Origin of the sequence: Anaeromyxobacter terrae, from assembly GCF_022690685.1 — a bacterium.
Classification (GTDB): Bacteria; Myxococcota; Myxococcia; order Myxococcales; family Anaeromyxobacteraceae; genus Anaeromyxobacter; species Anaeromyxobacter terrae.
On record NZ_JALCYY010000009.1, the window covers coordinates 31,093 to 88,763 of the forward strand.

Annotated in this window: 38 protein-coding genes (1 of these 38 running past the window's edge); 26 read left to right on the plus strand and 12 right to left on the minus strand. The window is 71.2% G+C overall.

Translation table 11 applies throughout. From position 1 onward, the window contains the following. Positions 1-74: 74 nt before the first annotated feature. Together MNY62_RS05915 and MNY62_RS05920 are read right to left on the minus strand one after the other, a co-directional pair. The gene (locus MNY62_RS05915) at positions 75-2,102 is read right to left on the minus strand and encodes a CxxxxCH/CxxCH domain c-type cytochrome (protein ID WP_242343186.1); all 2,028 of its coding nucleotides are present in this window, start codon (positions 2,100-2,102) and stop codon (positions 75-77) included. Between the two features lie 74 nt (positions 2,103-2,176). Continuing rightward, complete coding sequence (locus MNY62_RS05920) at positions 2,177-8,209, minus strand: CxxxxCH/CxxCH domain c-type cytochrome (protein WP_242343187.1); 6,033 nt, start codon at positions 8,207-8,209, stop codon at positions 2,177-2,179. A 511-nt stretch (positions 8,210-8,720) separates the two neighbouring features. On the opposite strand from MNY62_RS05920, the gene MNY62_RS05925 reads away from it, so the two are divergent. After that, entirely contained in the window at positions 8,721-10,136 is a 1,416-nt protein-coding gene (locus MNY62_RS05925; RefSeq protein WP_242343188.1) for a hypothetical protein, read from the plus strand. Positions 10,137-10,206: 70 nt separating this feature from the next. Here MNY62_RS05925 and MNY62_RS05930 read toward each other — a convergent pair whose 3' ends face one another. Further along, complete coding sequence (locus tag MNY62_RS05930) at positions 10,207-11,877, minus strand: glycosyltransferase family 39 protein (RefSeq protein ID WP_242343189.1); 1,671 nt, start codon at positions 11,875-11,877, stop codon at positions 10,207-10,209. Between the two features lie 360 nt (positions 11,878-12,237). Between MNY62_RS05930 and MNY62_RS05935 the strand changes: the two genes are divergently transcribed. From MNY62_RS05935 to MNY62_RS06000, 14 genes are all read left to right on the plus strand, one after another. Beyond that, positions 12,238-13,815 carry a tetratricopeptide repeat protein gene (locus tag MNY62_RS05935; protein WP_242343190.1) on the plus strand — a complete coding sequence of 526 codons (1,578 nt, stop codon included), beginning with the start codon at positions 12,238-12,240 and terminating at the stop codon, positions 13,813-13,815. Between the two features lie 56 nt (positions 13,816-13,871). Continuing rightward, a complete protein-coding gene (locus MNY62_RS05940; protein ID WP_242343191.1) occupies positions 13,872-15,470 on the plus strand; it encodes a hypothetical protein in 1,599 nt (532 codons plus the stop codon). Between the two features lie 369 nt (positions 15,471-15,839). Beyond that, complete coding sequence (locus MNY62_RS05945) at positions 15,840-16,766, plus strand: NHL repeat-containing protein (protein WP_242343192.1); 927 nt, start codon at positions 15,840-15,842, stop codon at positions 16,764-16,766. A gap of 121 nt (positions 16,767-16,887) precedes the next feature. Further along, positions 16,888-18,249: a cytochrome C gene (locus MNY62_RS05950; RefSeq protein ID WP_242343193.1), complete on the plus strand. Its 1,362-nt coding sequence runs from the start codon at positions 16,888-16,890 to the stop codon at positions 18,247-18,249. A 149-nt stretch (positions 18,250-18,398) separates the two neighbouring features. Further along, complete coding sequence (locus MNY62_RS05955; RefSeq protein ID WP_242343194.1) at positions 18,399-19,814, plus strand: hypothetical protein; 1,416 nt, start codon at positions 18,399-18,401, stop codon at positions 19,812-19,814. Beyond that, entirely contained in the window at positions 19,811-22,009 is a 2,199-nt protein-coding gene (locus MNY62_RS05960) for a hypothetical protein (RefSeq protein ID WP_242343195.1), read from the plus strand. The genes MNY62_RS05955 and MNY62_RS05960 overlap by 4 nt, the downstream gene beginning before the upstream one ends. 32 nt (positions 22,010-22,041) lie before the next feature. Further along, a complete protein-coding gene (locus MNY62_RS05965; protein WP_242343196.1) occupies positions 22,042-22,614 on the plus strand; it encodes a GNA1162 family protein in 573 nt (190 codons plus the stop codon). Between the two features lie 172 nt (positions 22,615-22,786). Next, entirely contained in the window at positions 22,787-23,881 is a 1,095-nt protein-coding gene (locus tag MNY62_RS05970; protein WP_242343197.1) for a hypothetical protein, read from the plus strand. A 268-nt stretch (positions 23,882-24,149) separates the two neighbouring features. Then, positions 24,150-25,973, plus strand: coding sequence for a peptidylprolyl isomerase (locus tag MNY62_RS05975; protein ID WP_242343198.1), 1,824 nt, complete (start codon positions 24,150-24,152; stop codon positions 25,971-25,973). A gap of 26 nt (positions 25,974-25,999) precedes the next feature. Continuing rightward, on the plus strand, positions 26,000-27,955 hold the full coding sequence (locus MNY62_RS05980) for a cytochrome c3 family protein (protein WP_242343259.1): 1,956 nt from the start codon (positions 26,000-26,002) through the stop codon (positions 27,953-27,955). Positions 27,956-27,964: 9 nt separating this feature from the next. After that, the gene (locus MNY62_RS05985; protein ID WP_242343199.1) at positions 27,965-29,233 is read left to right on the plus strand and encodes a cytochrome c3 family protein; all 1,269 of its coding nucleotides are present in this window, start codon (positions 27,965-27,967) and stop codon (positions 29,231-29,233) included. Further along, positions 29,233-30,147, plus strand: coding sequence for an NHL repeat-containing protein (locus tag MNY62_RS05990; RefSeq protein ID WP_242343200.1), 915 nt, complete (start codon positions 29,233-29,235; stop codon positions 30,145-30,147). Before MNY62_RS05985 ends, MNY62_RS05990 begins: the two co-directional genes overlap by 1 nt. A 323-nt stretch (positions 30,148-30,470) precedes the next feature. Beyond that, a complete protein-coding gene (locus MNY62_RS05995; RefSeq protein ID WP_242343201.1) occupies positions 30,471-32,171 on the plus strand; it encodes a fibronectin type III domain-containing protein in 1,701 nt (566 codons plus the stop codon). 361 nt (positions 32,172-32,532) lie between these two features. Further along, the gene (locus MNY62_RS06000) at positions 32,533-34,518 is read left to right on the plus strand and encodes a CxxxxCH/CxxCH domain c-type cytochrome (protein ID WP_242343202.1); all 1,986 of its coding nucleotides are present in this window, start codon (positions 32,533-32,535) and stop codon (positions 34,516-34,518) included. A 93-nt stretch (positions 34,519-34,611) separates the two neighbouring features. On the opposite strand, the gene MNY62_RS06005 is transcribed toward MNY62_RS06000, so the two are convergent. From MNY62_RS06005 to MNY62_RS06015, 3 genes are all read right to left on the minus strand, one after another. After that, on the minus strand, positions 34,612-37,398 hold the full coding sequence (locus tag MNY62_RS06005; RefSeq protein WP_242343203.1) for a CxxxxCH/CxxCH domain c-type cytochrome: 2,787 nt from the start codon (positions 37,396-37,398) through the stop codon (positions 34,612-34,614). A gap of 198 nt (positions 37,399-37,596) precedes the next feature. Then, entirely contained in the window at positions 37,597-39,117 is a 1,521-nt protein-coding gene (locus tag MNY62_RS06010; protein ID WP_242343204.1) for a hypothetical protein, read from the minus strand. A gap of 11 nt (positions 39,118-39,128) precedes the next feature. After that, the gene (locus MNY62_RS06015) at positions 39,129-41,042 is read right to left on the minus strand and encodes a tetratricopeptide repeat protein (protein ID WP_242343205.1); all 1,914 of its coding nucleotides are present in this window, start codon (positions 41,040-41,042) and stop codon (positions 39,129-39,131) included. Between the two features lie 177 nt (positions 41,043-41,219). Between MNY62_RS06015 and MNY62_RS06020 the strand changes: the two genes are divergently transcribed. From MNY62_RS06020 to MNY62_RS06035, 4 genes are all read left to right on the plus strand, one after another. Next, positions 41,220-42,560 (plus strand): glycosyltransferase family 4 protein, encoded by a 1,341-nt coding sequence (locus tag MNY62_RS06020; protein WP_242343206.1) that lies wholly within the window; start codon positions 41,220-41,222, stop codon positions 42,558-42,560. 82 nt (positions 42,561-42,642) lie between these two features. Further along, positions 42,643-43,758, plus strand: a complete 1,116-nt coding sequence (locus MNY62_RS06025; RefSeq protein ID WP_242343207.1) for a DegT/DnrJ/EryC1/StrS family aminotransferase — start codon at positions 42,643-42,645, stop codon at positions 43,756-43,758. After that, positions 43,755-44,237 carry a GNAT family N-acetyltransferase gene (locus MNY62_RS06030; RefSeq protein WP_242343208.1) on the plus strand — a complete coding sequence of 161 codons (483 nt, stop codon included), beginning with the start codon at positions 43,755-43,757 and terminating at the stop codon, positions 44,235-44,237. Before MNY62_RS06025 ends, MNY62_RS06030 begins: the two co-directional genes overlap by 4 nt. A gap of 116 nt (positions 44,238-44,353) precedes the next feature. Continuing rightward, positions 44,354-45,697 carry a lipopolysaccharide biosynthesis protein gene (locus tag MNY62_RS06035; protein WP_242343209.1) on the plus strand — a complete coding sequence of 448 codons (1,344 nt, stop codon included), beginning with the start codon at positions 44,354-44,356 and terminating at the stop codon, positions 45,695-45,697. A 35-nt stretch (positions 45,698-45,732) separates the two neighbouring features. Here MNY62_RS06035 and MNY62_RS06040 read toward each other — a convergent pair whose 3' ends face one another. Beyond that, the gene (locus MNY62_RS06040) at positions 45,733-46,671 is read right to left on the minus strand and encodes a hypothetical protein (RefSeq protein WP_242343210.1); all 939 of its coding nucleotides are present in this window, start codon (positions 46,669-46,671) and stop codon (positions 45,733-45,735) included. A gap of 361 nt (positions 46,672-47,032) precedes the next feature. Here MNY62_RS06040 and MNY62_RS06045 point away from each other — a divergent pair, with 361 nt between their 5' ends. From MNY62_RS06045 to MNY62_RS06060, 4 genes are all read left to right on the plus strand, one after another. Next, positions 47,033-47,818, plus strand: coding sequence for a glycosyltransferase family 2 protein (locus tag MNY62_RS06045; RefSeq protein WP_242343211.1), 786 nt, complete (start codon positions 47,033-47,035; stop codon positions 47,816-47,818). After that, positions 47,819-49,102, plus strand: coding sequence for a glycosyltransferase family 4 protein (locus tag MNY62_RS06050; protein WP_242343212.1), 1,284 nt, complete (start codon positions 47,819-47,821; stop codon positions 49,100-49,102). A gap of 2 nt (positions 49,103-49,104) precedes the next feature. Then, positions 49,105-49,977, plus strand: a complete 873-nt coding sequence (locus tag MNY62_RS06055) for a glycosyltransferase (protein ID WP_242343213.1) — start codon at positions 49,105-49,107, stop codon at positions 49,975-49,977. Between the two features lie 112 nt (positions 49,978-50,089). Further along, positions 50,090-51,211, plus strand: a complete 1,122-nt coding sequence (locus MNY62_RS06060; protein ID WP_242343214.1) for a glycosyltransferase family 4 protein — start codon at positions 50,090-50,092, stop codon at positions 51,209-51,211. 33 nt (positions 51,212-51,244) lie between these two features. On the opposite strand, the gene MNY62_RS06065 is transcribed toward MNY62_RS06060, so the two are convergent. Further along, on the minus strand, positions 51,245-51,646 hold the full coding sequence (locus MNY62_RS06065) for a DUF2304 domain-containing protein (RefSeq protein WP_242343215.1): 402 nt from the start codon (positions 51,644-51,646) through the stop codon (positions 51,245-51,247). Beyond that, a complete protein-coding gene (locus tag MNY62_RS06070) occupies positions 51,643-52,356 on the minus strand; it encodes a glycosyltransferase family 2 protein (RefSeq protein WP_242343216.1) in 714 nt (237 codons plus the stop codon). The genes MNY62_RS06065 and MNY62_RS06070 overlap by 4 nt, the downstream gene beginning before the upstream one ends. 158 nt (positions 52,357-52,514) lie before the next feature. Here MNY62_RS06070 and MNY62_RS06075 point away from each other — a divergent pair, with 158 nt between their 5' ends. Next, positions 52,515-53,315 carry a glycosyltransferase family 2 protein gene (locus MNY62_RS06075; RefSeq protein WP_242343217.1) on the plus strand — a complete coding sequence of 267 codons (801 nt, stop codon included), beginning with the start codon at positions 52,515-52,517 and terminating at the stop codon, positions 53,313-53,315. Between the two features lie 88 nt (positions 53,316-53,403). Here MNY62_RS06075 and MNY62_RS06080 read toward each other — a convergent pair whose 3' ends face one another. From MNY62_RS06080 to MNY62_RS06090, 3 genes are all read right to left on the minus strand, one after another. Next, entirely contained in the window at positions 53,404-53,826 is a 423-nt protein-coding gene (locus MNY62_RS06080; RefSeq protein WP_242343218.1) for a hypothetical protein, read from the minus strand. A 48-nt stretch (positions 53,827-53,874) separates the two neighbouring features. Further along, positions 53,875-54,300, minus strand: coding sequence for a hypothetical protein (locus tag MNY62_RS06085; RefSeq protein WP_242343219.1), 426 nt, complete (start codon positions 54,298-54,300; stop codon positions 53,875-53,877). Between the two features lie 392 nt (positions 54,301-54,692). Further along, positions 54,693-55,133 (minus strand): helix-turn-helix domain-containing protein, encoded by a 441-nt coding sequence (locus MNY62_RS06090; RefSeq protein ID WP_242343220.1) that lies wholly within the window; start codon positions 55,131-55,133, stop codon positions 54,693-54,695. 352 nt (positions 55,134-55,485) lie between these two features. Between MNY62_RS06090 and hemA the strand changes: the two genes are divergently transcribed. Then, on the plus strand, positions 55,486-56,757 hold the full coding sequence (hemA, locus tag MNY62_RS06095) for a glutamyl-tRNA reductase (RefSeq protein WP_242343221.1): 1,272 nt from the start codon (positions 55,486-55,488) through the stop codon (positions 56,755-56,757). A gap of 80 nt (positions 56,758-56,837) precedes the next feature. Then, positions 56,838-57,671 carry the 5' portion of a sensor histidine kinase gene (locus MNY62_RS06100; RefSeq protein WP_242343222.1) on the plus strand. It continues 672 nt past the right edge of the window, so the window shows 834 of its 1,506 coding nt (coding positions 1-834); its start codon is at positions 56,838-56,840; its stop codon lies beyond the right edge, outside the window.

Here is a 57,671-nt window from a genome sequence, read left to right on the forward strand (position 1 = left end):
CGCGGGGCACTGTCCCCCGGCCTGTGTTGGGCCCCCCCCGGGTCCCGCCCGGGGGGGGGCCCCGCGGCCCCACGTCAGTGGCAGTTGAAGCAGGAGGAGTCCCACGCCGCGCCGACGTCCACGACGCCGTTCAGGTGCAGCGCCGTGTTGGTGATGGCAGTGCCGGTCGCGTTCGCGTCCGGGTGACACAGATCGCAGTTGTTCCCGCCCCCGTGGCCGCCCAGGTGCCAGGTGCCCGTCGCAGGCGGGCTGCCGTGACACGACCCGCACGTCGTCGGCCCGTCGCTCCAGCGCGGCGCGGCCCGCTTGCCGGCGTAAGCCACGCTGTAATAGCCGTCGAAGAAGAAGTACGTGTACGTTCCACCGTAATTGCCGTGGCAGTAGGTCGCGGCGCAGGTGCCGGTCGCGCGGTCCCACGCCGGAGTCGCGCCACCCGTCTTCGCGCGCGCGCCCCAGGTCACGGTCACGGTCGATCCATCCACGTGACCCGCCGCGAGCGCGTCGCTGGGCTTCGCGTGGCACTCGGTGCAGTCATACGCGACCGCCACCGGACTCGCGGTCACATGGGAGGTGTGTGCCCCGACGCGGAGCGCATCGGTTTCGTGGCCCCAGGTCCCGGTGGGCGGCGCGCCGGTCGTGTTCGCGACGCCGCCGTGGCACATGAGGCAGTTCGTGCGCCAGCCCGCGCCGTGGCAGGTCGCGCAGGACGTCGTGGCGGAGCCGCCCACGCCGTCGAGGTTCGTCCCGTGGCAGCCCTGGCAGCCGGCGATCCCCGCGTTCGCGGAGTATGCGTGGAAGCCGGCGCTCGCCGAGTCCATCCACCCGGCCGGGTGGCCGCCCGACGCCTGCACGAGGCCGTCGAGGTGCTTGCCGCCGGCCGCGGGCGCGATGACGGACCCGGCCGCGTCCATCGTGTCCGGGTGGCAGGACGCACAGCGCGTGAGGTCGGCGGCGACCGTCGGGTGCGGCGACGGCGGCGGCAGGCCGTGGCAGGTGCCGCACGCGGCCTCGCCGAGGCCGACGCGGGTCCAGACGGGCGCCGTCTTCGTGCCGCCTCCCAACGTCCCGCCATGGCAGTAGACGTTGGAGCAGGTGGCCGTCGCCCGATCCCAGGCGGGCACGGCGTTCCGAGCGATCGCGACGCCGCTGAACGTCAGCTCCGCGGTCCCGCCGTCCACGTGGCCGCCCGCGAGCGCGTCGGCCGGCTTCACGTGGCAGACGCCGCAGTCGTACGCGGGCGCGATCGCGCTCCCGGCGCCGTGGAGGGTGTGCGCGCCCACCCGGACGCCGTCGGCCGCGTTCCCCCACGTCGCCTTCGGCGGCGCGCCCGACGCGGTCTCCGTGCCGCCGTGGCACATGACGCAGTTCACCTTCCAGCTCGCGATTCCGGCGGGGAGCCCCACGTCGTGGCAGGACGCGCACGCCGAGCTCGCGGCGCCGCCGGAGAGGTCGGCGCCGTGGCAGTCCTGGCACGCGCCGAGCCCGGCGTTCGCCTGGAACGCGTGGAAGGCGGGGCTCGCCTGATCGACCCAGGCCGGTTCGTGCGCCACGAGCGCGACGGTGCCGCCGAGGTGGTTGCCGAGCGTGTGGCAGCGCTCGCAGTCGGAGCGGGTCGCGTTCGCGGCGACCGAGGGGTGACCGGAGGGCAGCGACGTGGTCGCGTGACAGTCGACGCAGGCGAGCGGGCCGACCGCGTCCCAGGCCACCGCCTTGGCCGGCCCGCCCTTCGGGGAGTGGCAGGCGACGGTGCAGGTGGTGGGGGTGGTCGCCGTGTGCAGCGCGATCGTCCCGCCCGTGGTCGTGGTGCCGCCCGGGAACGTGTACGGAACGTCGAAGCCGAAGGTCGCGCCGGTCGGGTGGCAGGTCGAGCACGCGAACATGTTGAGGTGCCGCGCGTGAACGCCCGTCTCCGGACAGTTCGCGCCGGAGGAGAGCGCGGACGCGTGCGCCGCCCGTGGCCGCAGGGCCGAAGGCGTCGCGGGCTCCGGTGCGACGGGCGAGCCGCCGCCCTGCCCGCACGCGGCGAGCGCGAGCAGCGCCGCCACCGACCACGCGCGAGCGCGCGTCGAACGGAATTCACCGTAACCAGGGGTGCGGTCCATGGCCGTCCCTTCGTGGCGCTCCGGAAGCCTTCTCTCGAATCGGCTCGGCATCGCGTCCACCCTCGGCATCGGCGTCACCATGTCTCGCTCCCGTGGCAGCTCAGGCTCGAGCACGAGCGCGTCGAGGCGTTCCACGTGCCGGTCACGGTGCGGCCGCTGTACGTGCCGCCGAACTTCAAGTTGTCCGCGCCGTTCACGTGGAGCGTCTTGTCCACGAACCCGTTCGACGCGTTCACGACCGCGTTGTGACAGTTCGTGCAGGGCACGCTCTTGCTCTGGTGCGTCGAGTGCCGGCCCGTGCTCGGCGGGTTGCCGTGGCACGAGGTGCAGCCGACCTGCGTGGTGCCGGTCCAGCTCACGGTCGCGCCCGAGCCGGAGTTCACGCCGCCCGAGAAGCGGCCGTGGCAGTACGTCGAGGCGCAGGTCGCGCTCGTCGCGCTCGTCCTGGTGTAGGTCGCCGGCGCGCCGCCCGTCTTGGCGAGCGTGCCGAGGGCGACCTCGGCGATCCCGTTCCCGTCCACGTGGGCGGTGTCGGTCCTGACGCTGGTGGTCCGCGCCGGGTGGCACTGCACGCAGCCGAGCGGCGCGGCGATGGTCGTCGTCGCGTGCGCCTCGTGGACGCCCACGCTCACGTTCGTCGTGACGGTCCGGCCCTGGATGTCGACCGGCGGGTTCTGGCGGCCCGTCGTCGTGCTGCCGTGGCAGAACGTGCAGCTCGTGTCCCAGGCCGCGAAGCCGGCGCTCGTGTGGCAGGTGCCGCACGAGGAGCTCGCGCCGAGGTCGCCGTGGCAGCTCTTGCAGCCCGCGAGGCCGGTGAGGTTCGCCTGGTAGCCGTGCTGCGTCTTGTCCGACCAGCCGGATGCGTGCGGCGAGGCCTGCGCCTCGACGACCCCGTTCAGGTGCGTCGCGAGGTTGACGCTCGTCTGCGTATAGCCGTCGTGGCAGCTCCCGCAGGCGGTGTTCGCGCTGTGCGGCGCCGGGGGCGGCGCGCCATGGCAGGTGCCGCAGGCGGCCTGCGTCCCGTTCACCGTGGTCCAGGACGGCGCGTTGAGCAGGTTCCCGCCCACGAACTGCCCGTGGCAGTAGCTCGAGGAGCAGGTCGCCGTGACCGGATCCCAGGCCGGCACCGCGCCGCTGGTCCTGGCGAGGGTGCCGAACGCGAGCTGCACGCTGGCGTCGGCGTGGTTCATCGCCGTCGGGACGACGTGGCACTCGGAGCACGCGATCGGCTTCGAGTACGCGCCGGCCGTGAGGTGCTGCTGGTGCGCGCCGACCGCGCGCGACGTCGTGAGCGTCTCGCCGTTCGTGCCCACCGGCGGGGCGGCGTTCTGCGCCGAGCCGTGGCACGAGGTGCACGAGAGCGGGACCACGTCGACCGTCCCGTTCACGTGCGTCGCGAGGGTCACCGTCGTCGCGGTGTAGCCCGTGTGGCAGTTGCCGCAGCTCGGGTTCGAGCTGTGCGGCGCGGGCGGCGGCGCACCGTGGCAGGTGCCGCAGGCGGCCTGCGTGCCGTCCACCTTCGTCCACAACGGGGCCGTGATCGTGCCGCCCGCCGCGAGCGTCGCGCCGTGGCAGTAGTTCGTGCAGGTGAGGGCCGTCGCGTCGAAGGCCGGCACGGCGCCGCCCGCGGACGCGAGCGGGCCCCAGGCGAGCTGGGCCGCGCCGTCCTTGTGGTTCATGCCCGTCGGGACGACGTGGCACTCGCCGCAGGCGATCGCGTTAGAGAGCGCGCTGCCGGCGAGGTGCTGCTGGTGCGCGCCGACCGCGCGCGTCGTCGTGAGCGTCTCGCCTGCGGTGCCCTGCGGCGGCGCGGCGTTCGTGCCGTTGCCGTGGCAGGAGTTGCAGGCCATGGCGCTGATCTCGACGGTCCCGTTCACGTGCTGCGCGAGGTTCACGCTCGTCGCGGTGTAGCCCTCGTGGCAGCCGCCGCAGCTCGTGTTCTGCGTGTGCGGCGGCGGAGGAGGTGCGCCGTGGCAGGTGCCGCAGGCGGCCTCCGCCGCGCCGCCCGTCCAGCTGGGCGCGTGGTTCGTGCCGCCCGCGCCGAGCGTCGCGCCGTGGCAGTAGGTGGACGCGCAGGACACCGCGACTGGGTCGAACACCGGCGCCGCGCCCTGGAGCGTCGCGCGGCCGCCGAAGGCGAGCAGGACGGTGCCGTTCGCGTGGTCCATCGCCGTGGGGACGGGGTGGCACTCGGAGCAGGCCGCGGGGCCCGCGAGCGTGCCGGCCGCCGGGCTCACGTGGGCGAGGTGCGCGCCCACCGACCGCGTGGTGGGCTCGGTCTCGCCGCGGGTCCCGAACGGCGGCGCCGCCTTCACGTTCGCGTCCGCGCCCGCGGGGGCCTGCCGGGCCTGGTCACCGTGGCAGGTCTGGCATCCGTAGGTGCCAACGCCGCCGCCGCCGACCTGGACGTAGCCGTCGTTGTGCGTCCCGTCCGGCACGACCTTGTTGCTCGCGTCGACGGTGGTCGGGTGACAGCCGTAGCAGTTCGAGTCGGCGGGGTGCGCGCCTCCCTTCCGCGTGGAGGTCGGCGGGAAGCCGTGGCAGCTCTGGCAGCCCTGGCCCGAGATGTCGAGCGTGCCGTTGTTGTGCGAGTCGGTGAGGACGCCCGACGCCAGCATGCTCGGGTGGCAGCTCTGGCAGGCGGTGTCCTGCGGGTGCGGCGCCGCGGGCGGGAAGCCGTGGCAGTTGGCGCAGTTCGGCGTCACCGGGGAAGGCGTGCCCCAGCGCTGGTAGCCGTGGCACCCGGTGTTCGAGCAGGTGCGCGTGGTGCGGTCGTAGAACGCGAACGGCACGTCGGCGACGTTGTTCATGTGCGTCGCCGTGTTGGTCGTGGTCGTCGAGTAGCCGGTCCCGTGGCAGCGGCTGCACGGGTACTCGCTGTGCTCGAAGTGCTCGCCGGACGCGGGCGGCACGCCGTGGCACTGGTTGCAGCTCTGCCGCGCGGCCTGGCCGGTGCGGCCCCAGTACTCGCTCCCGTGGCAGCCGATGTTGCTGCAGGTCCGCCGGGTGGGATCCCAGCCCGAGAGCGTCACGTCCTGGCGGGCGTTCCGGTGGAGGACGGGGTTCTCGCTCGTCGTCGTGTAGCCCGCGTGGCACCTGTCGCAGGTGATGCGCTCGTGCAGGTGCTCGAGGTGCTCGCCGGTCATCGGCGGGATGTCGTGGCAGCTGTTGCAGCCGCTCGGGAAGTCCGAGACGCCGTTCACGTGCGTCGCCTTGCGGACGCTCGTCTGCGTGTAGCCGGGGTGGCAGCGGATGCACTCGGAGTCCTGCGGGTGCGGCGCCGGGGGCGGCGCGCCGTGGCAGCTCGTGCAGGTCACCGGCGCCGGGTTCGTCCAGGTCGGGCTGTGGTCCGTGCCGCCGCGGCCGAGCGTCGAGCCGTGGCAGTAGGTGTTCGAGCAGGTCTGGCCGTCGAACGTGGGCGTGGCCCCGTCCATCGTTGCGAGGCTGCCGAAGGTGACCTGCGAGACGCCGTTCGCGTGGTCGAAGGTGGTCGGGACCGCGTGGCAGTAGCGACACTTGTTGGGGATGGAGAGCCCGTCGCCCCGGTTCACGTGGGCCTGGTGCTGGCCGACCGAGCGCGACGTGGAGAGCGTCTCCCCGCGCGAGCCGTAGGGCGGCGCCGCGATGGCGAGCGGGTCCGCCTGCATGACGAGCACGCGCGAGTTGTCGCCGTGGCACGAAGAGCAGGTGAGGTTCTCGGCCTCCACGAGGCCGTTGATGTGCTTCGCGAGGTTGACGCTGGTGATCGTGTAGCCGGGGTGGCAGTTGTCGCAGATCTGCGTGCGCGGGTGCGGGGGCGGCGGCGGCGTGAGGTGGCAGGTGCCGCAGGCGGTCTGGGCCGCGCCGCCCGTCCAGACCGGCGCCTGGTTCGTGCCGCCGCCGCGCAGCAGCGCGCCGTGGCACCACGTGGACGAGCAGGTGAGGGTCTGGGGATCCCACGTCGGCATCGCGCCGTCGTGCCGCGAGAGCGGGCCGAAGGTGATCTCCGGCGTGCCGTTCGCGTGATCCATCGAGGCCGGCACGACGTGGCACTCGGCGCAGTCCATCGGGCCGCGGAGCGGGCCGCCCGCGAGGTGCTTCTGGTGCGCGCCGACCGCCCGCTGCGTCTCGAGCGTCTCCCCGTGGGTGCCGGCGGGCGGCGCCGCGTTCGTCGCGGAGCCGTGGCAGGAGTTGCAGGAGAGCGTCACCTCGACCGTGCCGTTCACGTGGGTCGCGAGGGCGATGGAGCTCGCCGTGTAGCCGGGGTGGCAGCCCTCGCAGGCCGCGTTCGCTGGGTGCGGCGCGGGGGGCGGGGCGCCGTGGCAGGTGCCGCAGGCCGCCTGCGTCCCGTTCACCGTCGTCCAGGAGGGCGCGTTCAGCGCGTTACCGCCCACGAACTGGCCGTGGCAGTAGGTCGAGGAGCAGGTGGCGGTCGCCCGATCCCACTCCGGGACGGCGCCGTTCTTCGCCGCGAGCGCGCCCCAGGCGAGCCCCACTCCGCCGTCGGCGTGATCCATCGCCGTCGGCACGAGGTGGCACTCCCCGCAGGCGATCGGGTTCGAGACGAGCCCGCCGGCGAGGTGCTGCTGGTGGGCGCCCACCGCGAGGTCCGTGGTGGCCGTCTCGCCGCGCGTGCCGTACGGCGGCGCGGCGTTCTGCACCGAGCCGTGGCACGAGGTGCAGGTCATGCTCTTCACGTCGAGCGCGCCGTCGAGGTGCGTCGCCAGATTGACCGATGTCGCGGTGTAGCCGACGTGACAGAGCTCGCACGCCGGGTTCTGGGTGTGCGGCGCCGGCGGGGGCGCGCCGTGGCAGCTGCCGCAGGTGACCTGCGTGCCGTCCACCTTCGTCCAGAGTGGCGTCGTGCTCGCGCCGCCGGCGGCGAGCGTCTGGCCGTGGCAGTAGTTCGCGCAGGTGAGGGCCACCGGGTCGAAGCCCGGGACCGCGCCGCGCGCCGAGGCGAGCGGGCCCCAGGCGAGCTGCACGGGCCCGTCGGCGTGGCCCGTCGTGGTCGGGACGAGGTGGCACTCGGCGCAGGCGATCGGGCTCGCGATGGGGCTGCCGGCGAGGTGCGTCTGGTGCGCGCCCACCGCGCGCTGCGAGGTGAGCGTCTCACCGCGGGTGCCGCGCGGCGGGGCCGCGTTCGCGGCGGAGCCATGGCAGGAGGTGCAGGTGACGGTCGCGTCGACCTTGCCGTCCACGTGGAGGGCCGCGTTCACCGTCGCCGCCCCGTAGCCGCTGTGGCACTCGCCGCAGGCGGGGTTCTGCACGTGCGGCGGGGGCGGCGGCGCGCCGTGGCACGCCGCGCACGCCCGCGGCGAGCCGTCGACGACCGTCCAGACCGGCGTGCGGTTCGCGCCGCCGGCGAGCGTCGCGCCGTGGCAGTAGGTGTTGGAGCAGGTCGCCTGCGCGCGATCCCACGTGGGCGTGAGGACCACGCCCTGCGCGGCGAGCCCGGTGAACGTCACGGTCGCCGTGGTCGCGTCCGCGTGGCCCGCGGAGAGCGCGTCCGTCGGGACGGGGTGGCAGATCGCGCAGCCCACCGGGCCCGCGAGCGCGTGCGCCGCGGCCACGTGGGAGGTGTGCGTCCCGATGCGGACCGCGTCCGAGGCATTACCCCACGTCGCCTTCGGCGGCGCGCCGGTCGTCCCGTCCGTGCCGCCGTGACACATCGTGCAGGTCGTTCTCCACGAGGCGCCATGGCACTGCGCGCAGGACACCGTGACCGAGCCGCCGACGCCGTCCAGGTTCGCCCCGTGGCAGGTCTTGCAGCTCGCGAGGTCCCGGTTCGCGGAGGCGGCGTGGAACTCCGGGCTCGCCTGATCCATCCAGGTGACCCCGTGCCCATCGGGCGACCGCGTGCCGCACGGGTGGCAGGCGTCGCAGGTGAAGCCCTTCGTGGCGTAGAGCTCGTGGGCGGGCGATCCCGCTCCGGCGACGAGCGCGGCCGAACGCGTGCGCAGCGCGGTCGGCGCTTCGGCGCGCTGCGCGCCGGAGTCGCCGCACGCGGTGAAGAGGAGCGTGAGGGCCGCAGCGAGCGTCGCGAGCCTGCGATGCGCGCGCGCGCGATCGGAGTGCAGGCTCGGCGCGAGGCGCGACGCGCGAGTGCGTCGGGTCGTTTCGGGCACGGCGACCTCTCCCTCACGCGCCGAGCGGCGGGCTCGACGTCGTGAAACTGACCACACGTGGAATCGGGCGACCGTAGCAATCGGGTACGGACCGAGAGTTGACCCGCATCACACCGGGCGTGTGGCCAAGCGTCGCATTACCCGACGTGCGCGGCCTTCTCCCGATCCTGAGAGCGCGAGGCGGGGAGATCGAGCGGGGAGGGGTTCAGCGAGCTCTGAGAGGCGCCGCCATCCGCGGATCAGCGTGCGCGAGGGGCTTGCGGAACTTCACTGTGGGGAATGGACGTCGAGCCGCACAGGTCCCTGCGGAAGATGCGCCCATCGCGTCGGTCCTGCGCGTCTCGCCTCGCCAGCGTTCATCGGGATGCCCGGCGACCGCCCGCCCGACGCTTTGCCCGCTCCAGGAGCCGGTCTCCGCAGTGGCGACTGCGGTGCCGCCGCGCGGCTTGACGATGCGGAGATCGCCACGCGATAAACGGCTTCGTTCCAGGGGGACGGACGGGAGCGGCAGATGCATCTGGAGCTCGGTGGGGCCGCGGCGGCGGCGGAGCGTCTCCTCGGCGCGTCGTGGCGGCTGACGGTCGCGGCAATGGGCGTGATCGTGTTCGCGCTCGCCATCTCGACGCTCGCCTCGCACCGGGACCTCGACTACATCGTCTGGGCGTCGCACTACGTCGCGGACGGCAGGTGGAACGTCTACCAGGCCGTGTACGACGGGCCGGCGCGCCCGTTCATCGAGGGCTTCACGTACCCGCCGCTCGCGTACCTCTGGTTCGGCGCGATCGTCGCGGTGGGGAAGGTCTTCGGGCTGTACGGCTACGCGCCCTGGCTCGTCCCGCAGCCGCTCTCGACCGCCGAGTACCTGCTGATGCGGCTCAGCTACCTGCCCGCGCTGCTCGCGATCGCCTGGACCGCGCGCCGCTTCTGCGAAGGGTTCCTGTGCAGGGGCGAGGATGAGCCCACCGGCGGCCTCGCGTTCCTCGTCGCGCTCTCGTCGCCCATCCTGCTCTTCGTCGGCTTCGTGTTCGGGCAGTTCGACCTGCTCCCGTCGGCCGCGACCTTCCTCGGCGCCTATCTCGTCTGCGCGCGACGGCCGTTCGCGGGCGTCCTCGCCATCTTCGTCGGCATCTGGCTCAAGAACTTCCCGATCGTGTTCCTCGTCCTCCTCCTGCCGGTGCTCGTGACCGAGTTCGGCTGGCGGCGCGCGCTCGCGCCGGTCGCGGTCGGCGTCGCCGTCAGCGTCCTCCTCGTCGCCGCGTTCTGGAGCCCTGGGTTCCGCGAGGGGTATCTCGCCTTCAGAAACCACGGCTACGACGCGATCGTCTGGGACGGCCCTGTCCGGACGACGCTCTCGCACTGGCTGCTCGTCGGGCTCGTCGTCGCGGCCGGGTGGATGAGCCACTTCCGCGGCCTCGCGCTCTGGCAGAAGGTCTCGCTCCTCTACGCGGGGAGCATCGTGGCCCTCCTCGCCCCGCGGTTCTGGTTCCCCCAGTACATGGCGTGGGTCGCGCCCGCGCTCGTCCTGTTCCTGCTCGCCGCGCTCCGGCACCGCGCCCTGTTCTTCCCGCTCGCGTACGGCGCCGTGAACGCGCTCTACCTCGCCTCGACGTTCATCCTCTTCCCGGACAACGTCGACACGAACATGTTCCGTGCCCTCGATCCCGACGTCCCCGGCCTCGCGACGAGGCTCCACCTGGCGGCGCTCGCGGGGCCGCTCTGGACCGCCATCGCCGTGCTCCTGCTCGTCCTCATGGCGCTCTTCGTCGCCGACGTGCTGCTCGGGGACCGCTTCGCGCGCCGCCTCGAGCCGCTGCAGACCGTCGCGCCGCGCGCCCAGCTCGTCGCGACCGCGATCGGCGGCATCACGCTCGTCGCGCTCTACGTCGCCGCGCACGTGGCGAACGCCACGCTGCCGTGGGGCGGCTGAGCGGCTCGCTCGGGAGCGCGCCCGCCGCGGAGACGGCTCGAGACACGCCCGACGGGCGCGCGTCGAACGTCTACGGCCGTCGCCCGAGGCGTGCCCGCACGAGCGACAGCGCCTCCTCGATCTCGGCGTCCGTCCCGCCCGCGATGCTCGACGCCTCGGCGAGGACGTCCGCCGCGTCGGCGAACCGCCCGGCGCGTGCCAGCGCCGCGCCGAGCCAGTACCGGTAGTCGACGTTCCCGGGGTGCTGCCGGACGAGCGGCTCGAGGGTGGCGATGGCCTCGAGCGGCGCGTTCGCGAGCGTGAGCATCCGGCCCAGGTCGCGCCGGAACTGCCGGTCGGGCCGGAGCGCGTCCGCGGCGTCGCACTCGGCGACGGCGGCCGCGAACTGGCCGGTGCGGAGGCCGAGCAGGCTCCGGGCGCGGTGGCGCGAGGCGGGGCCACGGACGACGCGCGAGGCCTCCTCCAGATCCGCGATCGCCTCCGCGGCACGGCCGCGCGCGGCGAGCTCGTCCGAGAGCTGCCAGTGCGCCATGAGGCTCCCGGGCGCGGCGCGCACCGCCGCCGTCCAGAGCGTGAGGTCGTCCTGGAACGCGGCCGCGCGCGTGGCGGTCACGGCCGCGAGGACCACCGCCACCGCGCCCCCCGCGACGACGGCCGCGCGGCGGTGGCTCGCCGCGAGCCTCGCGAGACCCGCCGCGGCGAGCGCGACGGGGCCCATGAGCGCGACGTACTGGAGGTGGTTCGAGACGGGGCCGAAGCGGAGGTAGGCGATGTCCACCAGCCCGAGGACCGGGAGGAGCATCACCGCGTGGAAGCCGAGCGCGAGGGTTGCGGGCCGCCCCCAGGTGGCCCGGCCCCACCACAGCAACGCGAACCCGGCCGCGAGCGCGACGAGAGGCAGGTAGAACGCCGGCGATGCCGCCTCCACCGGCCACTGCGGGTAGACGAACGCGAGCCGTGCCGGGACGAACGCGGCCTCCAGGTATGACGCGAGCGCCCAGCCCGCGCCGCCGATCCGCTCGCCGAGGCCTCTCTGCGGCAGCCAGCCGTCGGTCATGGCGCGGACGTGCTGGAACCAGATCGTCGCGAGCCCGGCCGCGAGCGCCACGCCGAAGAACGGCGCCGTCCGCGCGACGTCCCTGCGATCGATCCGGCCGCGCCGGTACCAGGCGAGGAGGAGGAGCACGACCGGCAGCATCACCACCGACGTCTTCGCGAGGAGGGCGAGCGCGAAGAGGGCGAGCGCGGCCGCGAGCTCACGCCGGCCGCCGGTGCGCTCGGCCCGGAGCCACGCGAGGACCGACAGGAGGAAGAGCGGCGCGGAGAGGGTGTTCTTGAGCTCGGAGATCCAGGCGACGGACTCGACCGTCGCGGGGTGGACGGCGAAGAGGAGCCCGGCGAGCCACGCGCCGGGGAGCTCGAGCGCGCGCAGCACGCGCCACAGCAGGATCGCCGTCGCGGCGTGGAGGAGGACGTTCGTGAGGTGGTAGCCGAGGGGTGCGTCGCCAAAGAGTCGCGCCTGGATCCACAGCGCCGTGTACGTGAGCGGCCAGTAATCCTTGGCCGACGCGCTGAACCAGATGTCGGACAGTGGGCCGCGGAGGATCGGCCCGTCGGGCAGGAACTGGTGGTCATCGAAGACGAACCCTGCGCCCGTCACCGGGAGGTACGCGATCACGGTCGCGAGCGCGATCGCGCCCGCCGCCCACGCAGAGGCGGTCCGGGGGTTCCTCGTGAGCATGAGGGCGCCGAGTATACCGGCAACACGCCGGGTCGAAGCCGTCCGTGCTCCCTTCAGCAGCCCGCCGCTCGGCCGCTCCGCTCGCCCGTCGCGCGGCTGACCCGGCCCTGCGGCTGTGCGACGCGGTGCGCGCCCGAGGTGTCGGCGTAGCGCGCTCGCGATCGCGGGCGGCGGCGTCGTTGGGGTAAGCTGCGCGCCTTCGCCGGAAGCTGCGGAACCCGCGCAGCGTTGAGAACGTGGATGGGACGAACCCAGGACACCCCTGTACATCGTGCGCCGGCGGTCGCCGCTCGACCTGGCCCGGCGCCCGGGGCGCGCGGGGCCGACGCGGGCGCCGCCTCCACGCAGCGGCGACGCTGGGTGATCCCGGCCCTCCTCGTCGCCGCCGTCGCGTTGACCTACGGGAACGCGCTGCCCAACGGCTTCGCCTGGGACGATCGGCAGATCATCGTCGAGAACCCGACGGGCCACTCGCTCGCGAACCTCGGCGTCGTCCTCACCGAGTGCGACAGGACGGGCGGCTCGACCCCGTACTACCGGCCGCTGAACCGGGCCCTCTACCTCCTCGATTATCAGCTCTTCGGGCTCGGCGCGTGGGGCTACCACCTCGTCAGCCTGCTCTGGCACGCAGCCGCCGCGCTCATCCTCTTCGTCGCGGCTCGCCGGCTGTTCAGGGCCGACCTCCCCGCGGCGTTCGCCGCGCTCCTGCTCGCCGTCCATCCCATCCACGCAGAGCCGGTGAACTTCATCTCGGGGCGGAACAACGTCATCGCCACCGCCTTCGCCCTCGGCGCGCTCGCGGCTTACCTCCGGGCGCGGGACGAGGGGAGGCGAGCCTGGTGCGCGGTCTCGCTCGCCTCGTTCTTCCTCGGGCTCCTCTGCAAGGAGCCCGCGCTCATGCTCCTGCCACTCCTCGCGATCCTGGAGGCGCTCTCGGGGGAGCCCTGGCGCGAGGTGGCGAGGCAGCGGGGCCCGGTCCTGGCGGCCTTCGCGGCCGTCGCGGCGCTCTACCTCGGATTACGCGCCGCCGTCCTGTCCTCCGCCCTCGGCTCCCCGGTCTCGTACACGCGCCCGGCCGAGGTCCTCTCGAACGTCCTCCACATCGTGCCGAAGTACGCGGCGGTCGCGCTGTTTCCCCTGCAGCTCACCGCCGTCTACTCGCGCCCGGCGACGTACTTCGCGAACCCGCTCGTCCTCGCGCTTGCCTGGCTGCTGCTCGCGGTCGCGACCTTCCTGCTGCTGCGCCAGAAGCGGCTCGTGACCCGGTTCGGCGTCGCGTGGGCCGTCCTCGGCTTCCTGCCGGTGAGCACGATCGTGTGGTTCCCGAGCGCGGAGATCGCCGAGCGCTACCTGTACCAGCCGCTCGTGGGCGTGTGGCTCGTCGCGGCGGACCAGGCCTGGCGGCTCTGGCAGGAGCGCCCGCGGCTGCGGACCTCCCTCGCCGCCGTCGCGGCGGCGCTGCTCGTCGCGCTCGCCGCGCGCACGGTCGCGAGGAACCCCGACTGGCGGAACGACGAGGCGCTCTTCACGGCGGCCGTGGGGGTGGAGCCGGACAACGCCGACGCGCACTTCGCCCTCGGCGACGCCCACGCGCGCGCGGGCGACCCGGAGCGCGCGCGAGCGGAGTGGACGCGGGCGCTCGAGCTCGACCCGAGGAACGTGCTCGCGCTCGCGAACCTCGGGACGTACCACGCGCAGCGCGGCGACTCGGCGCGCGCGGAGCTCTACTTCAGGCGCATCCTGGAGGTGGACGAGCGCGACGACGTCGCCCACTTCAACCTCGGCCTGCTCATGGAGAGGGCCGGTCACCTCGACGAGGCCATCGCCCACTACCGGAGCTTCATCGAGCACGAGCGAGGCGGACGCGCCGAGCTCGTCGCGAGGGTGCGCGAGCGGGTGCTCGCGCTCGAGCGCAGATCCGACGACGCCGCTCGCTGACACGCGCGGAGCTCGCGGCGGTATGCGAGCTCGATCGCGAAGGAAGTGACTGCAGGATGAGCACGATGCCGTCGCAGGAAGCCGCTCCGCAACCCGTCATCACGGCCTCGACCGAGCATCGTGCCGTTCTCGGCCCCGACGCGGCCCGTCGAGGCGAGCTCGTCTTCGCGGTGCTGCTGGCAGCCGCGTTCGCGCTCGTCACGGGTTTCGCGACCGCGCATCACGAGCTCTGGCGCGACGAGGCGCACGCGTGGCTCCTCGTGCGCGACAGCGCCTCGCCGATGGCGCTGCTCCACGCCGCGCGGTACGGCGGCCACCCCTACCTCTGGTACGTGCTGCTGTGGCCCCTGGTGCGCATCACGCACGATCCGAGCGCCATGCAGGCGCTGAGCGTGACGATCGTCACCGCCGCCGCCTTCATCGTCGCCCGGTATGCCCCGAGCCCGAGGTGGGTCCGGGCGCTCGCGGTGCTGGGCTACTTCCCCGTGTACGAGTACGGGACCATCGCGCGCAACTACGGGCTGGGGCTGCTCGCGCTCGTCGCGTTCTGCGCGCTGTTCCCGCGCCGTCGTGAGCGCCCGCTGCTCGTCGCTGCGACGCTCTTCGTCCTCGCCAACACGAGCCTGCCCGCCCTCCTGCTCGCGCTCGCCGCCGCCGGGGGGCTGGCGATCGAGGTGCTCTGGCTGGCGCCGGAAGCCCGCAGCCGGGCGACCTGGGGCGGGTTGGCGATCGTGGCGCTCGGCGTGCTCCTCGCCGTCGCGCAGATGGTCCCCCCGTCCGACAGCGGCTTTGCGGTCGCGTGGAAGACCGATCTCGACCCGAGCTATGGCGCGTACGTCCTGAGCGACGTCACGAGCGCGTTTCTGCCCCTGCCCATGCCGGGGCGCTGGTTCTGGCAGACCGAGGTCCTGCTCGCGTTCTCGGCGTACCGCGAGTACGCCTGGATCCTCGCCGTGCTCATCGTCATCGCCGTCGCGGTCGCGCTCCTTCGCAGGCCGGTGGCGCTCGTCTACTATCTCTCCGCCACCCTTGCTTTGCTCTCGTTCTTCTACGCAAAGTACAACGGCTACCTCCGGCACCACGGCTTCCTCTTCCTCGCGTTCGGGAGCGCGCTCTGGCTGGCCGCGTACTCGACGGAGGCGCCCCTCTCGAGATCGATCGCGCGCGTCGTCGTCGCGGCCGAGCGGTCCGTGCGCGTCGTCGCGGCGATCGTCTTCGCCCTGCACGTCGTCGCCGGCGCGATTGCCGTCTGGGGCGAATACCGGTTCGCCTTCTCCGGGGCGAAGCAGACGGCCGCCTTGATGCGGGAGCGGAGAATCGGAGGTCTCCCGATGGTCGCCGCCCAGGACGACGCGGCCTCGGCGGTGCTCGCCTATCTCGACAAGGAGGGCGCGTATTACCCCGCGGGCGGACGCAACGGCTCGTTCGTTCTCTACGACGAGGCTCGCACGCGGCCGTTCGACCTCTGGCGGGAGGTGGACGGCTTCGCGAGCCGGACGGGCGGGCCTGTGGCGGCGGTGCTCACCGTGCCGGTCCTCCAGGGCACCCCGGCACCTCCAGAGCTCCTGAGACGCACGCGGGCGGAGGGCTGCGGGGTGAGTGACGTGGTTCCGGACGAGAGCTTCTGCGTCTTCACCGTGTGGCCGCGGCCTTGAGGCGCTCGCTCCCGGCTGTGGACCGCAGAGCGAGATCGGGCTCCGTCGCGCGCGGCGCTGTCGGATAAGCCCCCCCAGGAACAGCGGTTTTCGAGTGTCCGGGCGTTGCGCGGAAGCCGCAGCGCGCGCGACGGCCTGCGCGTCCGCGTCGACGAAGCACCGAGTAGGTAAACGGCGCAGGAACGCGCACTCGCGGCCCCTTCGCTCTTCTCGGCTGCGGGCTGGGTGTGGCGCATGCCCCAATCCCCGTAGCCGTTGGGGCAAATGGCGCACCGCTGGGTGTCGCCGAGGGGTGGGAAGGGCAGATCTGCCGAGATTTCCGGGATCCGCGGGCCGGTATCGCGCTTGCAGAACGGGCCGCCAACGCTCATGGCCCGCCTCTCGACCGCCATCCTCGCCGTCTTCCTCGCCACCGCCGCTCACGCGGACGCGCCGGCGGAGCTGCGGACCCGGTATGGCTACGATCTGTCGAGCCTCAGCGGCCGAATCTCCTCGAGCTGGGCGGCCCTCACCTACGACACGGCGAACCGTGAGCTGTTCATGGTCGACCGGTCGCAGGGCATCGTCCACGTCTTCACCGATCTCGGCATCGAGACCTACAGCTTCGGGGACGAGTCCGAGATCGGGCCGATCTCCGGCGTCGTGCCCCTCGAGAGCGGAGATCTGCTCGTCCTCGCCTCGCGCTCCAGCTCCTGGACGGTGTGGCGCTGCAACTTCCGCGGCGAGCCCATCGCGAAGCTCTCGATCAAGGGCCTGCCGGACGCGTTCGCGAAGGACTTCGCTCCGAGCGTGCTCCAGCGCGCGGCCGGCCGGACGTACATCGCGGACAAGGGCTCGATGAGGGTGCTCGTGACGGACGACCAGGGGACGACGGTCGCCACCTACGAGCTGAAGGACCTCCTCAAGTTCGACAAGCGGCACAAGGACGACGCGATGAGCGGCTTCAACGTCGATCGCGACGGGAGCATGCTCGTGACGGTCGCTCCGATGTTCCAGGCGTTCGTCGTGTCGCCGAAGGGCGACGTCCGGGCCTTCGGGACTCACGGAAGCGCGCCGGGCAAGTTCAACATCGTCGGAGGCATCGCGACGGACGAGAAGGGGAACTACCTCGTCACGGACATCCTCCGCGCCGTCGTCATGGTCTTCGACCGCGAGTTCCAGTTCCTCGGCGAGTTCGGGTACCGGGGTGACGAGCCGGACAATCTCGTCGGCCCCCTCGATCTCGTCGCCGCGAACGGCAAAGTTTTCGTCGCGCAGTCCGCGAACCGGGGGGTGAAGGTCTTCCGGTACGAGTGACGAGCGACTGAAGCAGGAGTTGCAGCAGCAGTGAAGAAGAAGTCCAGAGCAGGGGAGTGGTACCCGCAGTAGCAAGGCCCGCGTGATGTCGCAGAGGGCCAAACACAGACAAGGGGAAACAATGAAGTTCGCCAAGTTTGCCGTTGCAGCGGTCGCCGCGCTGAGCTTCTCCAGCGCGTACGCGTTCCACGACGGCGGCGTCGCGACCTGCGACGGCTGCCACACGATGCACAACTCGAAGGGCAACAAGTCGATGTCCCGCAAGGGCGCCGGCGTGCAGTTCCAGGGCGAGATCTACCTGCTCCAGGGCAGCGACCAGAGCTCGACCTGCCTCAACTGCCACGCGGCGGCTGACACGTCGCCGAAGAGCTACCACATCATGACGTACCCGGTTCCGGCTGCCGGGACGGCGCCCGCCGAGATGAGCCCTGGCGGCGACTTCGCTTACCTCGCGAAGAGCTACGTCACGGCGATCCGTGGCGCGCCCTACACGAACGCGGGCGACAAGCACGGCCACAACGTGCTCGCCGGCGACTACGGCCTCGTCGCGGACTCGAAGCTCGCGACGGCCCCGGGCGGCAACTACGACGCGACGAAGTTCTCCTGCATCTCCTGCCACGATCCGCACAGCCGCGCCCGTATCGTCGACGCCGCTGGCACGATCGAGTCCTCGGCCTTCGGCGCGAAGACGCTGCCCATCGGCGCGTCGGGCTCCTACGGCGCGCTCCCGATCGTCGGTGAGGAGGCTGTCGGCGTGTACCGCCTGCTCGCCCCGACGGGCTACGTCCCGATGTCGGTTCCGACCGCCACGGCGTTCGTGAACAACCCGCCTGTCGCGGTCGCCCCGTCGACCTACAACCGTAAGGAGTCGGCGACCGACACGCGCGTCGCCTACGGCTCGGGCATGTCCGAGTGGTGCGCGAACTGCCACGGCGCGATCCACAACAACGGCGTCAACTCCGGCAACACGAAGCTCATCCACCCGGCCGGCAACGGCGCGCTCCTGACGGCGCAGGCGAACGACCTCAACGGCAACCCGCTCGGCACGACGATCGCGAACATCTACAACGCGTACAAGGGCTCGGGCGACCTCACGGGCACGCAGGCGACCTCGTACGACTCGATGATCCCCTTCGAGGAGGGCGCGACGGACGTGACTGCCCTCGCCGCGAAGGCCGTCATCGACGGCACGCAGGTTGGCGGCCCGGTGACCGGCACGGAGAACGTGATGTGCCTCTCCTGCCACCGTGCGCACGCGACGGCGTTCCCGCAGATGAGCCGCTGGAACAACAACGCGCCCTTCGTCGCGGTCGACGGCCAGTGGCCGGGCAAGGACATCACGACGAACGCGGAAGTTGCGAACGGCGAGTTCAACCAGGGCCTGACGCAGGCCGAGTACCAGGCGGCGATGTACGACCGCCCGGCGACGCGCTACGCCTTCTTCCAGCGCTCGCTCTGCAACAAGTGCCACGCGAAGGACTAGTCGGCTCGCGCAGCACGCTGGTGTAGTATGAGGAGGGGCCGCGAGAGCGGCCCCTCCTTTCTTGTCTGCGCCGCTTCATTACGTCGCGGGCGTGAATAGGTCGCCCGTTCGGTTGTTCGCCGAGAGAAGCTCGCGAGATCGGAGCGCGCATGCGAACACGAACCCTCCTCCAGGCCGCGCTCGTCGCGTCGGTGCTCCTCGCCTGCGCGGCGCGTCCGCGGATCGTCGCCCGCGAGCCGCTCTCCGGCGAGGCGGACCTGTTCGTCTACGCGCAGCCGTTCCCCGTCGAGGCTCAGAAGCTCGCCGTCACCATTCGCTCGGTCGCCGCGGTGACGGCGCGCGGTGAGACGGTCCCGCTCGAGCTCGTCCGTCCCGTGCTCTCCGGCCGCGACGCGCGCCACCAGCGGTTGTTCGCGCACGGCCGGCTCGCGCCCGGCGCGTATGCCGGGCTCCTCGTGGAGGTCGCCGACGCCACCCTGCGCTCCGACGGCGGGACGGCGAACCTGCTCGTCCCGCAGGAGCCGACACGGATCGAGGCGCCCTTCGACGTCCGCAGCGGCGGCGCGAGGGTCCTGCTCCTGTACCTGAAGCCGGCGGAGGCGATCGAGCGCAACTACGGGTTCACTCCGGCGTTCGCGGTCGCGACGCCCGAGGTCCCTGTCACGACGCTCGCCGGGGCCTCCTCGAGCACCGCCTGGAACGATCTCTTCCTCTTCGACAAGAAGGCCCGGCAGGTGGTCGCCGCCGTCCCCACCGGCCGCGAGCCGCGCGGGATCGCCATCGACGAGCGGCAACGCCGGGCCTATGTGGCCCTCGCCGGAGAGGACGAGGTCGCCGTCGTCGACCTGGTCTCCGCCGAGGTGCTGTCGCGCGTCCGCCTCAACGCCGGCGATCGGCCGGGCCCGGTGGCGCTCGCGCAGAACGGGCAGGTCCTCATCGTGCTGAACGAGGGGTCCTACACCGTGAGCTTCGTCGACACCGCCACGTGGAACGAGCTCGGCCGCACCCCCGTCGGCCCCGAGCCCGAGTGGCTCGTCCTCGATCCTTCGGGACGGCGCGCCTACGTCCTGAGCAGGCGCTCGAACACGATCACGGTCGTGGACACCGTGGCCCGGACGGCGCTCAACACCGCGTCGACGGAGCCGGAGCCCTTGCGCGCCGTCCTCAACTCCGCCGGGAACCGCCTCTACGTCACGAACGCCGGGTCGCCGTACGTGACGGTGTTCTCCGTTCCCAGCCTCGCGTCGAGCGATCGCATCTTCGTCGGACTCGGGGCCGGCGCGGTCCTCGTGGATCGCCGGACGGACCTCCTCTACGTGGCGATGCGGGACGAGCCGCGAGTCCAGGTGTTCGATCCGTTCTCGTTGTTGCCCGTCGACACCATCGAGCTCCCCGGCCCCGCGTCGTGGATGGTCATCGACGACGTCGAGAACACGCTGTTCCTCCTCATGCCCGAGTCCCGCGCGATCGCGGTCCTGGATCTCGCGAGCCGCGCCGTCCTGGCCGTCACCGACGTCGGCGAGGATCCGTACGGGCTCGCGATCGCGGGGGCGCGCGGTCGATGAGACCCCACGCGCGTGCCGCGCTAGCCCTCCTGCTCGGGCTCTGGGCGACCGGGGCTCGCGGGGACGGGTGGTCGGCGGTCATCGAGGAGCAGTACACGAGGACCGAGACCAAGGTGACGGATCAGGGCGCCGAGGCGCGGACCTCGTCAGCGGACGTCGTGCTACAGCGGTACCGTCTCGGGGCCGACAAGACGATCTTCCCGTATCTGACCCTCGCGGGCGGCGGTCAGTTCGAGGACACGCAGACCTGGCAAGGCGGGTTCGGCTCGAATGACACGACCGACTCCAGGCTCGCGAGCATCTTCGGCCGGTTGAACGTAGGGGGGCCGACCTTGAACGGTCGCGGCAGCTATGACCGCCGGCAGGAGTGGTCGCGCACGCTCACCCTGCACTCACCGTCGCTCATCTCCGAGACCCTCGCCTTCGACAGCTCGTGGAGGCCGCTCGATCTGCCCCTGATCACGTTCGGGGCAAGCCGCCAGAACTCGTTCGACAGCGACCGGGTCGGGCAGGATCAGACGAACGACGTCTTCCTCCTCACCGCCGCGTACAAGGCGTCGAAGGCGCTTCGGGTCGCCTACTCCGCGCGGTACGACGACAGCGAGGATCGCATCCACGGCGCCGAGCGGACCGCCGTCGGGCAGTCGGGGCGGATCACCTACGACGATCGCTGGTTCGACCGGCGCACGCTCGTGCACCTGAACTATGACGTACAGTCGACGTTCGCGAACACGACGGTGCGTGACGCCGGCGCGGAGATCCCCGTCGCACAGGTTCCCCTCGCCGGGCTGTCCCTGGTGGAGACCTTCCCGACCCCGGAGACGGCGACGCTCGTCCCGAACCCCGCCCTCGTCGACGGAAACACCACGGCGGGCGCGGCCCTGAACATCGGGTTTTCCCCCCGTGCGAAGGGCGACGCCAACGCACGGGAGATGGGGGTCGAGCTTCCGATCGTCCCTGCGACGCCGGTCAACACGATCCGTCTATGGGTGAATCAGCCACTCCCTCAGCTGGTCGTGAGCGCATTCCGATTCAGCGTCTACGAGAGTGACGACAACGAGCACTGGACGCCCGTCGCCCTCATCGGCCCGGTCGTGTTCGGCGTGTTCGAGAACCGGTTCGAGCTCCGCATCCAGGAGACCACGGCGAGGTACGTGAAGGTGGTCACGCCTCCTCTGGACCCCGCCGTCACGCCGGACCCCAAGTACGCGGACATATTCGTGACCGAGCTACAGTTCTTTCAGACGGTCGCCGCCGAGTCCGTGCGTGGACGCAGCAGCGCACTATTGAACTCGGTCAGCGCGAGCGCGAGGACGGTCTTGCTCCAGTCGCCGAACGTGGCTCACGATTTCTCGCTTCAGCTCGCGCGCTCCGATACGCGGAGCCCTGGGCGCGATGTCGGTGAGACACGCCTTGCCCTTGCAAACGGGCTATCGCTCGCTCACAAGCTCGCGCAACCTCTGGTGTTGAACGCACGAATTGCGCGTCAGGATTTCTTCGCGAAGGCGACGCACTCGGGCATCCTCAACTGGAGCGCAGGCCTCGGGTATACGCCGTTCCAGACGATGAGCCACTCGCTCAACTACTCCGGTTCGTGGCGGCAAGGGACCACCGGGAGCGCGCTCACGAACTCCCTCTCGCTCTTCAGCAGGGCGGAGCTCTACCGTGGCGTCAGCGTGTCCGGCGACGGCGGATACACCCTCTCGTTTCTCGAGGGGGGTCGACTCTCGAGCGGTGTGCGCACGGGCGCCGCGCTGGGCCTGAGGCCTCACCGCACGTTCCAGCTTTCCGGCGGCTACCGCCTCTCGAGGACTTCCACCTCGGGGGGCGGCATGCCCTCGAGCAGGTCCACGCAGGAGCAGGTCGAGGGTGGGGCCTCGTACAGCCCCACCGAGGCGCTCTACGCGAGCGCGTCGGTGACGCGGATCATTCGCGGGGCGCGGCCGACCACGCTCGCCGGCCTGGGCGTGGGATGGTCGCCGCTGCAGGGAGGAGATCTGACCCTGAACGCGACCTACTCGAGGACCCTCGACACGTCCGCCGACGCGGTGACGCAGTTCATCTCGCCCTCTGCACGCTGGACCATCCGCCCCGGCACCTTTCTCGATCTCGCGTATGTCATCAGCGACTCGAGCGCGGCAGCGCAGGAGTCGAACGCGCGTCTACTCACGGCGAACCTGACGGTGACGCTGTGACGGTGGCCCGCGTGTTGCATCGGAGTCGCGACATGCTGATCCCGCGCAAGAACGCGCGCATTCTCCTCGTGATCCTGCTCATGGCGTGCTCGGGACCGGGTGCACGGCGCCAGTACCGGAATGCCGAGATGGACTTCGGCTCGGTGCACACGGTGCTCGTGATGCCGTTCGCGAACCTGAGCCGCGACTCCATGGCCGGCGAGCGCGTGCGGGACGTCTTCGTCAACATGCTGCTGTCGAGCGGCTCGATCTACGTCCTCCCACAGGGCGAGGTCATTCGCGGCGCGAACCGGGTCGGCATCGTGAACCCCGCGGTCCCGAACGTCGAGGAGGCGGTCAAGCTCGGCGGTCTGCTCAAGGCGGACGCCGTGATCACGGGCGTGGTCCGGGAGTACGGCGAGCTGAGGTCCGGGACCGCGTCGTCGAACGTGGTGTCGCTCAGCCTGCAGCTCATCGAGACACAGACCGGGAAGATCGTGTGGTCCGCGTCCACCACCAAGGGAGGGGTCGGCTTCGGCGCGCGCCTGCTGGGCGGGGGCGGCGCTCCGTTGAACGACGTGACGGAGGAAGCCGTCGATGACCTCCTCAACAAGCTCTTCAAGTAGGGCATCGCTCGCGGCGCTCGCGCTCGGCCTCGCCGCACTCGCGTGCGCAGGGCCCCACGCGACGTCCGCGGCCGGTTCGACGCCCGATCCCTCGGTCCAGACGGCGGGGCCGGCTTCTCCCGGGCAGCCGCAACCCCGAGAGCGGCCGCGTCTCGCCGGCCGCCGGATCGCGGTGCTCCCCATCGAGAACCTGAGCGGCGGCCCCGTCCCCGCGAAGCACCTCCTGCAGATCCTCTCGCTCGCGGTCGCGCGCGCGGGCGCGGAGGTGGTCGTCGAGGATCCCGTCGACGAGTTCCTCTCGCGCCATCGCGTTCGCTTCACCGGAGGGGTGGATTCGAACACGGCGAGCGCTGCCCGTGACGAGCTCGGGGTCGACGCGGTGCTGGTCACGTCGGTGCTGCTCCATCACGCCGGCTCACAGCCGAAGATCGCGGTCACGATGCGGCTCGTCGCCGCGCAGGAGCATCCCGAGATCCTGTGGATGGACGGCGCGGTCATGAGCGGTAACGACGACCCAGGCTTCCTGGACCTCGGGATCATCTCGAACATCGGGCGGCTCGAGCGGAACGCGCTCTCGCGGCTCACCACCTCTCTCGCCGGCTTCCTCGGCGGGAAGGGGTCGCCCATGACGACCTGCCCGGCGGAGCGCCGGTTCGAGCCCAGGATCAGCTTCCGCTCGCGGCGCTTCGCGCCCGGCGCCGCATCGGTCGCCGTCCTCCCGTTCGTGAACCTGACGGAGCGGAGAGGGGCGGGCGAGGCGCTCGCGGTCGAGTTCGTCAGGCATCTCTCCTCGCTCGGCTCGATGACGGTCCTCGAGCCCGGGGTCGTGCGCGACGCCCTCATCCGCTACCGCATCGTCCTCGAGGGCGCGGTCTCGCTCCTCGCCGTCCGGACCGCGACGGAGGTGCTCGGGAGCGACCTCGTGCTCACCGGCGTCGTCCGCGAGTACGACGACGCCGGGCCCGTCCCGAAGGCCGACTTCACGGTGACGCTCATCGACACGCGCACCGAGGAGGTGGTCTGGGAGGCGACCTCGGATCACAGGGGTGACGACGACGTCGTGCTCTTCGATCGTGGCAGGGTCAACACGGCGACGGCGCTCGCCTGCCGGATGGTACGGACCGTCGTCGACGGCATCGCCGCGGCGACGAAGCGCGCTCCTGGGATGCGCGATCGGTCTCCAGCGACCCAGGAGCAGCAGAGAGCCGCCGAGGCGCAGAGGCAGCGCACCGTCGGCTCCGTGCGTCGCGAGCCGCACGACGGATGAGAGCGCGCAGACCGCTCGCGGCGGGCGTTCCGGGCCGGCGACACAGGGCAGCGAAAAACGATCGAATCATCGAGGGCCCACGCAACGCTTGCGCAGAAGTCAGGTGCGCAATCGGGCAAATCAGGAACGAATCTGCGGAATTGCAGCGGTTTAAGGCGGCCCGTCAGGGGGCACACCCGTTGCAGCCTGCGCCGTCGGCCACGGAACGTGGACGGCGAACGACCGCCGAACGATGTGGCCGCGCAAGAGCGCGGTCGAGAGGAGCGACATGACGACGCGTGCAGTTCTCGCAGCCGTGCTTGCCTCGTTGCCCGCGTGGGCGTTCTCGGCGGCTCCCGCGAAGGCGACTCAGGCGGCGCCGCCGCCGGCCGCCGCGCCGAAGTCCGAGGCCGCCAAGAGCGGCGCAGGGGCCGCCCCGAAGACCGCCGCCCCCGGAGGCGCGAAGAAGCCCTCCGAGCCCGAGGGCGTCCAGGCCTACCTGAAGGTGCCGTTCCTGTCGCCGCGGTTCGCCTCGACGCCGGTCGCCGCCGTCGACGGCGACGCCATCACCATGGGGGAGCTCGTCGACACGCTCGCGCTCGAGCACGCGCCGCGGAAGCCGGAGCCCGGCGCCGAGCCCGCGACCCCCGCCCAGGCGAGCCGCAGCGACTTCACGCGCGTGCTCGACCGGCTCGTCGACACCCGGGTCGTGGCGTCCGAGGCGCGGGACATGGGGATCGGCGATCTCCCCCAGATCAAGGAGGAGATGGCGAAGTTCGAGGAGACCGAGCTCCGCAAGACGTTCGAGCGGTCGGTCACGAAGGACCTGAAGCCCGACCCGGTCGTCGTCGAGAAGCTGTACAAGGACTCGGTCCGCGAGTGGAAGATCCGGTCGATCGCCTTCGACAAGGAGGAGGACGCGCGCGCGGCCGCGCCGCTCGTGCGCGACGGAAAGGCGTTCGACGAGGTGGCGAAGCGCCTCGTCGCGGAGAAGAAGGCGCGCGGAAACGACGAGCCGGTCTACGCCCCGGAGTCGAAGCTCCTGCCCGAGATCGTGCAGGCAGCCTCGCAGCTCACCCCGGGCGCCGTGAGCGCGCCCGTCAAGATTCCGTCCGGCTACGCCATCCTGAAGGTCGAGGACGTTCGCTACCCGGAGGACCCCGAGGCCCGGGCGATCGCCGAGGAGCGCTCGCTCGAGATGAAGCGGCGCCAGACCGTGCTCAAGACCTACGAGTCGCTCGCGAAGAAGTACGCCGTCGTCGACGAGAAGCTCATCGATCGGCTCGACTACGAGGCGAAGAAGCCCGGCTGGAACGTGCTGTTCAAGGACAAGCGGCCCCTCGCGAAGATCCGCGGCGAGGCGCCCATCACGGTGGGCGATCTCGGCGAGGGGATCTCGCTCAAGTTCTTCCACGGGATGGAGGGGCCGATCCGGGCGAAGCAGGTGAACATCGCGAAGCGCGTGACGTTCGAGGGCATGCTGATGCGGCGGCTCTTCAGGAAAGAGGCGCTCGCGCAGAAGCTCGACCAGAGCGAGGAGTACAAGGCGGCGACCGCCGAGTACGAGACGTCGCTTCTCTTCGGGATGTTCGTGCAGCGCGCGGTCGTTCCTTCGGTGAAGGTCACCGAGGGGGAGCTCATGGAGTACTACGAGAAGAACAAGGCGGATTTCACCACCCCCGCCTTCTATCGGCTCGATGCGCTCGCCTTTCGCAGCGAGAAGGCCGCGCAGGCGGCGCTCGACAAGATCAAGTCGGGCACGGACCTCAAGTGGCTCAAGGCGAACGCGACCGACCAGGTCCCGGCGGAGCAGCGCGACCTCGACTTCGGCGGGACGATCTACAGCGCGAAGGGGCTCCCGGCCGATCTCGCGAAGCTGATCGCCAACTCGAAGAAGGGTGAGTTCCGGCTCTACGCGGCGCCCGGCGGACAGGCTTACGTGGTGCAGATCCTCGACGTCACGCCCGCGAAGGAGTCGCCGTACAAGGAGAGCCGCGAGGCGATCGCAAAGAAGTTGTTCGCCCGCAGCGTCGACAAGGCGCTCGACGAGTGGGTGGCGAAGCTCCGCAAGGAGCACGACGTCAAGATCTACATCACGCGCGTCGACGGGTGAGCGCGGTCCACGACTTCAGCGAGGGCATGGCTTTGACCTCCAAGACCAACCGGTGGGTGCTCGCGCTCGTGGCCCTGTCGGCGGCGTTCCTCGCCGCCGCTCCGGGCCGGGCGGAAGCGGCGAGACAGTTCAAGTCGAAGGACTGCATCGAGTGCCACAAGCCGTTCGCGGACAAGTACGACTCCGTCAAGTTCACGCACCCCGCCGTGAAGCAGCGGAAGTGCGAGGACTGCCACCTGCGGCACGGCGTCGTGCCGAAGCTCGTGCTGAAGGAGCCCGGCGCGAACCTGTGCTTCAAGTGCCACAAGCGCGAGTCGCTCGGCCTCGACAAGCCGAACGTCCACAAGGTGCTCCGCACCGGCGCCTGCGGGCAATGCCACGACGTGCACGGCTCGAACGCGCCGCACATGCTGAAGGCCGAGGGCAGCCAGGTCTGCTACGCCTGTCATGACAAGGCGGCGTTCGAGCGCAAGAACGTGCACAAGGTGCTCGCGAAGGACGGGTGCCAGGCGTGCCACCTCGCGCACGCGTCCGACCAGAAGAACCTGCTCGCGGCGGAGGAGGGCAAGCTCTGCTCGAAGTGCCACTCGACCAGCGCGGGCGGGTTCGTGAAGGCGCACGGGGGCTACCCGGTCGCGACCTGCACCGGGTGTCACGATCCGCACTCCGCGGATCGCGCGAAGCTCCTGAAGGCGTCCGTCCACCCGCCGGTCGCGGAGTCGTCCTGCTCCGACTGCCACGTGCCCGCGAAGTCGGCGAAGCCGTTCGCCGTGCAGGAGGTGGGCGCGAAGCTGTGCGCGAACTGCCACGACTCCGCCAAGCTGCTCGGCGGGGGCACCGTCGTGCACAAGCCCGTGAAGGACGGGCAGTGCGTCGCGTGCCACGATCCCCACGCGTCGAGCGCGCCGAAGCTCGCGCACGCCCCGGGTAGCCGCCTCTGCCTCGAGTGCCACCCGCAGATGGGCCAGAAGGTCTCGGTCGCGCACGCGCCGATGTCGGCCGCTGGAGGCTGCGTCTCGTGCCACAAGCCGCACGCCGCCAAGGAGAAGAAGCTCCTCGCGAGCAACGTGGCGACGCTCTGCGGTAGCTGTCACAAGAAGACGTTCGAGGAGAAGCGCAAGATCGCCCACCAGCCGTTCGTCGATCGCGACTGCGCCGCGTGTCACGATCCCCATGGCTCGAACCTGCCCGGCATGGTGAAGTCGCGTCTCGACAAGGTCTGCTTCGGCTGCCACGCCGAGGAGGAGACCCGCTTCATCAAGACGCACACCCACAAGCCCGTGCTCGACGGCCGGTGCGGCGCGTGCCACTCCGGGCACGGCTCCGACGAGCCGAAGCTGCTCAGGGCAAAGGGCGCGAAGCTCTGCGAGCAGTGCCACGCCGGGATGATGAAGGCGGACGCGAGCGGGACGACGCACGCGCCGTTCGCGAAGGGCGACTGCCTCACCTGTCACGATCCGCACGGCTCGAACACCGCCGGCATGCTCGTGTCCGACACGAAGGCGCTCTGCTCGCGATGCCACGAGAAGACGGAGAAGGCGGTCCAGGGCGCGACGAGCGTGCACGCGGCGTTCAGCGCTGGCGACTGCACGAAGTGCCACAGCCCCCACCAGGCGAAGCTGAAGAACCTCATGCTCGCGCAGACGCCGGACGTCTGCCTGACCTGCCATGACCGCATGAAGGAGAAGCTCGCGACGGGGAAGCGGCACCAGCCCGTCGAGGACTGCCTGTCGTGCCACGGGCCGCATGCGTCCAAGCAGCCGAAGCTCGCGGTGGATCGCTCGGCCGAGCTGTGCGGTCAGTGCCACGACGAGAAGGAGGGCAAGTTCACGACGGCCCACCTCGGCATCGCGGCGACCGACATGAACTGCACGAGCTGCCACGATCCGCACGCATCCAAGGACCCCAAGATGTTCAAGGGACTGCAGCACGCGCCCTTCGCATCGCGGGACTGCGGCAACTGCCACGTCGTCGAGAAGTAGAGGACATCGATGAGCGCGAGACCTTTCATCCTCGTCCTTGCGGTCGCCGCCCTGGCGGGACCCCCGGTCGCTGCTCGAGCCGCTCCGAAGTTCAAGCTGAAGCCGGGTGCGGCAGGCCAGGTGTGCCTCGAGTGCCACCCGGACTTCTCCGAACGGCTCAAGAAGCAGTTCGTCCACACTCCGGTCCGGTCGAAGGAGTGCACCGGGTGCCACAACCCCCACGCCTCCGACCACGGCAAGCTGCTCGCCGCGGACGCGAACGCGATCTGCGCGACGTGCCACAAGGACGTCATCGCGAAGAACGCGAAGAGCACGCACCAGCCCGTCGTGCAGCAGCAGTGCGGGCAGTGTCATGACCCGCACGCCTCGAACGTGAAGTTCAACCTCGTCAAGGGCGGCGCCGAGCTCTGCGGGACGTGCCACAAGACGCTCGTCGACGGCGCCACGGCCTCGAAGTTCAAGCACCGCGCCGTCCAGAACGGCTGCGGGAGCTGCCACGACGCCCACGCGTCGGCGACGGGCCCGAAGCTGCTCAAGGCGGACGTGCCTCAGCTCTGCCTCGGGTGCCACAAGGTCGACGGGCCGATCCTGATGAAGAAGCACATGAACTACCCCGTCGCGAAGGCGCAGTGCACGAGCTGCCACGATCCGCACGGCTCGAACACGCGTGGCATGCTCTACAACACGGTCCACGCGCCGGTCGCGAAGGGCATGTGCGCGCAGTGCCACGAGGCCCCGGGCTCGCCCAACGGCTTCAAGCCGAAGCAGGCGGGGATCGCGCTGTGCCGCGGCTGCCACATCCAGAACATCAACAACATGATGGACAAGAACCGCGTCCATCGTCCGGTCACCGAGGGCGCCGCCTGCCTGACGTGCCACGGCCCCCACGCGTCGAAGGCGAAGGGGCTCCTCAAGGCCGACATGCGGACGGTCTGCGGCAGCTGCCACGCCGACACCATCAAGCGCGGCGACATGTCGGTGACGAAGCACCAGCCCATCAAGAACGCCGAGTGCACGAGCTGCCATGACCCGCACGGCTCGGACGCGGCGCTCATGCTGGTGAAGACCGAAACGATCGAGCTCTGCGGGAAGTGCCACGACTGGCAGAAGCACGCGTCGCACCCGGTCGGCGCGAAGTACGTCGACCCGCGCAACAAGAACCTGACGCTGCAGTGTCTCAGCTGCCACCGCGCGCACGGCACCGAGTTCAAGCAGATGATGCCCTACGCGACGGTTCCCGAGACGTGCACGAAGTGCCACGAGAAGTTCAAGAGGTGATGACCGTGCTCAGAGCCATCGACGCGAGGGTGATCGCCTCGCTCGTCGTCGTCCTCGCCGCGAGCGGGGCACGCGCGGAGAGCGTCTCGTTCAAGCACCAGGCGACCGTGTACAGGGACGCGAAGGACGGCAAGCTCTCCGCCCCCGAGGGCGTGGCCTGCAACGACGCCGGGCTGCTCGTGGTCGCCGATACCGGGAACGCTCGGCTCCTCACGTACTTCGTGAAGGAGGGCGCCGTGACGCCGGCGGCCGAGGTGAAGGTCCCGCAGCTCAAGCACCCGGTCCGACTGCAGCTCGACTCGAAGGGCAACATGCTCGTGCTCGACCGCAAGCTGCGGCGCATTGCACGGCTCGATCCCAAGGGCGCGTTCCAGGCCTACCTGGACGTGAAGCCCGCGGGTGTGGCGGAGGTCGTGCCCACGAGCTTCAAGGTGGACCGCGCCGACAGCGTGTACGTGCTCGACGCGACCGCCGGGAAGGTGTTCGTGGTCGATGCAGCGGGCTCGGTGACGGCGACGCTCCCGCTCCCCACGGACGCAGGAACGTTCACGGACGTCGCGGTGGATGCCGCCGGAACGATCTACGTGCTCGACGGGGTGCGCGCGGCGGTGTGGTCCGCCGCGAAGGGCGCGACGGCCTTCTCGCCGCTCGGGAAGAGCTTCAAGGACTACGCGAGCTTCCCCACCTACCTGATGGCGAACAACCGGGGCGTCCTGCTGGTGGTCGACCAGAACGGCGCCGGCATCGTCATGCTCGGTCAGGACGGAAGCTACCTGGGGCGTCAGCTCAGCCTCGGCTGGACGGACGGGCTCCTCTATTACCCGTCGCAGATCTGCCTCGACGCTCAGGGCGAGGCGTTCGTGGCAGACCGGTCGAACAACCGCGTGCAGATGTTCACGTCGGTCGTTCAATAGCGATCCAAGGTGTCCGATTCCGGGGCGCGCTTCCACGGGAGCGCGCCCCGTTTCGTTTGACGCGCATCAACCCCGTCATTGCCGTGAATCAATTTCGTGCTGCGGCTTGATGCCGCCCACGAAGGCAACTGAGCAGGCGCTCGCACCCATGGTACCCTGGTGACCTACCTATTTCACCGCAAGTCGTAGTGGTCGCCCGAAGTGGGGCGCGACTCGCGCGTGAATGAGGAGGGGCCCCGATGTCGATACCGTTCCGAACGCGTCCGCTGGCTGCTGCCGCGTTCTTGAGCGTCCTGGTCCTCGCGTGTGGCGAGGATGATCCGGTGAACGGAGCGCCGAGGTCGGCGGACTCCGGCACCTCGCGCGCCGCTGCGACCGCGACCGCGGACGGCCCGGTCTGCAGGGGCACGGGCGCCCACGACAAGCATGGCCTCGTCGGGTTCGGATGCTCCACCTGTCACGAGTGCGGCGGGCTCATGCAGTTCTCGAGCACGTTCACGCTCCCCACGAGCGGCGCGTCGATCTCCGGCCCCGGCAACGTGGTGACCGTCGGGGTGAACGGGGCGCCCACGACGTGCAGCGTCGCGTGCCACAACGTCGGGGGGCTCGCGACGCAGCCGGTCGACTGGAGCACGCCGGGTCCGCTGGCATGCAGCTCGTGCCACTCGCAGGGGCAGTCCGGGGCGTTCCCGGCGAGGTCGAGCCACGGCGTGGACAGCTCCAGCGCCACCGCGAACCGCGCGGCTTGCCAGAACTGCCACGACACCTCGAATCACGTCTCCGGGACGGTGGTGATCCAGGGGGTCGGCGCGCTCGATCCGAACGACCCGGCGCAGGTGGACGGTGCGTGCAAGAAGTGCCACGGGGGGAGGGGAGCCGCGGTCGCCGGCAAGACGCCGCCGCTCCTCGTGGGCTATGCCGCCGCCGACGGCGACTTCCACGGCGCCCGGGCCGGCACCGGGTTCGGCGGGTCGCTCATCGGGTACGCCCGGGGCGCGGATCCGCTCCCGTGCATGGCCTGCCACGACGCGCACCAGAGCTCGAACGCGTTCCTCTTCGCCTCGACGGTGAACACGTCGCCCGTCGCGGATGCGACCATCAACCGCGCAGGCGTCGGAGCGGAGGCGCTCTGCGAGCGGTGCCACTCCGGCGCGCGTCATGCCGGGTGCTCGGCCGCCGGATGTCACACGACCGACCCCGTGCCCGGTGGGGCGAACAAGCCCTGCTTCTTCTGCCACGGCCACGAAGGCATCGTGAACTTCAGGCTGCCGACCTGGGCGGACCACCCGGTGCCGGGCATGGCCATCAGCGACCCGAACAATTACTGCTGGCACTGCCATTCGACCGGCTGGTTCCCTGCGACGCCCGAGTACGTGGCGCCGACGGTGAGCGCCGTGGCCGTCACCGGGATCGCGGCGACGAGCGCCACGGTGCGCTGGAACACCAACGAGAAGGCCACGTCCTACGTCGAGTGGGGCGTGGGGACGCCCTCGAATGTCGACGGCAATGGCGTGCTCGTCACGCAGGCCTGCGGGGCCGGCGTGAACCCTCCCTGTCGTGAGGTGACGCTGACGGGCCTCGCGCCGGCCACCCAGTACGTCTACCGGGTCCGCTCGTCGGACGCGTTGCGGAATGTGACCGTGTCGCAGTCGTACACGTTCACGACGTCTGATCCGAACGCGCCCGGCCAGCCTTCGATCACCGCCGTCCCCGACGGTGCGGTGCCGTACCCGGAGACCTCGGTGCCGGTCACGTTCCAGTGGAGCGCCGTCGCGGATCCCAACGGGGATCCCGTCGAATACCGGGTCCAGATCTCCACCACTCCCGGCTTCACCGCTCCCCTCGTCCTGGACGGTCCCTGGACTCCCTCGACGACGTACTCGAGGACCTTCACCGCCACGGAGTGGCCGGGGACGACCTATTACTGGCGCGTGCAGGCGCGCGACGCGGTACATGATCTGCGTTCGCCGTGGTCGAGCGTGGACGCGTTCGGGATCTGGTGGTACGACCCGATGCCGTACTGATCCAAATCAATAAATGTCGGCCCGGACCGGGGCCGCCGCGCAATGCGGCGGCCCTTTTCCTTCAGCGGTCCTCGACTGGAACGGGGTGGACCTCGCGTGAGGTGCGCCTGAGGGCAAAGCCGCGCCGCTCCTGGAACGCCACGCCGTGTACTCGGAGTCACCGACGCGCGCGGACGCGATTGCGATCGATTGACGCAGCCGAGGGCGGAATCTTGGGTTGGGCCAAAGACGTGCACCCGAACGCTGGCTCGTCGCGTGCGATAGGAGGTGCTTTCTTTGGCCGAGCAATTCAATCGCTGGCCAGGGAACCCGGGGGATCCGCATGCGCTCGCGGCAGCTCGATCGAAGGCTCGGCCTGTCCATGCTGGCCGCTTCCGCATTGCTGTTCTCGTCCGCGTGCGGGAGCGGAGGACAGGAAGTCGGGCAGGGAGGCCCGGCGAGGACGTCGCGCTCCTCGTCCGCCATCGTCGCGAACGACGCCGTGTGCGCCGGCACGGGGGCGCACGACAAGCACGCTTCGTCCGGCGTCGGCTGCGCGGTGTGCCACCCGTGCGGCGGCGCCTACCAGTTCGGCACGTTCACCTATCCTGGCGCCGGAACGTCGACGTCCGGCGGCACGATCACGCTCGGCGCGGGGACGGATCCGACGACGTGCTCCGTCGGCTGCCACTATCCGATGGGGACGGCACCCCACCCGATCTCCTGGACGACGCCCGGGCCGCTCGACTGCACCTCGTGCCACGCCATCGCGGCGCTCCCGTCCACGCACCCGGCCCTCGTCGTCGAGAGCCCGACGCGCGCGGACTGCGAGGCCTGCCACCAGATGGGCGAGCACACGAAGGGCAGCGTGGTGCTCGTGAGCCACGGCCCGGACTGGATGGAATCGGCGAGTCTCGGGTTCCACGCGTACTCGGCGAACCGGCGCATCGCGAGCTGCCAGGCGTGCCATGGCGTCGACCTCACCGGCGGCTCGACCCACACCGCGTGCGGTGACTGCCATGACCGCAACCTCCCGGCCGGAGTGACGAGCTGGCGGACGAACTGCGTGATGTGCCACGGCGACGCGGCGACGGGCCAGTCCGCGCCGCCGCGCGCGACCTGGGGCAACGACGCACCGAGCGATGCCAGCAACGTCCGCATCGGCGCTCACGCGACCCACGTGACCGGCAGCGCGATCGCGCCGCCCTTCGACTGCGGCGTCTGCCACGTCAAGCCCGCGGACGCGCTCTCGAGCGGGCACGTCGACGAGGCGACGGCGAAGGTCGTGTTCAGCGGCCTCGCCGCGAACCGCGGAGAGCCCACCGCGGCGTGGGCCCGCGACACGGCGACCTGCAGCAGCACCTACTGCCACGGCGCGACGCTCGGGGGCGGATCGAACAAGACGCCCAACTGGACGCGCGTCGGTCAGGGCGAGGCGGGATGCGGCACCTGCCACGGGCTGCCTCCCCCCGCGCCACACCCCTCGGTCGCGGGCGGCCTCTCCGAGTGCTCGGTCTGCCATCCGGACACCGTCGACTCGAGCGGCGCGATCATCCCGCCCAGCGCAAACGGGCTCCACCTCGACGGGCTCGTCGAGGGCGGCCATGACGCTCAGTGGATGGATGAGGCGAGCCCGAAGTTCCACGCGTTCTCGGCGAACCGCGGCCTCGGTCCCTGCCAGTCGTGCCACGGCGCGGATCTGACCGGCGGCTCGACAGGCGTGGGTTGTGCCAAGTGCCACGACGCGGGCTGGGAGCGGAATTGCACGATGTGCCACGGCGATCCGGCCGACGGCACGGGCGCGCCGCCCCGGACGACGTGGGGCAACGACGGCGACCCGCTCCGGGTGGGCGCGCACACGGCGCACGTGAGGGGGACCTCGGTCGCGGCGCAGCTCGACTGCGACCAGTGCCACGTCGTGCCCACTGACGCATTCTCCGCTGGGCACATCGACGGTGCGACGGCGACGCTCACCTGGGGACCGCTCGCGACGCTCGGCGGAACCGCGCCGGCCTGGGACCGGACGGCGGGGACGTGCTCCAGCACGTACTGCCACGGCAGCTACTCCGGGACGTTCTCGTACTACTTCTTCGACGGCACCTACGCGACGCGCTATGCGGGCAAGCGCGGGACGCCGTCGTGGACGGGGGCGTCGATGGCGTGCGACTCGTGCCACGGGAACCCGCCCCGGGAGAACGTCTCCTGGCACGGCTATCACGGCGGCGGGAACCAGTGTCAGCTCTGCCACGCCGACGCGATCGGGACGGCGAACGGCGTCGGGACGGCCGTCACGGATCCGGTGAAGCACATGAACGGCTCGGTCGACATCGAGCCCCAATGGGACGGCAGCTGCTTCGGTTGCCACTGACGCGCTGAAACGCCGCGAGCACGAGCCCCTGGCCGCGAACCGCGACCAGGGGCTTCGTGCGAGAGGATCAGCGTGAGGCGAGGCGGCTCGCGACTAGCCGGCGCCGTGACACGCCAGCGTGTTGCAGGACTGCTGCGACGTCCAGCCCGTGGTGATGACGGTCCCGGTGTAGAGCACGACGTCGCGCTTGCCGTCGACGTGCGGCGTGTTGGAGTGGCACACGTCGCAACCCCAGCCCAGGTTCACGTGGAAGACGTGCCGGTCCTGTCCGCCGTCGTTCGGCGGATTCCCGTGGCAGCTGCCGCAGTTCGCCTGGCCCTGGCCGACGAGCGTCCAGATCGGGGTGGGGTTCGAGCCGCCGTTGGCCGCGTGGCAGTACGTCGAGGTGCAGGTCGCCGCCGTCCGGTTCCACGCCGTTCCGCTCATGCCCTGCGTGGCGACACCGGAGAACGTGACCTGGGCGGTGGCGGCGTCGATGTGACCCGGCGTGAGCGCGTCCGCGGGCTTCGAGTGGCACAGCGCGCAGTCGAAGCTGGCGTGCGACACGTGGGCGCCGATGCGGACGTTCGTGGCGCCGCTCGGGACGTTGTTCCCCCACGTGGCGCGCGGGGGCGAGGCGCGCCCAGACGCCGTGTCGCCGTGGCACATCGTGCAGTTCGCCCGCCAGCTCGCCACGCCCGCGGGGAGGTTCGCGTCGTGGCACTGGCCGCAGGCGACGCCGGCGGACCCGCCGGAGAGGTCCGCGCCATGGCACCACTGGCAGGAGGCGAGCCCCTGGTTCGCCGAGTACGCGTGGAACTTCGGGCTCGCGGTGTTCATCCAGTCCGCGTCGTGGCCGCTCGCCGCCTGGATCGTGCCATCGACGTGCTTGCCGCCCGCGCTGCGGGGAATGATCGTGCCGCTTGGCGAGACGGTATCCGGATGGCAGGGGTTGCAGCCGGTGAGGTTGCTCGAGACCGGGGGGTGGACGTCCGGGGGAGGCGGGACGCCGTGGCAGGTTCCGCACGCGGCCTGGCCCGTGCCCGTGCTCGTCCAGACCGGGTTCGGGTTCCTCCCGCCCGAGAGCGTGGCGCCGTGACAGTAGGTCGAGGCGCAGCTCGCGCTCGCGCGGTCGAACGTGGGGGTCGCGCCGCCAGTCGGCACCGCGACGCCCGTGAAGGTCACGGTCGCGGTGTCGCCGTCGATGTGACCGGCGGCGAGCGCATCCGCCGGCGTCACGTGGCACACGCTGCAGTCGAAGACGGCGCCGCTGCTACCCTGCGTGACGTGGGCGGTGTGGGCGCCCGTGCGGACCGGATCGCCCTGGCGGCCCCAGGTCGCCTTGGGCGGCGCGCCCGTCGCGTTGTCCGTCCCGCCGTGGCACATGGTGCAGTTGGTGGCCCACGGCTGCCCCGGCCGATCGTGGCAGCGGCCGCACGAGCCGCCGAACCCGGTGCTGCCGTCGAGGCTCTGGCCGTGGCAGACCTTGCACGACGAGAGGCTGCGGACCGCCGAGTTGGCGTGGAAGTTCGTCGAGGTCGTGTCCATCCACGAGGGCTCGTGGCCGCCGGAGAACTGGATCGCGCCGTCCACGTGCTTGCCGCCCGACGAGGGCGGGATGAGCTCGCCGGTGGCGGAGACCGTCTGCGGGTGGCAGGCGTTGCAGCCGGCGAGATCGGACGGCACCAGCGGGTGCGGCGCAGGCGGCGGCACGCCGTGGCACGTCCCGCACGCCGCCTGTCCCTCGCCGACGCGCGTCCAGACGGGCGCGTTCGCCGCGTTCCCGTTCTGGAAGGCCCCGTGGCAGTACGAGGTCGCGCAGCTCGCCGAGGACGGGGAGAAGCCGGGATCCTTCGCCGAGGACTTCCAGACGCCGTCGGCGCCGGTGTAGCCGGTGAGCTCCACCTGGCCGTCGAGGTGCGTGCCGTCGAGGACGGTGCCGGGCTTCGGGTGGCAGAAGCTGCAGTCGAAGGCGGGCGCGAGCGAGCTGCCCCCCACGTGCTGCCTGTGCGCTCCGACGCCGCGAGCCGTCGTCGCCGTGTTGCCGGAGAGGTCCGCCGGCGGAGCGCCGGAGGGATCCGTCGCATCGCCGTGGCAGGTGTTGCACGTCACCGTCCAGTCCTTGCCGCCCGCGACCGCGTCGTGGCAGCTCGCGCAGACCAGGCCCGTCACGTGCGGCTCGCCCTTCGCAGCGTGGCACTCGAGGCACGCTCGAACGTTCTGCGCGGCGGCGGCGCCGTGGAGCGACGGCGAGGACCACCCCTGCGGGTGCTTCGCCTCGGCGCGCACGTCGACCTCGCCGTTCACGTGCTTCCCCGACGCCGCGAGGATCTTCCCGTCGCTGCCGACCGTCGCCGGATGACACGCGGCGCACGAGGTGAGGTCCGTCGCCGCCCCGGGCGCGAGGCTCGGGTGCGTCGCCGGGACGGGGTTGCCGGGCGTCCCGTGGCAGGCGCCACAGGCGGCCGCGGCGCCGTCGACCGCGGTCCACCGCGGCGCAGTCGTCGCGGTCCCGCCGTGGCAGTACACGTTGGAGCACGTCCCGGTCGCGGGGTCGTAGCTCGGCGCGGCGCCGCCCGTCCGCGCGAGGGCGCCGAACGTCACGTCCACCTTCCCGTTGCCGTGCTGCGACCGGTCATCTCTGGGATCGAGGTGGCACTCGGAGCAGGCGAGGGCACCGGCGAGCGCGCCCGCCTCGACGTGCGCGGAGTGCGCGCCCGCGGCCGCGGGGTCGGACCCGATCACGCGGGGAGGCGCCCCGGTCTGGTTCTGCTCGCCGCCGTGGCAGCGGGTGCACTGACCCGTCTCGGCCGCGCGGCTCTCCTCGAGCGTGCGAGCCTGGCACGCGAGGAGGGTGAGCAGAAACGCCCCGAGCAGCGGGACGTTGAACAGGCGAGGCATGGCCATCTCGAAGCCCTCGAGCTTGCGCGGGTCGTGTGCACGCGCCGGCGGCGCTGCCTGTGGTGACCCTGTGGAGGTTGCCCCAGTGTACCCGCCCCGGAGCGCGGTACAACTGGGGCAAATCGCTTGATCTAAATCACACGCAGTGTCGGTCGCGAGGCCTCGAGCCGGCTCGCGCGCCGCGCTTCCGCGGAACGCTCACGGTGCCTGGACCGGCGCGACGTCGCCGAGGTCGTAGACGTTCCAGAACTCGTCGAACAGGACCGTTCTCACGCCGGGCTCGAACGCGAGCCGATCGTTGAACCGGCGGTTCCACTCCTCCCAGAAGCAGATCACGTAGCGCGCGCCGAAGCTTCGGCGGATCGCCTCGGCCGTTCCGGGAGGCCCGTCGTGAGAGAGCCCGTACCAGAGCGCGTAACTCTCCGGATCCTTCAGGTACGCGAGCGTCGGATCGAGCGCGACGATGAAGCGGCGCTCGGGGAGCGCGAGCATCAGCGTGCCCGTGTGACCCCAGTCGCAGGTGAACACCTGCGCACCGGGCGGGATGCGGGCTTGCAGCACCGCCGCGACCTTTGCGGGGAGGCGCTCCTGCTTGTCACCCAGGCCTTGGAGCGTCGTCGAGATCTGCGGGCCGGCGTACACGATCGCGAGCGCGGCCACCGCGGCGGGATACCAGCGCCACCGGACCCACCGCGCCGAGAGCGCGAGCGCCATCGCCGAGAGCGGAACGAAGTATTCTGCGAACCGAGCGGTGCGCGCGGTGAGCGCCGCGAACGCGAGCGCGGCGATCGCGAATGCGAGCGGCGCCGGGTCTTCCCTCCGGTTTCGCCAGGAGAGGACGAGCGCGGCGACGAGCGCCGCCATCGCCGCGGCGAGCCAGCGCGCCCACTGCGCGAGCGTGAACGGCTCGAACTCCTGGCCCAGCGAGAATCCCGGGCGGCCGCCCCACGCGTTGCGGAAGAGGACCTCGTAGACGACGATCCAGTTGAACCGCACGAGGTTCAGCGCGTTCGGGTGGAGCGCGACGCCCGCTGCGATGCCGGCGAGCGCGACCGCGACGGGCTTCCAGCGCGGCCGCTCGCCCGAGACGAGCCGCGCGGCCTCGACGATCGCGACGAGGACGAGCGGGAGGTGCCACGCGACGTAGGCCCAGGGGAAGATGCCGGAGACGATCGCGAGGGCGACGAGGCGCCCGCGCGCCGCCGCCCAGAGCACCAGGACCGTGAGCGCGATCGAGAGCAGGTGCGGGCGGGTGAGGGCGAACCGGAACACGAACACCGCGGACAGGGCGAGCGGGAGCAGCGCCCACGCGCCCGCGTACCGGACCTCCTCGCGCCGGAGCACGAGGTAGAACGCGAGCAGGACGACGCCACCCAGGATGGTGCTCACGATCTTCGCCGCCGTGATCCAGCTCAGCCCGGCGAGCGGGACGAAGAGCAGGTGGAACAGGAGCTCCTTGTCCGCGTAGTGGTCGGCGAGCCAGCTGAACGGGGTCCACGGGAACGCGTGCAGGATCCCGTGCTCGCGGATCAGGCGTCCGACCGCGACGTGATAGGCGGTGTCCGCGTCGAACGGGATCGAGACGAACCCGAACTGGATGGCGGCCGCGACGCAGAGATAGGCAGCGGCCCACGCGGCGATGGGCCAGCGTCGATGTGTGATCCCTGCGCGCGAGGGGCTGGGCGGGGCAGTCCTGGGGATCGATCGGTCCGGCAGCATCGCGGAAGCCTTCAGCGGTTGGAGAGCTGCTCGAGATAGGCCGAGAGCTGCCGCGCCCGGTCCGGCGCGAGGCGGCTCAGGGCAGCCGTCTCGCGCTGCGCCGCTGCGTAGTTTCCGACCATCGCGTAGGCCACCCCGAGGTTGAAGAGAGCCTCGGGGCTCTCGCTCAGCGTGGCCGCGACCGGCTCGAGGCGAGCGATCGCTTCGCCGGGCCGCCCGAGGCGATTCAGCGCGGCGGCGTAGTTCGCGTAGGCCGCGGGGAAGTCGGGTCGGTGCTCGATGGCCTGGTCGAGCAGCGGTACCGCCTCCGCGTACGCGTTCATCTTCTCCAGGAGCAAGGACCCGAGGTTGCAGTATGCCTCTGCGTGGTCGGGTCGCTCACGGATGGCAGCGCGGAACCAGCGCGCGGCATCGTCGTCCCGCCCGAGCCCCCGGAGCGCGGCGCCCATGTCGTTGTAGACGTCGATGTTCGTGGGGTCGACGCGGTTGGCCGCCGTGAGCACCTCGACCGCCTCGCCGTATCTGCCAGCCGCGGCCAGCGCGACGCCGAGGTTCTGGTACGGCCGGCCCTTGGCGGGAGCCTTTCGGGCCGCGTCGCTCCACAGGGTGATCTCGTCCCTCCAGACGCGGTTGCGCGCGAGGGTGAAGCCGGCGAGGCCGACGGCGAGCACCGCGCCTGCCGTCACGAAGGCGCGCGGGCTAAACTCCCGCCGCCGGGCGAGGAGCGCGCCCGCGGTCGCCACGCCCGCGAAGAGGCCGGCGGACGGCAGGTACGCGCGGTGCTCGAACATCACGTCCACGATCGGGATGAGGCTCGACTCGACCGAGAGCGCGAGGAAGAACCAGATGATCCCGAACGCGACCACGCGCCACGCCGGATCGAGCGGGCGAGCGGTGGTGCCGGAGGTGCGTCGGAGCAGGAACGCGGCGAGCGCGACCATGCCGAGCAGCAGGAGCCCGCATCCGACGACGAGCGGCGCGAGGAAGGAGTGCTGGACCGGGACGTCGTGGTCCACGTTCTGGCCGAACGGGAGGATGAGCAGACGGAGGTAGCTCGCGATGACCGGAAGCTGGGTCGCGAGGTAGTCGGAGCGGGAGAGCGCCGTCTGCACGCGCGTCGCGTCGGCGGCGGTCGAGATCACCTCCGAGAGCGGCGCCCCGACCCCGACGCGGCCGAGCGGGATGATCGGCAGCGTCGCGAGGAGCGGCGCGAGGAGCTTCACGCGAAGGAGCCCCGGCGCGTCGAAGAACACGAGCTCGTAGGCGGCCACCGCGAACGGGAGCGTGAACGCGATCTCCTTCGTCTTCATCGCGAGGACGGCCGCCGCGAGGATGCCGGCCCACGCGAGCGCGGTGCGAGCCGGAGGCAGCGGGCCGCGCTCTCGCCGCAGGCGCCAGCGCGCGTACTGGACGGTCGCGAGCAGGTAGAACAGCGTCGCGAGCGAGGTGAACCGCTGCACGATGTACGTGACCGCCTGCGTCTGCAGGGGGTGCGCGACGAACGCCGCTGCAGTGACGAACGCGATCGCGCGAGACCACGGCGCCGGGAGCGACCCCTTGAGGCGTGGGGTCGCGAACGTGGTCGTCACGAGCGCGTGGACGAGGAGCGCGTTGGCGACGTGGATCGCGAAGTTGACGAGGTGATAGCCGGTGACGTCGAGGCCGTTCAGCCGGTGATTGAGCGCGAAGGTGAGATAGCCGACCCAGCGGTTCTCGCGGATCATCCACCCCGCGTCCGCGACGAAGGCTCCGAGGTCTCGCAGGAGGCGCCTGTCCCGGACGATGCCGACGTCGTCGAACACGAAGTCGCCGCCGAAGGAATTCGCGTAGGCGACGAGGGCGAGGACGACGAGCCCCAGGAGCGGAAGGGCGCGCTGGAGCGACGAGCCTGGAGCGGATCCAGGCGAGCGGTCGAGGGCGGCCATCACGAGTGCGTTGCCATCCGGTGGATTGGACCGATTGCGCCGTGCGTCCGCCGAGACCCGTGGGGCGCGCTGCGGGGTGGGAGGATACCATGCGGTCGGCCTCGCAGGAGCAGTCGAGCGTCCGCTGGCGGCCATCCGAAGGCTCGAGGGCGCGGCTTCGAGGTCGAGTCGGCCGCGATGCGCGGTACGTCGAGGGCGGTCGGTCGGCGAACCTTCGGCGCGCGCCGGGTGCCGGGGTACACTGGCCCTGGGTTGACTCGCTCCGGTTCCAGGTCACTGCGCGTCTGCATCGACGCTCGCCTCGCTCATGGGCGTGCGGGGGGCGTCGAGCAGGTCGTGCTCGGGCTCGCGAGCGGATTCGCGCAGCTCCGTGATGGGGACGAGGAGTACCTGTTCCTCGCGAACGAGGGCGAGGAGCACTGGCTCGAGCCTCACCTCGGAGGCCCTGCGCGGCTCCTGCGGGTGGGACAGCCTCCCCGGATCTCGGCGCGTGCCCGGGCCGCCGCATCGTATCCGGCGCTGGCCAGCGCGTATGGAAGCCTGCACGACCTCGTCCTCCCGCCTCGTCTGCCCGGGAGCGATGGCACCCTGGAACGGGCCGAGGTCGATCTCGTCCATTTCACCTTCCAGGACGCGTTCCTGACGGGCATTCCGTCGATCTACCAGCCGCACGATCTTCAGCACGTGCATCTTCCGCGGTTCTTCACCCGCCGGCAGCGGCGGTACCGCGAGCGCGCATACCGCGCCTACTGCGAGCAGGCGGCGAGGGTCGTCGTCTCATCGACCTGGGTGAAGAACGACGTCGTCCGCCACCTCTCTCTGGCGCCCGAGAAGGTGCAGGTCGTGCCGCTGGCGCCCATCGTCGAGCACTACGCGGAGCCGTCGCCGGAGGCACTCTCGGCGATCCGTCGCAAGTTCGCGCTCCCGGAGCGCTTCGCCCTGTATCCGGCGCAGACGTGGCCGCACAAGAACCACAAGGCGCTGCTCGACGCGCTCGCGCGCGTGCGCGACCGCCACGGTGTCGTCGCGCCGCTCGTCTGTTCCGGCCGGGTGACCGACTTCGGGGCGGAGATCTGCGCGCATGCGCGACGCCTCGGGCTCGACAGCGCGCTCCAGCTCGTCGGCTTCGTCTCTCCGGACGAGCTGCAGGGGCTCTACCGGATGGCACGCGCAGTCGTGATCCCGACCCTGTTCGAGGCGGCCAGCTTCCCGCTCTGGGAGGCATTCCAGAACGGTGTCCCCGCGGCGTGCTCGAACGTGACCTCGCTCCCGGAACAGGCCGGAGACGCCGCGCTGGTCTTCGACCCGCGCAACCCGGACGCGATCGCGGAGGCGATCTTCGCGCTGTGGACCGACGAGCCGCTGCGCCAGCGGCTCGTCGCCCGAGCGAGGACGCGGGTCGCTTCCTTCACGTGGGAACGCACGGCGCGGCTGTTCCGGGCGCACTACCGGTCCGTCGCCGCGCGCCGATGTACGCCGGAGGACGCAGCGCTCCTCGGGGCTGCGCCGGCGCTGTAGCACGACGGAACGAGCGCCCGGCCGCCGCCCTCGGGCCCCGCCTGAGTGTAAGATGACGCCCGCCACTCGCCGAAGGAGCCGCATGACCCGCATCCCCGTCGCCGCCCCCGACCTCAGCGGAAACGAGGAGAGGTACGTGGTCGAGGCCATCCGGTCGAGCTGGATCTCGTCGACGGGGCCGTTCGTCGGCCGCTTCGAGCGGGAGTTCGCAGGGCTGTGCGGGACGCGGGCGTCGATCGCGGTCGCCAACGGGACGCTCGCCCTGCACCTCGCGCTCATGACGGTGGACCTCCGACCCGGCGACGAGGTCCTCGTCCCCTCGCTCACGTACATCGCGACGGCGAACGCCGTTCGCTACTGCGGCGCGGAGCCCGTCTTCGTGGACGTGGACCCGCATACGTGGTGCATGGACCCCGCGAAGCTCGAGGCGGCCATCACCCGCCGGACGAAGGGCGTCATCCCCGTCCACCTCTACGGGCACCCGGCCGACATGGACGCGATCAACCACGTCGCCGCGACGCACGGGCTGTGGGTCGTGGAGGACGCCGCGGAGGCGCACCTCGCGCGCTACAAGGGCCGGCCAGTCGGCGGGCTCGGCCGGATCGGCGTCTTCTCGTTCTACGGCAACAAGGTCATGACGAGCGGGGAGGGCGGCGCGGTGACGCTCGACGACCGCGCGCTCGAGCACCGCGCACGTCTGCTGCGTGGCCAGGGGGTCGATCCCGAGCGCCGGTACTTCTTCCCGATCACCGGGTACAACTACCGGCTCACGAACGTCGCGTGCGCGATCCTCTGCGCGCAGGTCGAGCGTATCGGCGCGATCGTCGAGCGGCGCCGAGCGATCTACGCGCGGTACCGCGCCGCGCTCGAGGGGATTCCAGGGATCGGGTTCCAGCCGCAGGCGGCCTGGGCGGAGATCTCGCCCTGGCTCTTCTGCATCACGGTGGACGCGAAGGCCTTCGGGCGGACGCGCGACGAGCTCATGGTGCTCCTCGCCGAGCAAGGCATCGAGACGCGCCCGTTCTTCCGCCCGCTGCACCGGCTGCCTCCGTTCTGGGAGGAGTCGCGCAGGCGTGGCGAGGTGCTCCCCGTCACGGACCACCTCGGCGAGAGCGGGTTGAACCTCCCGACCTACACGCTCATGGCGGATGCCGACGTCGAGCGCGTCGCCCGCGCGATCCGGGAGGCGCGGCGTTGAGCGACGAACCTGGACGCGGGCAGATGGAGTTCCGGCGGCTCGCTCCGGACCTGGAGCGTCCGCTGGCGGAGTTCTTCTCGGCGCTCGTCGCCGCGGGGGACGATCGAGTCTTCCATCCGCATCCGTTCACACCCGAGGCGGCGGCAGAGCGGGCGCGCTATTCGGGAGAGGACGTCTACTGCGTCGCGGTCGCGCGGGACCAGGTGCTCGGGTACGGCATGCTGAGGGGCTGGGACGAAGGGTACGCGGTCCCGAGCCTCGGAATCGCCATCCACCCCGCGGCGCGCAGCATCGGGCTCGGGAGGGCCTTGATGCTCTACCTCCACGCCGAGGCGCGCCGGCGGGGTGCACCCAGGATCCGGCTCAAGGTCTACCCGGAGAACACGAGCGCGGTCGCGTTGTACCGTTCTCTTGGTTACGAGCTCTGCCGCGATGACGGCGAAGGCGACCAGCTCGTCGGATTCAAGGCGCTTGGTTGAAGGACCGGATGGCCAATGGCAACGCGCCCGGAGGGCCCCGCGGGGAGGACGCGCTGCCGTCCTCGCCGTTGGCCCGCGCGTGGAGAGACTGGCGCCTGGCGTGGTCGATGGTCCGCATGCGGCCGTTCGACTCCGACTCGGCACACGGTCGCTCCCAGGAGCGCTACCGGCGGATCGCCCTCACCACGATCTCGAGCCTGGCGGTCCGTGGTGTCGGGACGCTCACCGGCCTCATCACCGTCCCGCTCGTGCTGGGCTATCTCGGCAAGGAGCGGTTCGGTCTGTGGAGCACCATCACGACCGTGATCGCCTGGGCGACCTTGTTCGACCTCGGCATCGCCAACGGGCTCGTGAACTGCATCTCGCGCGCGCACGGCCGCGATGAGCGGGAGGAGGCGGCTCGCTACGTCTCGACCGCGTTCGCGGCCCTGCTCGCGATCGCCGCGCTCCTCGGCCTCGCGCTCATGGCAGGAGCAGGGCACGTCCCGTGGAGCGCGCTCCTCGCGGTCCGGGGAGCCGTCGACGACCGGACGGTGACGTGGTCCGTCGTGGCGGCGCTGGGCGCCTTCATCCTCGGGTTGCCCCTGTCGATCGTTCCGCAGATCTACGCGGGCTATCAGCGGGCGTACGCGGCGAACGTCTTCACGATGGTCGGAATGCTCGCCGGGTTCGCCGCGGTCGTCATCGCCGTGCATTCGAGCAGCAGCATGCCGATCATCATCGCGGCGCTCGGGGCCGGCGGGCTGGTCTCGTCCGCGTTGGGGTTGCTCTACGCGCTCAGGGTCGGGATGCCGTGGCTGCGCTTCCGCGCGTCCGCCGTGTCGAAGGAAGCGCTCCGGGCGCTCGCCGACCGCTCCATCCCGATCTTCCTGTTCCAGATCGGGGCGCTGGCGGTGAACGAGACCCAGTCCATCGTGCTCGCGCACCGATGCGATCTCGCTGCGGTCGCCGACTACAGCATCTTCATGCGGCTGTACGTGCTGGCGCTCGGCCTGATCCAGATGAGCACCGCCTCGTTCGTCCCGAGCTTCCGCGAGGCACGCGAGCGGGGCGACGAGGCGTGGATGCGGGCCGCGTTCCGGCGCTTCGTGCAGCTGCGGCTCGTGCTCGCGGTCTGCGGCGGGACTGCGCTCGCGGTGGTCGGGAACGACCTGCTGCGCCTCTGGTTACGGCGCTCCGACATCCGGTTCCAGCCGGAACTCTGGATCTGCCTCGTCGTGGTCATGGTCGCGGTCACATGGGCGACGGCACACTCGGACCTGCTCTCCATCCTCGATCGCCTCTGGGTCCTGGTGGCGCTGGTCGCCCTGAACGGCGCCGTCACGGTGGCCCTGACCTACTTGCTGGCACCCTCTCTCCGCGTGCTCGGGGTCGTGCTCGCCTACGGAGCCGTGACGGTCCTCGTGTACAGCTGGCTTCTCCCCTGGTTGACCCTGAGGATTCGCCGCGGCAACGCGTGAAAGTCGCTGATCGCCGCGGAGCTGGCCGCGGCGCATCAGAGGCCGAACACGTCCGCGATGGTGCGCTCGCGACCGCTGGTGAGGTCGACGACTGGCATCTTCGCGATGAGTCGCAGCCGATCGCGATGGGCCGTGACGAGCGAGAGCCCGCCGCGCTCGTCGCGTGACTCCCGGAACCGGCTCTCGACCCAGCCTTCGCGAGCCGTGACGGTGGGCAGCGTGCAGGCGAGATCCGCACGGACGAAGAACGCGTTGTTGCCGGCGCTGTTGGAGCCGAGGAACCGGTAGCCCTTCCGCTCGCCGAGCGCGCAGAGCGCAGGAAGCGAGGCGCCGGCGTACAGGTTCGAGAAGTGCGCGCGCCCTCGCTCGAAGCTCGGCGAATAGGGGATGGTCACCGCGTGCTCCGCGCCGAACACGCTGTTGAACTCCACGACCAGGATTCGCGGCGAGATGACGTCGATGGCGTCGAGGATCCAGTAGTCGTTTCCATCGACGTCTATCGACAGCAGCCCGATGTCGCCGACGACACCGGCGTCGCGCAGCAGCGTGTTGATGTTCTCACGCGTGATGAACGCGGTGACCGCGTCGATGCTGTGGCGCCAGGCGAGCTCCGTCCGAGTCAGGAAACGGCGATGCGCGTCGCCGGCGTCCAGGATGACCCCCTTCCAGTTGTCGTGGCAGAGGAGGAATCGTGTGTTCGACTCCGAGTAGTCCTCGACGCCGAACTCCACGAACGTGCGGTTCTCGATGGGCACCTTGCCGAGGAGGTACTGGATGATCCCGTCCTCCCCCCACTGCGAAAACACCCGGAACTCCGCCTCCTGGACGTTCCGGAACGTGCGTTCGCGAACGGCGCGACTCTCGATGCCGCCGAGCGCGAGTCGCAGCGCGTCCATGCGGCGATCGAGCGCCTCGACGCGCGGCCCGATGCCGGCGAGGGCGCGCACCGCCGAGAGGATCGAAGAGGCACTCATCACATTTCACCTCGCGCGCGAGTCCGCGATGGGCCGCCTCGAACCCCGCCGGAATGGCAGCGCAGGCAGGATACGATTGGAACTTCGCGGGGATGAAGTCCGTGATGCCGTGTCGTGCTTGCGCGGCAGCACGCGTGGGCGTTTGCGTGCCCCGACCGTCTAGCAACTGTACCGCGAGTCCGCAAGGTGCGAGGGCCGTGGCGCCTGCGATCCGGACACCGTCACCACGGGCGACGCGACGCCGTCCGTCAGCCCCACGCTCCCGGCTCCCGCTCCCGGCACCCGGGGCCCGGGGCCCGGAGCCCGGAGCCCGGAGCCCGGAGCCCGGAGCCCGGAGCCCGGGGTTATAATCACGGCCTCGATGAAGGTCTCGTTCGTCATACCGACACGCAACCAGGCGCAGTTCATCCGCCGGTGCATCGACAGCTGTCTCGCCCAGGGGATGCCCGACGCGGAGATCCTGGTCGTGGACGGTCGGTCGACCGATCGCACGGTCGAGGTCCTCCGTGAGTACGGAGACCGTGTGCGCTGGGTCTCGGAGACCGACTCGGGCCAGTCGGAGGCAGTCAACAAGGGCGTGCGGTGGGCGTCCGGCGACATCATCGCGTGGATCAACTCCGATGACTTCTATCCCGACGCGACTGCGCTGAGCGACGTCGTGGGGGCGTTCGAGCGGGATCCGGCCACGGACGTCGTGTACGGCGGCGCCCTCGTGGTGGACGCGGATGGGAACGTGCTCCGAGAGCTATGCGCTCGCCCGATGCGCTCAGCCAAGGAGCTGCTGGTGAAGCCGAACGCGCCCTTCATGCAGCCAGCCATGTTCTTCCGGCGGGAGATGTTCCTGGCCACGGGCGGCTTGCGACACGACCTTCACTACGCCATGGACTACGATCTGTGGCTTCGGATGCTGCCCCGCGCGCGTAAGCTGCGGCACCTCGCGCGTCCGCTCGCGTGCGTGACGTTCCACCCCGGGGCGAAGTCGATCGCGGGAATGCTCGAGCAGATTCGTGAGCTCGGCGACCTGAAGCGCCTGCATCGCGAGGAGTTCGAGCTCGGCTGGCGTGACCGTGCGCGGCTGGGCGCCGGGATGGCGTCCCTGTACTCCTACTGGGCCGCGGTGCGGCTCGGCCTGAGGCGAGTTTCGTAGATGCCGCTGACAACGTCGCGCACCGCGAGGAACGTCCTGTACCTCGAGCACGCCGGCGCGCCGGGCGGCTCGTGCGTGAGTCTCGTCACGCTCCTCCAGCGTCTCGACCCGCGCCGTTACAGGCCCGTCGTCCTGCTGTTGCGGCCGAGCGAGGAGATGCTCCGCTTCTACGTGGGAAGCGGCATCGAGGCGGTGCCGTGGCCCGGGATCCGGACGCTCGAACACACCACGGCTGAGTGGACGAGCATGCGCCGCCCGCTGACGTGGCCGACTGGGCTCGCCTCGCTCGCCGGGTGGGGGAAGGCGCACCGCCGCACGCTCGACGCGGTCTCGGCGTTTCGGCCGGCCCTCGTTCACCTGAACTCCGTCGTGCTGTACCCGTCCGCTCGCGCCCTTCACCTGAGCGGCATCCCGTTCGTGTGGCACGTCCGGGAGATGCCGGTTCCGGGGCATTTCGGCTGGCGGCGCCGGCTGCAGCGTGACGCGCTCGTCCGGTGGCCCACGGCCGCGCTCTATCTGTCGGAGTCCGCGCGGCACGCGTGGGCCGGGGACGCGTGTGGAATGATCGCGCCCGAGCCGGTGGACACGGACCGCTTCGACCCTGGCATCGATCGCGCCGAGGCGCGGCGGTCGTTCGGGATTCCCGAGGATGCCCGCGTCGTCCTGTACGTGGGCGGGATTGCGCGGATCAAAGGGATCCTGCCGCTGCTCGAGGCGCTTGCCCAGGTACGAGAGCGCGAGCCACGCACGGTGTGCCTCATGCCGGGAGCGGACGTTGCTCCGCCGCGCACGCTTCTCTATCGGGCCGCCGCCTCAGTCCTCCCGGCCCTCGGCTCGAACACGCTGACGCAGGCGGTCGCCTCGAAAATCGAGAAGTGGCGCCTCGAGCCAATGCTCCTTCGGTATCCGTTCGCCGCAGGAGTCGAGCGGTTCCTCGCGGCGAGCGACCTACTGGCCTTCCCGGCGGTGGAGGATCACTTCGCACGGCCGGTGGTCGAAGCGGGTCTCATGGAGAGGCCCGTCGTCGCGTCCGACCTGCCTCTCGTCGCAGAACTGGTAGAGGACGGGACGACGGGCCTGCTCGCGCCCGCAGCGGATCCCGCTGCGCTGGCCGAGCGCGTTCTGGATCTCCTCGGTGATCCGGAGCGGTCGGCGCGCCTCGGCCGCGCTGCGCGTCTGCGTATGACCGAGCGGTTCGACGCGGCACGGAACGCCGCCGCCCTCATGGATCTCTACGACGAAATCCTCGATGGACGCGGCGACGCAGAAGAGGAAAGTGCTTGAGAGTGACGGTCCTGACGCCGACGCTCGACGCCGAGCGGTTCCTTCCAGAGTGCGTCGCGTCCGTGCGAGCGCAGGCCGGCCATGGCGTCGAGGTCGAGCACATCGTCATCGATGGTGAGTCGGGCGATCGCACGGTAGAGGTCGCACGGGCGGGCGGTGCGCACGTCCTGGTCGGCCGGGACGGTTCCCTGTACGAGGCGCTGAACCGGGGGGTTCGCGCCGCGCGAGGCGACGTGATCGCGTGGCTGAACGCGGATGACACCTTCGAGCTCGGGGCGCTCGCGAGCGCCGTTGCGGAACTCCGGCGGACGCCTTCGGCGGAGATCGTGGTCGGGCACTACGCGATCGCCCGAGGCGGCCAGCGTCGGGTCATACGGACGCGTGCAGACGCACTGCTGCGGATTCGATCGGGCATACGGCAGGACGCCTGGGTCACGCCGCTCGCGGTGCTGTACCGCGCCGATACGCTGCGACGGCTGGGCGAGTACACCGGCACGTATCGGATAGCCGCGGATCTCGATCTTTGGCTGCGGGCTGCCGCGCGCGAGCCGCCGCCCATGGTCGTGCACTGCGGCGTGGTGCTCGGCACGTTCCGGGTGCACGAGGGCTCTCTGAGCACGGGCACGAGCCCGGAGCGGAGCCTCAGGGAGACGATAGACATCGCGCGCCGGTGGTGCGAGCGGGCGGACGCGCCCGAGGGTGTGCGAAGCTTCGCGCGGTATCTCTATCGCCGGCACGAGTTCCTGCTTCGCATCTGGCACCTCCGCGCGGAGCCGCGCTGGCGGAAGGCACTCGCCGCGTACCGATGCTATCGCGAGCTGAGCGCCCTGGGGCCTGGGACGCTCCGCGATTTTCTGGCGCCGCTCACTCCATGACGGGGGTCAGCTCTGGTCATCGCGTGTTGGCGCGCGCGAGCTCGTTGAGAAGCATCCGAAGGACACCTTCGGTGCGCGGGTGGCGTCGGTGGGCTTGGTGGGGAGCGGCGTCGTGAGGATCGGCGTCTCGCTGCTCTCGTTCCGGCCGGGCAAGATCGGAGGAGCCGAGACGTACGTCCGGCGCCTGCTGGCGTCGCTGCCCGCGGTGGCCGAAGGGGACCAGCTCGTCGCGGTGCTCGACGACGATCTCGCCCGAGCGCTCGATACGCCTGGGTTCGAGCGCGTCGTCGTCTCGCGCGGGGCGAGCGCGGTGGTCCTCGAGCGGATCGCCGAGGCGTTCACGCCGTGGCGAGCGCGATACCTCGAGCGCGCGTTTGCGGCAGCGGCCCTGGACGTCACGCTCTTCCCGCAGCAGTCAGTCTTCCCGCGGCGTGCGCCTGGACCCGCGGTCGTGACGGTCCACGACGTCCAGCACCTGTACCACGCCGATCGCTTCCCGCTCTTCGACCGGGCGTTCCGCGCGGCGCTCTACGGGTTCAGCATGGCGCGCGCGTCCCGCGTGATCGCGATCTCCGAGTTCACGCGAAGGACGCTGACCGAGCGAGCGGGGATCCCCGGCGCGAAGGTGGCCGTGATCCCGCACGGCTTCTCGCCCGACCCGAGCCCGGTCTCTCCACGCGAGGACCTGCCCCGGCCGTATCTCTACTATCCCGCCGCCACGTACCCGCACAAAGGGCACGCCACGCTCTTCCGCGCGCTCGCCGCGCTGCGCGCGCGAGGAGCGCTGGCCCACCACCTCGTCCTCACCGGCGAGAGAACGAAGCGCTGGCCCGAGCTGCAGCGCCTCGCGCAGTCGCTGGGGCTCTCCGACCGCGTGCGGCATCTCGGGTTCTTGCCGGCCGCCGAGGTCCGCCGCGTGTACGTCGGCGCCGACGCGGTGGTGTTCCCGAGCGAGTACGAGGGATTCGGGCTCCCGGTGCTCGAGGCGGCGGCGCTGCGGCGACGCCTGATCACCTCACGCCTCGACGTGTTCGACGAGATCGGCGTGCCGCGAACCCAGCAGATCGATTTCCGTGATCCGGGCCAGCTGCTGGAGGCCATCCGGGACGCCGCGCCGGTGTCGCTCCAGAGGCGCCCACTCACCTGGGACGAGGTCGCCCTCCGGACGCTCGAGGTGTTGCGGGACGCCGCAGCGCGATCGGCGCGAACGGAGCCGCGTCGAGCAGGTCCCTGATGATCGTTCGGTGAGGTGCCCTCGCCGAAGGCTTCAGCTTGCCTCGCGCTCCCGGCCGGGGTCCACGGACGTACGGTTCTCGGCCCGGGTCCGGGCATCGTCCCGCTCCGCCGACAGGATCGCCAGCTCCTGCGTGAGCCGCCGCACCTGCTCCGTGAGCCGCGAGAGCACGGTCGAGAAGTGAACGCTGATGAGGAGCAGGAAGACGAGCCCGAAGATGAAGAGCGTCGTGGTCGGGGTGACGGCGCCGCTGAGCCGCGTGAGCCACTCGACCAGGCCGTACCAGATCGAGAGCACCAGCATGCCGAGCGTGGTGATCACCCACAGGAACGAATACTCCTCGCGGAGCTTCCGCCTGCGGATGAGCTCCAGGATCACGCCGAGCGTCACCACGCTCACGGCCATCGCGAAGACGTGCTGGTTCGCGGTCATCATCGCTTCTCGCTCCGGAGCGGAACGAGGAACAGCGCGAGGGACATCCGGAACACGTAGTAGAGCGGCTTCAAGAAGCCCCCGTGCATGCTCTTGCCCGGAGGCGACGGCAGCATGCGCACCGGCACCTCGGTGAGGCGCAGCCCGGAGCGCGCCACCATCGCGAGGACGTCGGCGTCCGGGTAGTCCACCGGGTAGCGCTCGTGCGAGTAGAAGTGCAGCGCCTCCCGCGAGATCGCCTGGAAGCCGCTCGTCGGATCGGTGATCCGCTGACCCGACAGAGCGCTCGCGACGGAGCCGAAGAGCCACATCCCGAGCCGCCGCAGCAGGGGAGGGCGGTACGAGCTGCCGTCGAGGAAGCGAGAGCCGACGACCACGTCGGCGTGCGCCAGCGCCCCCAGGAGCGGAGGGATGGAGGCCGGGTCGTGCTGCCCGTCCGCGTCGAGCTGGAGCACCGCGTCGTACCCTCGCCGCAGCGCGTAGCGGTAGCCCGTCTGAAGGGCGGCGCCGTACCCGAGGTTGACCGGGTGCGTCGCGACGATCGCTCCGCCGCGCCGTGCCTCGACGGCGGTGTCGTCCGCGGATCCGTCGTCCACGACGAGCACGTCGCCTTCGACCTGGCCGCGGACCGCCTCCACGACGCGCCGGATCTGCCGCGCCTCGTTGAAGGCCGGCATCACCACGAGAATCCGGGGGTTCTCGGAGAGAATCATCGGTCCGCCGCACGTGCACGAGACGCACCCTGCGGCCCAGGGACGTAACACATCGGTAACGCGGGGGAAACCGGACGCATGCCCGCGGCGAGCGTTTCGGCCTCACGAAAGATTTGCGCTCGGGGCCCGCTGTTGCCGGCGGCGGGGATGGGCAGATAATGCGCCGCTCCGGAGGCGCCTTGAAGGTCAGCGTGGTGACGCCCTCGTTCAACCAGGGCGCCTACATCGAGAGGACGATCGAGAGCGTGCTCGCGCAGCGTGGCGCGTTCGACCTCGAGTATCTCGTCGTGGACGCCGGCTCGACGGACGAGACGCTCTCCATCCTCCGGCGGTACGAGGGGCGCCTTCGGTTCGTGTCCGAGCGGGACCGCGGACAGTCGGACGCGATCAACAAGGGCTTCCGGATGACCACCGGCGAGGTCGTCGCGTGGCTCAACTCCGACGACACCTACGCGCCGGGCGCCCTCGACGCCGTGGTGCGCACGCTCACCCGGACCGGCGCGCGCTGGTGCTTCGGCGAGTGCCCGATCATCGACGAGCGCGACGCCGAGATCCGGAGCGCCATCGCCCGGTACAAGACCTGGGTCTCGCGGCGCTACAGCCTGCGGCGCCTCGTGGGGCGGAACTTCATCCCCCAGCCGGCGACGTTCTTCCGGCGCGACCTCCTCGACGAGGTCGGTCCGATCGACGAGTCGCTCCACTTCGCGATGGACTACGACCTGTGGCTGCGGTTCGCGCGCGTGGCGGAGCCCGTCTTCGTGCCGCAGCCGCTCGCGCGGTTCCGGTGGCACGGCGCCTCCAAGACGGGCGCCGGGTACAGGGCGGGCGCGTGGGAGTGCTTCCGGATCGCGAGCGCGCGCGCCCGTGGGGTGGAGCGGCTCGCGCTTCCTGAGCACCTCCTCCACCTCGCGGCGCAGCTCGCCGTGTATCGCCTGCTCGACCTCTCCCGTCCGCGCTGAGCGCCGCCGTTCGCCGAGGTCGACGCGAAACGACTCGGGCCGGCAGGATCGCTCCTGCCGGCCCGCGCTGCGTGGGTCCCCACCCCGACTACTTCTTCTCTTCCTTCCGAGCGGCGATCTCCTTCTCGAGGCGCTCGAGCTCCGCCGTCGCCTTCGCCTCGTCCGCGCGCCCCTCCTCGCCGGGCTTGCCGGTCAGGTGCGCCTCACCGGGCGTCCAGCCGGGAGACACGGTGGAGGCGAGCTCCGTCGCGCCCCGCTTCACGCCGCCCGTGAGCTTCTTCACGATGGCGTTCGCGAAGAGGTAGAAGCCGATGAACGGCAGGAACATCAGGAAGACGAGCCCGGCGAGCGGCACCACCGCGAGGACGACCGGGAAGGGCAGCTTCAGGTACTTCGCCGTCGCGTCGCCAGGAAGCCGTCCGCCCTCGGGCGGCACCACCTCGACTCCCCACCGCCTCGGGCTCCAGTAGTAGCCGCTCTCGACCTTCGAACCGCCCGTGTGCCTGGTCATGACCGCCTCCTCGCCGTGCTCAGCCGTGCTCGGGAAACCGCGTCCGCGCTAGCTCTTCCGCTTGTCGCCGATCTCCTTCTCGAGGGCGTCGAGCCGCGCCTCCGCGCCCGTCGGCCCCTTCTCCTCCGTCCCGGCGCCCTCCGCGGGCTTGCCGGTGAAGTGCGCCTCGCCGGGCTGCCAGCCGGGGCTCACGGTGGACGCCAGCTCGGTCGCGCCGCGGTGGAACATGTTCACGATCGGGCTGAGGAGGGCGCGGGCGAAGATGACGAACCCGATCAGCGGGAGGAACATGAGGAAGGTGAGGCCGAGCATCGGGATGAGCGCGAGGGCGACGACCGTCGGCACCTTCATCCACTCGCCCTTGCCCTCCGGCAGCCGGTCGCCGTCCTTCGCGATGGGCTCGACGTGCCACTTGATCGCGTTGAAGTAGTAGCCGCCCTTCACTGCGCTTCCGCTCTTGAACTTGTTGGCCATGGTGTTTGGCTCCTTTCGATGCTCAATCTCGCTCAATCCGCGTCGATTCGAAATGCGGACGAATGCCCAATTGCGCGGGTAAAAGTCCGGGGGCGGCCGCTCCTCGCCGCCCGACGCGACCGCCGAGCGCGCCGGAGCGGGGCGGGGGCCGTGGCCCGAGCGAGGCCGGGTCGCGAGCCGGGGCAGCCACCCCCGCGACGCCGGAGCGTGCGGCGGGCGGATTCCGGAGGAGGCGTCGGGTGGAGTCCCGATGCGCGCGTGCGCCGCGGATCGTGCGGCGAGCTGCCGCGATCCGGACGCCGGAAGCGGCAGCTCCCGGGCAAGAACGGGCGGCAGGTGTCGCCTGCCCGCGGCGGCGCCCGTTCGCGGCTCCCCTGAAGCAGAGAGAAGCGCTACTCGCGGACCTGGCTGCGCGCGCGGGCGGCGGCGCCCGGCCGGCGCGTCAGCCCGAACTGCGTGAGCGTCCGCTCGACGCTCCGCACCGACACCTCGTGCCCGAGCGCGGCGAGCTCGTCGGCGATCGCCGCCGCGCTCCGCTCCGGATCGCGCAGGCGCGCGCGAACGATGTGCCGGACGACCTCGAGCGGACGCCGCCACGCGCCTCGCGGGCCCGGCGGTCGGGCGATGAGGCCCTCGAGCCCGCTCTCCCGGAAGCGGCGCAGCTTCTCGTAGTAGGCGCTGCGCGACCTGCCGAAGCGGGCCAGGACGTCCTCGAGCGGCGCGCCGCTCGTCTCTCCCTCGATCAGCATGAGCAGATCGAGGGAGGCCGCGTCGCTCGCGGGTAAGGAAAGGATCCCGCCGGGGCCGCGGATGACGTTGCTCTCGGGCTTCATGTGGCTCGGGCTCCTCCGGTCGCGTCCGGACGATGCTGGCGGCAAAGGGCCGCGGGAAAGCAAGCCGGGTGCCGCACCTAGCGTCACGAGATGTCAAGGGAAATCCCGAACTCATGCGGGCGGATCGGGGATCTCACCCACCGTGCTGGGGCAGGTACCCCAGCGCCCGCCCCACACCCGCCCCACCCGTCGGCGGCCGAGCGCGCATGCAGGGGTTTCGCCTCCCTCGGCCGAGTGGGTGAAAGGACGCAATGCTTGCGCCGCCCGGTGCGGGACTCCCTGGAGATCTGGCGGGGATACGGGGGGCACGGCGCTTGCTCGCGAGCCCCGGAAGATCGCGAAAGGAGCCGCCGTGCTCGTCGCAGTCGGGCTCAACCAGAAGGGCGCAACCGTGGCGGACCGCGAGGTGCTCGCGCTTCCCCCGGACGCCCTTCAGCAGGCGCTCGCGGGCTACGCAGCGCTCGATGGCATCGAAGAGGTCGCGGTGATGTCCACGTGCTACCGCGTGGAGATCTTCGCCGCGACGCGCTGTCCTGCGGCCGCGACGCTCGCGCTCCGCCAGGCGCTGAACGCGCGCGCGGGCAGGGAGCTGCCGCTGTTCGAGCTCCAGGGTGAGGAGGCGTTCAGGCACCTCGTGCGCGTCGCCTCGAGCCTCGAGTCGGCCATCCTCGGCGAGCCGCAGATCCTCGGACAGGTGAAGGACGCGTTCCAGCGCGCCCTCGAGCTCGGCGTCGCGGGCAAGGAGCTCACCGCGGTCCTGAACCGGGTGCTCGCGGGGGCGAAGCGTGTCCGCACGGAGACCGCGGTCGGGCGCGCGGGCATCTCGTGGGGACACGCGGCCGCGACCCTCGCCGAGAAGGTGATCGGCCAGATGCAGGGCCGGCGCGTGGTCGTCGTCGGCGCCGGCGAGATGGCGCGGCTCTCGGCGCAGCACCTCCGGGATCTGGGCGCCCGGATCGTCGTGCTGAACCGCACGCTCGCGAACGGCGAGGCGCTCGCGCAGGAGGTCGGTGGAGTCGCGCGGCCGCTCGAGGCGCTCGAGGAGGAGCTCGCGGAGGCGGACGTCGTCGTGTCGGCGGCGCCGGTCGCGCCCGCGGCGTTCCAGCCCGAGGCGATGACGCGGCTCGCCCGCGCACGGCGGCGGCCCATCGTGCTCGTCGACCTCGCCGTCCCCCGCGCGATCCCCGCCGCGACCGGCGGCGTCCGCGACGTCTATCTCTGCGACGTGGACGACCTCGACCGGGTGATGAAGGCCGCGATGAGCGAGCGCGTCGCCGCCGTCGCGGACGCCGAGCGGATCATCGCCGACGAGGTCGTCAAGTACGTCCGCACCGAGGCCGAGCGTCGAGCCGCCCCGCTCATCCAGGAGATGCGCAGCCGCGCGAGCGCCATCGCACGCGAGGAGGTGGAGCGCACCCTCCGAAGGCTCGGTGAAGATCCGGAGCTCGAACGGAGGCTCGACGCGATGGCAGGCTCGATCGTGTCGAAGATCCTCCACGCGCCGAGCACGAAGCTGCGACAGGCCGTGTGCGATGGAGGCGCCGGAGAGGCGCTGGTGGCCGCCGCGGTGGAGATCTTCGAGCTCTCCGCCGACATCCGCGCACATCGCGGAAACGCTGCGTGAAGCACCGCACGGGACCGCGCCTTCCCGTCCGCCGCTGTCCTTGCAATGATGGCGGTCGGCCGAACGTTGTCCCCTAGCGGATGAATCCATTCGAACGCCTCTTCAAGCGGCTCGACTCGAGCATCCGGGCGCGCATCCTGCTCCCGACGGCGCTCCTGTTCGCCCTGACGATGGCGGCGATGGTCGCAGGCGCGGTCCACCTCTACGGCTCCGACATCGAGCGCGGACGCCGCGAGCGCGCGCAGATCTTCACCGAGATGGTGGCGTCGGGCGTCTCGAACACCATGCTCTCGGGCCAGCCGAACGCCATCCCGGCGCTGCTCGGCACGCTCATGGCGCACAACAACGAGCTGCTCGCGGCGAGCCTCGTCGCGCCGAGCGGCTACATCTCCGTCTCGACGGCGCCGGCGCTCATCGGCGCGGTGCCGTGGCCGGATCTCCGCAAGTTCGCGACGACGACCGTGGTGCAGTCGCCGAACGGCAACGAGCTGGAGTACGCGGTCATCCACCCGATCCCGAACGCGACCGCGTGCGCGCGCTGCCACGGGACCCACTCGCCGGTGAACGGCTGGCTCGATCTGCGCTTCAGCCGCGACGCCATCGAGCTGTCGGAGTCGCGGCTCGCGAAGACGCTCCTCTTCGCGGCGTCGGGAGCGCTCGTCTGCCTGCTCGCCATCCTCCTCTGGCTCCTCGGGCGCGAGGCGGTGAGCCCGCTCCAGCGCCTCGTCGCCGCGATGCGTCGCGCGGAGGCCGGTGAGCTCACGGTGCGCGCCGACGAGGGGCGCCCCGACGAGCTCGGCACCGCGGCCCGGGGCTTCGACGCGATGCTCGCCGCGCTCCGGCGGAGCCAGGCAGAGCTCGAGGCGTTCTACCGGGAGCGGATGGTGCGCGCGGATCGGTTCGCGGCGGTCGGC

Coding starts and splice junctions, on each gene's coding strand:
- MNY62_RS06015 (WP_242343205.1), bottom strand. CDS start 41,042: ATGGCCGCCCTCGACCGCTCGCCTGGATCCGCTCCAGGCTCGTCGCTC.
- MNY62_RS06040 (WP_242343210.1), bottom strand. CDS start 46,671: ATGAGTGCCTCTTCGATCCTCTCGGCGGTGCGCGCCCTCGCCGGCATC.
- MNY62_RS05985 (WP_242343199.1), top strand. CDS start 27,965: ATGAGCGCGAGACCTTTCATCCTCGTCCTTGCGGTCGCCGCCCTGGCG.
- MNY62_RS05915 (WP_242343186.1), bottom strand. CDS start 2,102: ATGGACCGCACCCCTGGTTACGGTGAATTCCGTTCGACGCGCGCTCGC.
- MNY62_RS06005 (WP_242343203.1), bottom strand. CDS start 37,398: ATGCCTCGCCTGTTCAACGTCCCGCTGCTCGGGGCGTTTCTGCTCACC.
- MNY62_RS06075 (WP_242343217.1), top strand. CDS start 52,515: ATGCGCCGCTCCGGAGGCGCCTTGAAGGTCAGCGTGGTGACGCCCTCG.
- MNY62_RS05975 (WP_242343198.1), top strand. CDS start 24,150: ATGACGACGCGTGCAGTTCTCGCAGCCGTGCTTGCCTCGTTGCCCGCG.
- MNY62_RS06080 (WP_242343218.1), bottom strand. CDS start 53,826: ATGACCAGGCACACGGGCGGTTCGAAGGTCGAGAGCGGCTACTACTGG.
- MNY62_RS05925 (WP_242343188.1), top strand. CDS start 8,721: ATGCATCTGGAGCTCGGTGGGGCCGCGGCGGCGGCGGAGCGTCTCCTC.
- MNY62_RS06000 (WP_242343202.1), top strand. CDS start 32,533: ATGCTGGCCGCTTCCGCATTGCTGTTCTCGTCCGCGTGCGGGAGCGGA.
- MNY62_RS06035 (WP_242343209.1), top strand. CDS start 44,354: ATGCGGCCGTTCGACTCCGACTCGGCACACGGTCGCTCCCAGGAGCGC.
- MNY62_RS05950 (WP_242343193.1), top strand. CDS start 16,888: ATGAAGTTCGCCAAGTTTGCCGTTGCAGCGGTCGCCGCGCTGAGCTTC.
- MNY62_RS05930 (WP_242343189.1), bottom strand. CDS start 11,877: ATGCTCACGAGGAACCCCCGGACCGCCTCTGCGTGGGCGGCGGGCGCG.
- MNY62_RS05940 (WP_242343191.1), top strand. CDS start 13,872: ATGAGCACGATGCCGTCGCAGGAAGCCGCTCCGCAACCCGTCATCACG.
- MNY62_RS05945 (WP_242343192.1), top strand. CDS start 15,840: ATGGCCCGCCTCTCGACCGCCATCCTCGCCGTCTTCCTCGCCACCGCC.
- MNY62_RS05955 (WP_242343194.1), top strand. CDS start 18,399: ATGCGAACACGAACCCTCCTCCAGGCCGCGCTCGTCGCGTCGGTGCTC.
- MNY62_RS05980 (WP_242343259.1), top strand. CDS start 26,000: ATGGCTTTGACCTCCAAGACCAACCGGTGGGTGCTCGCGCTCGTGGCC.
- MNY62_RS06070 (WP_242343216.1), bottom strand. CDS start 52,356: ATGATTCTCTCCGAGAACCCCCGGATTCTCGTGGTGATGCCGGCCTTC.
- MNY62_RS06020 (WP_242343206.1), top strand. CDS start 41,220: ATGCGCGGTACGTCGAGGGCGGTCGGTCGGCGAACCTTCGGCGCGCGC.
- MNY62_RS05960 (WP_242343195.1), top strand. CDS start 19,811: ATGAGACCCCACGCGCGTGCCGCGCTAGCCCTCCTGCTCGGGCTCTGG.
- MNY62_RS05990 (WP_242343200.1), top strand. CDS start 29,233: ATGACCGTGCTCAGAGCCATCGACGCGAGGGTGATCGCCTCGCTCGTC.
- MNY62_RS06045 (WP_242343211.1), top strand. CDS start 47,033: ATGAAGGTCTCGTTCGTCATACCGACACGCAACCAGGCGCAGTTCATC.
- MNY62_RS06085 (WP_242343219.1), bottom strand. CDS start 54,300: ATGGCCAACAAGTTCAAGAGCGGAAGCGCAGTGAAGGGCGGCTACTAC.
- MNY62_RS06025 (WP_242343207.1), top strand. CDS start 42,643: ATGACCCGCATCCCCGTCGCCGCCCCCGACCTCAGCGGAAACGAGGAG.
- MNY62_RS05965 (WP_242343196.1), top strand. CDS start 22,042: ATGCTGATCCCGCGCAAGAACGCGCGCATTCTCCTCGTGATCCTGCTC.
- MNY62_RS06090 (WP_242343220.1), bottom strand. CDS start 55,133: ATGAAGCCCGAGAGCAACGTCATCCGCGGCCCCGGCGGGATCCTTTCC.
- MNY62_RS06010 (WP_242343204.1), bottom strand. CDS start 39,117: ATGCTGCCGGACCGATCGATCCCCAGGACTGCCCCGCCCAGCCCCTCG.
- MNY62_RS06050 (WP_242343212.1), top strand. CDS start 47,819: ATGCCGCTGACAACGTCGCGCACCGCGAGGAACGTCCTGTACCTCGAG.
- MNY62_RS06065 (WP_242343215.1), bottom strand. CDS start 51,646: ATGATGACCGCGAACCAGCACGTCTTCGCGATGGCCGTGAGCGTGGTG.